The sequence below is a fragment of the Pseudomonas sp. B21-021 genome, assembly GCF_024749205.1.
In the GTDB taxonomy this organism is placed as follows: Bacteria; Pseudomonadota; Gammaproteobacteria; order Pseudomonadales; family Pseudomonadaceae; genus Aquipseudomonas; species Aquipseudomonas paraglycinae.
Window position 1 is genome coordinate 2,249,091 of record NZ_CP087192.1, and the last position, 56,151, is coordinate 2,305,241.

54 protein-coding genes, 5 tRNA genes and 1 pseudogene (2 of these 60 running past the window's edge) are annotated in these 56,151 nt (G+C 59.9%); 50 read left to right on the forward strand and 10 right to left on the reverse strand.

Annotated elements, in window-relative coordinates; all coding sequences use genetic code 11:
• The 21 genes from LOY31_RS09980 to LOY31_RS10080 all read left to right on the forward strand — a co-directional run.
• Positions 1 to 699: the 3' portion of a class I SAM-dependent methyltransferase gene (locus tag LOY31_RS09980; RefSeq protein ID WP_258713176.1), read on the forward strand. It extends 66 nt beyond the left edge of the window; the window shows 699 of its 765 coding nt (coding positions 67–765); its start codon lies off the left edge, out of view; the stop codon is at positions 697 to 699.
• Positions 700 to 768: 69 nt separating this feature from the next.
• On the forward strand, positions 769 to 1,851 hold the full coding sequence (gene leuB / locus LOY31_RS09985) for a 3-isopropylmalate dehydrogenase (protein WP_007956449.1): 1,083 nt from the start codon (positions 769 to 771) through the stop codon (positions 1,849 to 1,851).
• 66 nt (positions 1,852 to 1,917) lie between these two features.
• A complete protein-coding gene (asd, locus tag LOY31_RS09990; protein WP_007956451.1) occupies positions 1,918 to 3,030 on the forward strand; it encodes an aspartate-semialdehyde dehydrogenase in 1,113 nt (370 codons plus the stop codon).
• A 193-nt stretch (positions 3,031 to 3,223) separates the two neighbouring features.
• A complete protein-coding gene (locus LOY31_RS09995; RefSeq protein ID WP_258713177.1) occupies positions 3,224 to 4,234 on the forward strand; it encodes an aspartate-semialdehyde dehydrogenase in 1,011 nt (336 codons plus the stop codon).
• A 209-nt stretch (positions 4,235 to 4,443) separates the two neighbouring features.
• Positions 4,444 to 7,086: a FimV/HubP family polar landmark protein gene (locus tag LOY31_RS10000; protein WP_258713178.1), complete on the forward strand. Its 2,643-nt coding sequence runs from the start codon at positions 4,444 to 4,446 to the stop codon at positions 7,084 to 7,086.
• Positions 7,087 to 7,236: 150 nt separating this feature from the next.
• On the forward strand, positions 7,237 to 8,061 hold the full coding sequence (gene truA / locus LOY31_RS10005) for a tRNA pseudouridine(38-40) synthase TruA (RefSeq protein WP_085607862.1): 825 nt from the start codon (positions 7,237 to 7,239) through the stop codon (positions 8,059 to 8,061).
• A gap of 64 nt (positions 8,062 to 8,125) precedes the next feature.
• On the forward strand, positions 8,126 to 8,740 hold the full coding sequence (locus tag LOY31_RS10010) for a phosphoribosylanthranilate isomerase (RefSeq protein WP_007956456.1): 615 nt from the start codon (positions 8,126 to 8,128) through the stop codon (positions 8,738 to 8,740).
• A 192-nt stretch (positions 8,741 to 8,932) separates the two neighbouring features.
• Positions 8,933 to 9,853, forward strand: coding sequence for an acetyl-CoA carboxylase, carboxyltransferase subunit beta (gene accD / locus LOY31_RS10015; RefSeq protein WP_007956457.1), 921 nt, complete (start codon positions 8,933 to 8,935; stop codon positions 9,851 to 9,853).
• A complete protein-coding gene (gene folC / locus LOY31_RS10020) occupies positions 9,850 to 11,157 on the forward strand; it encodes a bifunctional tetrahydrofolate synthase/dihydrofolate synthase (protein WP_258713179.1) in 1,308 nt (435 codons plus the stop codon). The genes accD and folC overlap by 4 nt, the downstream gene beginning before the upstream one ends.
• On the forward strand, positions 11,141 to 11,809 hold the full coding sequence (locus tag LOY31_RS10025; protein WP_258713180.1) for an SPOR domain-containing protein: 669 nt from the start codon (positions 11,141 to 11,143) through the stop codon (positions 11,807 to 11,809). Before folC ends, LOY31_RS10025 begins: the two co-directional genes overlap by 17 nt.
• Positions 11,810 to 11,907: 98 nt before the next feature.
• Positions 11,908 to 12,468 carry a CvpA family protein gene (locus LOY31_RS10030; RefSeq protein WP_007956464.1) on the forward strand — a complete coding sequence of 187 codons (561 nt, stop codon included), beginning with the start codon at positions 11,908 to 11,910 and terminating at the stop codon, positions 12,466 to 12,468.
• A 41-nt stretch (positions 12,469 to 12,509) separates the two neighbouring features.
• Positions 12,510 to 14,015 (forward strand): amidophosphoribosyltransferase, encoded by a 1,506-nt coding sequence (purF, locus tag LOY31_RS10035; RefSeq protein ID WP_007956466.1) that lies wholly within the window; start codon positions 12,510 to 12,512, stop codon positions 14,013 to 14,015.
• Between the two features lie 80 nt (positions 14,016 to 14,095).
• Complete coding sequence (locus LOY31_RS10040) at positions 14,096 to 15,307, forward strand: O-succinylhomoserine sulfhydrylase (protein WP_258713181.1); 1,212 nt, start codon at positions 14,096 to 14,098, stop codon at positions 15,305 to 15,307.
• Positions 15,304 to 16,080 carry an SDR family oxidoreductase gene (locus LOY31_RS10045; RefSeq protein WP_007956470.1) on the forward strand — a complete coding sequence of 259 codons (777 nt, stop codon included), beginning with the start codon at positions 15,304 to 15,306 and terminating at the stop codon, positions 16,078 to 16,080. The genes LOY31_RS10040 and LOY31_RS10045 overlap by 4 nt, the downstream gene beginning before the upstream one ends.
• A 90-nt stretch (positions 16,081 to 16,170) precedes the next feature.
• A tRNA-Val gene (locus tag LOY31_RS10050) sits at positions 16,171 to 16,246 on the forward strand.
• Between the two features lie 55 nt (positions 16,247 to 16,301).
• Positions 16,302 to 16,378 (forward strand) — tRNA-Asp (locus LOY31_RS10055).
• Between the two features lie 93 nt (positions 16,379 to 16,471).
• Positions 16,472 to 16,548, forward strand: a tRNA-Asp gene (locus tag LOY31_RS10060).
• 422 nt (positions 16,549 to 16,970) lie between these two features.
• Positions 16,971 to 19,802 carry a xanthine dehydrogenase family protein molybdopterin-binding subunit gene (locus LOY31_RS10065; RefSeq protein ID WP_221534612.1) on the forward strand — a complete coding sequence of 944 codons (2,832 nt, stop codon included), beginning with the start codon at positions 16,971 to 16,973 and terminating at the stop codon, positions 19,800 to 19,802.
• Complete coding sequence (locus LOY31_RS10070) at positions 19,795 to 20,334, forward strand: (2Fe-2S)-binding protein (protein WP_085607852.1); 540 nt, start codon at positions 19,795 to 19,797, stop codon at positions 20,332 to 20,334. The genes LOY31_RS10065 and LOY31_RS10070 overlap by 8 nt, the downstream gene beginning before the upstream one ends.
• A 2-nt stretch (positions 20,335 to 20,336) precedes the next feature.
• A complete protein-coding gene (locus LOY31_RS10075; protein ID WP_085607850.1) occupies positions 20,337 to 21,572 on the forward strand; it encodes a cytochrome c in 1,236 nt (411 codons plus the stop codon).
• 2 nt (positions 21,573 to 21,574) lie between these two features.
• Entirely contained in the window at positions 21,575 to 22,546 is a 972-nt protein-coding gene (locus tag LOY31_RS10080; protein WP_221534610.1) for an XdhC family protein, read from the forward strand.
• 52 nt (positions 22,547 to 22,598) lie between these two features.
• Here LOY31_RS10080 and LOY31_RS10085 read toward each other — a convergent pair whose 3' ends face one another.
• Complete coding sequence (locus LOY31_RS10085; protein WP_221534608.1) at positions 22,599 to 23,882, reverse strand: FAD-binding oxidoreductase; 1,284 nt, start codon at positions 23,880 to 23,882, stop codon at positions 22,599 to 22,601.
• 184 nt (positions 23,883 to 24,066) lie between these two features.
• On the opposite strand from LOY31_RS10085, the gene LOY31_RS10090 reads away from it, so the two are divergent.
• From LOY31_RS10090 to LOY31_RS10100, 3 genes are all read left to right on the forward strand, one after another.
• Positions 24,067 to 24,143 (forward strand) — tRNA-Val (locus tag LOY31_RS10090).
• 143 nt (positions 24,144 to 24,286) lie between these two features.
• A complete protein-coding gene (locus tag LOY31_RS10095) occupies positions 24,287 to 24,748 on the forward strand; it encodes an N-acetyltransferase (RefSeq protein ID WP_221534606.1) in 462 nt (153 codons plus the stop codon).
• A gap of 341 nt (positions 24,749 to 25,089) precedes the next feature.
• Complete coding sequence (locus tag LOY31_RS10100) at positions 25,090 to 25,545, forward strand: DUF2214 family protein (protein WP_258713182.1); 456 nt, start codon at positions 25,090 to 25,092, stop codon at positions 25,543 to 25,545.
• Positions 25,546 to 25,752: 207 nt separating this feature from the next.
• On the opposite strand, the gene csrA is transcribed toward LOY31_RS10100, so the two are convergent.
• Positions 25,753 to 25,947, reverse strand: coding sequence for a carbon storage regulator CsrA (gene csrA / locus LOY31_RS10105; RefSeq protein ID WP_003179932.1), 195 nt, complete (start codon positions 25,945 to 25,947; stop codon positions 25,753 to 25,755).
• A 251-nt stretch (positions 25,948 to 26,198) separates the two neighbouring features.
• Between csrA and LOY31_RS10110 the strand changes: the two genes are divergently transcribed.
• Both LOY31_RS10110 and LOY31_RS10115 read left to right on the forward strand, forming a co-directional pair.
• A complete protein-coding gene (locus tag LOY31_RS10110; protein ID WP_179692054.1) occupies positions 26,199 to 26,564 on the forward strand; it encodes an SPOR domain-containing protein in 366 nt (121 codons plus the stop codon).
• A gap of 86 nt (positions 26,565 to 26,650) precedes the next feature.
• A complete protein-coding gene (locus LOY31_RS10115; RefSeq protein WP_221534604.1) occupies positions 26,651 to 27,553 on the forward strand; it encodes a siderophore-interacting protein in 903 nt (300 codons plus the stop codon).
• A 54-nt stretch (positions 27,554 to 27,607) separates the two neighbouring features.
• Here LOY31_RS10115 and LOY31_RS10120 read toward each other — a convergent pair whose 3' ends face one another.
• The 3 genes from LOY31_RS10120 to LOY31_RS10130 all read right to left on the reverse strand — a co-directional run bounded on the left by LOY31_RS10120 (position 27,608) and on the right by LOY31_RS10130 (position 29,846).
• Entirely contained in the window at positions 27,608 to 28,297 is a 690-nt protein-coding gene (locus tag LOY31_RS10120) for an endonuclease (RefSeq protein WP_007956001.1), read from the reverse strand.
• Positions 28,298 to 28,301: 4 nt separating this feature from the next.
• A complete protein-coding gene (locus tag LOY31_RS10125) occupies positions 28,302 to 28,571 on the reverse strand; it encodes a DUF1654 domain-containing protein (RefSeq protein WP_408980475.1) in 270 nt (89 codons plus the stop codon).
• A gap of 186 nt (positions 28,572 to 28,757) precedes the next feature.
• On the reverse strand, positions 28,758 to 29,846 hold the full coding sequence (locus LOY31_RS10130) for an asparaginase (RefSeq protein ID WP_007956004.1): 1,089 nt from the start codon (positions 29,844 to 29,846) through the stop codon (positions 28,758 to 28,760).
• Positions 29,847 to 30,195: 349 nt separating this feature from the next.
• Here LOY31_RS10130 and LOY31_RS10135 point away from each other — a divergent pair, with 349 nt between their 5' ends.
• The 8 genes and pseudogenes from LOY31_RS10135 (at position 30,196) to LOY31_RS10170 (ending at position 37,819) form a co-directional block, all read left to right on the forward strand.
• Positions 30,196 to 30,645, forward strand: a complete 450-nt coding sequence (locus LOY31_RS10135; protein WP_085607839.1) for a hypothetical protein — start codon at positions 30,196 to 30,198, stop codon at positions 30,643 to 30,645.
• Between the two features lie 197 nt (positions 30,646 to 30,842).
• Positions 30,843 to 31,799, forward strand: coding sequence for a sugar ABC transporter substrate-binding protein (locus LOY31_RS10140; protein ID WP_258713184.1), 957 nt, complete (start codon positions 30,843 to 30,845; stop codon positions 31,797 to 31,799).
• A gap of 55 nt (positions 31,800 to 31,854) precedes the next feature.
• Positions 31,855 to 33,408, forward strand: a complete 1,554-nt coding sequence (locus tag LOY31_RS10145; protein ID WP_258713185.1) for a sugar ABC transporter ATP-binding protein — start codon at positions 31,855 to 31,857, stop codon at positions 33,406 to 33,408.
• Entirely contained in the window at positions 33,405 to 34,382 is a 978-nt protein-coding gene (locus LOY31_RS10150) for an ABC transporter permease (RefSeq protein WP_258713186.1), read from the forward strand. The genes LOY31_RS10145 and LOY31_RS10150 overlap by 4 nt, the downstream gene beginning before the upstream one ends.
• 3 nt (positions 34,383 to 34,385) lie before the next feature.
• On the forward strand, positions 34,386 to 35,405 hold the full coding sequence (locus LOY31_RS10155) for a LacI family DNA-binding transcriptional regulator (RefSeq protein WP_007956014.1): 1,020 nt from the start codon (positions 34,386 to 34,388) through the stop codon (positions 35,403 to 35,405).
• Positions 35,406 to 35,428: 23 nt separating this feature from the next.
• Positions 35,429 to 36,346: a ribokinase gene (gene rbsK, locus LOY31_RS10160; RefSeq protein ID WP_258713187.1), complete on the forward strand. Its 918-nt coding sequence runs from the start codon at positions 35,429 to 35,431 to the stop codon at positions 36,344 to 36,346.
• Positions 36,343 to 36,747: a D-ribose pyranase gene (gene rbsD, locus LOY31_RS10165; protein ID WP_007956017.1), complete on the forward strand. Its 405-nt coding sequence runs from the start codon at positions 36,343 to 36,345 to the stop codon at positions 36,745 to 36,747. The genes rbsK and rbsD overlap by 4 nt, the downstream gene beginning before the upstream one ends.
• 44 nt (positions 36,748 to 36,791) lie before the next feature.
• A pseudogene (locus LOY31_RS10170) lies at positions 36,792 to 37,819 on the forward strand (nucleoside hydrolase).
• Between the two features lie 33 nt (positions 37,820 to 37,852).
• Here LOY31_RS10170 and LOY31_RS10175 read toward each other — a convergent pair.
• Positions 37,853 to 38,065, reverse strand: coding sequence for a hypothetical protein (locus LOY31_RS10175; RefSeq protein ID WP_007956023.1), 213 nt, complete (start codon positions 38,063 to 38,065; stop codon positions 37,853 to 37,855).
• Between the two features lie 130 nt (positions 38,066 to 38,195).
• Between LOY31_RS10175 and LOY31_RS10180 the strand changes: the two genes are divergently transcribed.
• Positions 38,196 to 38,501, forward strand: a complete 306-nt coding sequence (locus LOY31_RS10180) for a hypothetical protein (protein WP_007956024.1) — start codon at positions 38,196 to 38,198, stop codon at positions 38,499 to 38,501.
• A 167-nt stretch (positions 38,502 to 38,668) separates the two neighbouring features.
• Positions 38,669 to 38,986, forward strand: coding sequence for an I78 family peptidase inhibitor (locus LOY31_RS10185; RefSeq protein ID WP_007956025.1), 318 nt, complete (start codon positions 38,669 to 38,671; stop codon positions 38,984 to 38,986).
• A gap of 71 nt (positions 38,987 to 39,057) precedes the next feature.
• Here the strand turns inward: LOY31_RS10185 and LOY31_RS10190 are convergent, their stop codons facing one another.
• Both LOY31_RS10190 and LOY31_RS10195 read right to left on the reverse strand, forming a co-directional pair.
• Entirely contained in the window at positions 39,058 to 39,270 is a 213-nt protein-coding gene (locus LOY31_RS10190; RefSeq protein WP_007956027.1) for a cold-shock protein, read from the reverse strand.
• A 290-nt stretch (positions 39,271 to 39,560) separates the two neighbouring features.
• Positions 39,561 to 39,863 carry a hypothetical protein gene (locus LOY31_RS10195; RefSeq protein WP_011333385.1) on the reverse strand — a complete coding sequence of 101 codons (303 nt, stop codon included), beginning with the start codon at positions 39,861 to 39,863 and terminating at the stop codon, positions 39,561 to 39,563.
• A gap of 372 nt (positions 39,864 to 40,235) precedes the next feature.
• On the opposite strand from LOY31_RS10195, the gene thrS reads away from it, so the two are divergent.
• The 9 genes from thrS to LOY31_RS10240 all read left to right on the forward strand — a co-directional run bounded on the left by thrS (position 40,236) and on the right by LOY31_RS10240 (position 47,691).
• Positions 40,236 to 42,158 (forward strand): threonine--tRNA ligase, encoded by a 1,923-nt coding sequence (gene thrS / locus LOY31_RS10200; protein WP_007956031.1) that lies wholly within the window; start codon positions 40,236 to 40,238, stop codon positions 42,156 to 42,158.
• Entirely contained in the window at positions 42,158 to 42,709 is a 552-nt protein-coding gene (gene infC, locus LOY31_RS10205; RefSeq protein WP_170929410.1) for a translation initiation factor IF-3, read from the forward strand. The genes thrS and infC overlap by 1 nt, the downstream gene beginning before the upstream one ends.
• A gap of 60 nt (positions 42,710 to 42,769) precedes the next feature.
• On the forward strand, positions 42,770 to 42,964 hold the full coding sequence (gene rpmI, locus LOY31_RS10210) for a 50S ribosomal protein L35 (RefSeq protein WP_002553160.1): 195 nt from the start codon (positions 42,770 to 42,772) through the stop codon (positions 42,962 to 42,964).
• Between the two features lie 30 nt (positions 42,965 to 42,994).
• Complete coding sequence (gene rplT, locus LOY31_RS10215) at positions 42,995 to 43,351, forward strand: 50S ribosomal protein L20 (RefSeq protein WP_007913489.1); 357 nt, start codon at positions 42,995 to 42,997, stop codon at positions 43,349 to 43,351.
• A 109-nt stretch (positions 43,352 to 43,460) separates the two neighbouring features.
• Positions 43,461 to 44,477 (forward strand): phenylalanine--tRNA ligase subunit alpha, encoded by a 1,017-nt coding sequence (gene pheS, locus LOY31_RS10220; protein ID WP_011333387.1) that lies wholly within the window; start codon positions 43,461 to 43,463, stop codon positions 44,475 to 44,477.
• A gap of 26 nt (positions 44,478 to 44,503) precedes the next feature.
• A complete protein-coding gene (gene pheT / locus LOY31_RS10225) occupies positions 44,504 to 46,882 on the forward strand; it encodes a phenylalanine--tRNA ligase subunit beta (protein WP_085607825.1) in 2,379 nt (792 codons plus the stop codon).
• A 3-nt stretch (positions 46,883 to 46,885) separates the two neighbouring features.
• The gene (gene ihfA / locus LOY31_RS10230) at positions 46,886 to 47,188 is read left to right on the forward strand and encodes an integration host factor subunit alpha (RefSeq protein ID WP_002553164.1); all 303 of its coding nucleotides are present in this window, start codon (positions 46,886 to 46,888) and stop codon (positions 47,186 to 47,188) included.
• Positions 47,169 to 47,525 (forward strand): MerR family transcriptional regulator, encoded by a 357-nt coding sequence (locus LOY31_RS10235; RefSeq protein ID WP_003179985.1) that lies wholly within the window; start codon positions 47,169 to 47,171, stop codon positions 47,523 to 47,525. Before ihfA ends, LOY31_RS10235 begins: the two co-directional genes overlap by 20 nt.
• Before the next feature lie 89 nt (positions 47,526 to 47,614).
• Positions 47,615 to 47,691: transfer RNA gene (locus LOY31_RS10240), tRNA-Pro, on the forward strand.
• Positions 47,692 to 47,835: 144 nt separating this feature from the next.
• Here the strand turns inward: LOY31_RS10240 and LOY31_RS10245 are convergent.
• Positions 47,836 to 48,957, reverse strand: a complete 1,122-nt coding sequence (locus tag LOY31_RS10245; protein ID WP_258713188.1) for a Gfo/Idh/MocA family protein — start codon at positions 48,955 to 48,957, stop codon at positions 47,836 to 47,838.
• Positions 48,958 to 49,077: 120 nt separating this feature from the next.
• Positions 49,078 to 49,998 (reverse strand): MurR/RpiR family transcriptional regulator, encoded by a 921-nt coding sequence (locus LOY31_RS10250; RefSeq protein ID WP_085607793.1) that lies wholly within the window; start codon positions 49,996 to 49,998, stop codon positions 49,078 to 49,080.
• 308 nt (positions 49,999 to 50,306) lie between these two features.
• Here LOY31_RS10250 and iolC point away from each other — a divergent pair, with 308 nt between their 5' ends.
• The 5 genes in view from iolC to LOY31_RS10275 are tightly spaced (at most 43 nt apart) and all read left to right on the forward strand, a layout consistent with a single transcriptional unit that may run on beyond the window.
• Positions 50,307 to 52,244: a bifunctional 5-dehydro-2-deoxygluconokinase/5-dehydro-2-deoxyphosphogluconate aldolase gene (iolC, locus tag LOY31_RS10255; RefSeq protein ID WP_221534597.1), complete on the forward strand. Its 1,938-nt coding sequence runs from the start codon at positions 50,307 to 50,309 to the stop codon at positions 52,242 to 52,244.
• 43 nt (positions 52,245 to 52,287) lie between these two features.
• Positions 52,288 to 53,181 carry a myo-inosose-2 dehydratase gene (gene iolE / locus LOY31_RS10260; RefSeq protein ID WP_258713189.1) on the forward strand — a complete coding sequence of 298 codons (894 nt, stop codon included), beginning with the start codon at positions 52,288 to 52,290 and terminating at the stop codon, positions 53,179 to 53,181.
• Positions 53,178 to 53,987, forward strand: a complete 810-nt coding sequence (gene iolB, locus LOY31_RS10265; RefSeq protein WP_085607789.1) for a 5-deoxy-glucuronate isomerase — start codon at positions 53,178 to 53,180, stop codon at positions 53,985 to 53,987. The genes iolE and iolB overlap by 4 nt, the downstream gene beginning before the upstream one ends.
• 30 nt (positions 53,988 to 54,017) lie before the next feature.
• Positions 54,018 to 55,520 carry a CoA-acylating methylmalonate-semialdehyde dehydrogenase gene (locus LOY31_RS10270; RefSeq protein WP_258713190.1) on the forward strand — a complete coding sequence of 501 codons (1,503 nt, stop codon included), beginning with the start codon at positions 54,018 to 54,020 and terminating at the stop codon, positions 55,518 to 55,520.
• A gap of 25 nt (positions 55,521 to 55,545) precedes the next feature.
• Positions 55,546 to 56,151, forward strand: partial view of a TIM barrel protein gene (locus LOY31_RS10275; RefSeq protein ID WP_221534588.1) — the 5' portion only. It continues 216 nt past the right edge of the window; only the first 606 of its 822 coding nucleotides appear in the window; its start codon is at positions 55,546 to 55,548; its stop codon lies beyond the right edge, outside the window.

Sequence of the window (56,151 nt, forward strand, 5' to 3'; positions counted from 1 at the left end):
AGCAGCGCCGTTCACGCTCAAGGCACTGAATTTGCGCTGCTGCAGGCTGAACTGGCGGGGCAGGGCGAGGCGCGGGTGCTGGATCTGGGTTGCGGCGCCGGGCACGTGAGTTTTCACGTTGCCCCGTTGGTGAAAGAAGTGGTGGCGTACGACCTGTCGCAGCAGATGCTCGACGTGGTCGCCGCCGCTGCGGTTGATCGCGGCTTGAGCAACGTGTCCACGGTCAACGGTGCTGCCGAGCGTCTGCCGTTTGCCGATGGCGAGTTCGATTTCGTGTTCAGCCGCTATTCGGCGCACCATTGGAGCGACCTCGGCGTGGCCTTGCGCGAAGTGCGTCGGGTGCTGAAACCGGGCGGCGTGGCGGCGTTCATCGATGTGCTGTCGCCGGGCAGTCCGCTGTTCGACACCTATTTGCAGAGCGTCGAAGTGCTGCGCGACACCAGTCATGTACGCGATTATTCGGCCGGTGAGTGGTTGCGCCAGGTCAGCGAAGCCGGTCTGCATACCCGCAGAACCACGCGTCAGCGCCTGCGTCTGGACTACAACAGCTGGGTCGAGCGCATGCGCACACCCGAAGTGATGCGCGCCGCGATCCGCCAGTTGCAGCAATCGATGGGCAACGAAGTGCGCGAATATTTTGAGATTGAGGCCGATGGTTCGTTCAGTACAGATGTACTGGTGCTCTGGGCTGAAAAGTAATCCTGAAACAATAAGTATTTTTCCGGGCGCGCCAGTCGATGGCGCACCGACTGAAGACACGAGGAAAGCATGAGCAAGCAGATTCTGATTCTCCCAGGCGACGGTATTGGTCCGGAAATCATGGCCGAAGCGGTCAAGGTGCTGGAACTGGCCAACGACAAGTACAGCCTGGGCTTCGAGCTGAGCCATGACGTGATCGGTGGCGCCGCCATCGACAAGCACGGCGTGCCGCTGGCCGACGAAACCCTCGAGCGTGCCCGCGCAGCCGACGCTGTGCTGCTGGGCGCCGTGGGCGGCCCGAAATGGGACACCATCGAGCGTGACATCCGCCCTGAGCGCGGCCTGCTGAAAATCCGTGCGCAACTGGGCCTGTTCGGCAACCTGCGTCCGGCGATCCTGTACCCGCAACTGGCTGACGCTTCGAGCCTGAAGCCGGAAATCGTTGCCGGCCTGGACATCCTGATCGTCCGTGAGCTGACCGGCGGCATCTATTTCGGCGCGCCGCGTGGCACCCGTACCCTGGAAAACGGCGAGCGTCAGTCCTACGACACGCTGCCGTACAGCGAAAGCGAAATCCGCCGTATCGCCCGTGTCGGTTTCGACATGGCCCGCGTGCGTGGCAAGAAGCTGTGCTCGGTGGACAAGGCCAACGTACTGGCGTCCAGCCAACTGTGGCGTGAAGTGGTCGAGCAGGTCGCCAAGGATTACCCGGACGTCGAGCTGAGCCACATGTACGTCGACAACGCCGCCATGCAACTGGTGCGTGCGCCGAAGCAGTTCGACGTGATCGTCACCGACAACATGTTCGGCGACATCCTGTCCGACGAAGCGTCGATGCTCACCGGTTCCATCGGCATGCTGCCGTCGGCCTCGCTGGACGCCAACAACAAGGGCATGTACGAGCCTTGCCACGGTTCGGCGCCGGACATCGCCGGCAAAGGCATCGCCAACCCGCTGGCAACCATTCTGTCGGTGTCGATGATGCTGCGTTACAGCTTCAATCTGCACGAAGCGGCGGATGCCATCGAGAAAGCGGTCAGCGTGGTGCTGGATCAAGGTCTGCGCACCGGCGACATCTTTTCGACCGGTTGCACTAAAGTCGGTACGCAGGAAATGGGTGACGCAGTAGTCGCCGCGCTGCGGAATCTGTAATCTCTCGGGCCCGCTGCGAAATTCAATACAAAGCAGCGGCCCACTTTTCAAGAAGGTGTAGTTGCGATGAAACGTGTAGGTCTGATCGGTTGGCGCGGCATGGTCGGTTCCGTGCTCATGCAGCGGATGCTGGAAGAGCAGGATTTCGATCTTATCGAGCCGGTGTTTTTCACCACTTCCAATGTCGGTGGCCAAGGCCCGTCCGTGGGCAAGGACATTGCTCCGCTCAAGGACGCTTACAGCATTGAAGAGCTGAAGACCCTCGACGTGATCCTGACCTGCCAGGGCGGCGACTACACCAGCGAAGTGTTCCCGAAGCTGCGCGAAGCCGGCTGGCAGGGTTACTGGATCGACGCGGCCTCGAGCCTGCGGATGAACGACGACGCCGTCATCATCCTCGACCCGGTCAACCGCAAGGTCATCGACCAGCAGCTCGACGCGGGCACCAAGAACTACATCGGCGGCAACTGCACTGTCAGCCTGATGCTGATGGGCCTGGGCGGTCTGTTCGAGGCCGGTCTGGTCGAGTGGATGAGCGCCATGACCTATCAGGCGGCGTCCGGTGCCGGCGCGCAGAACATGCGTGAACTGATCAAGCAGATGGGCGCGACCCACGCCGCTGTCGCCGATCAACTGGCTGATCCTGCCAGCGCGATCCTCGACATCGACCGCCGTGTTGCCGAAGCCATGCGCAGCGACGCGTACCCGACCGAAAACTTCGGCGTACCGCTGGCCGGCAGCCTGATCCCGTGGATCGACAAGGAACTGCCGAACGGCCAGAGCCGTGAAGAGTGGAAGGCCCAGGCCGAGACCAACAAGATCCTCGGTCGCTTCAAGAGCCCGATCCCGGTCGACGGCATCTGCGTGCGCATCGGCGCCATGCGTTGCCACAGCCAGGCGCTGACCATCAAGCTGAACAAAGATGTGCCGATCGCCGACATCGAAGGGCTGATCAGCCAGCACAACCCTTGGGTCAAACTGGTGCCTAACCAGCGCGAAATCAGCATGCAGGAGCTGAGCCCGACGAAAGTCACCGGCACCCTGAACGTACCGGTCGGTCGTCTGCGCAAGCTGAACATGGGTTCGCAGTTCGTCGGTGCTTTCACCGTCGGCGACCAACTGCTGTGGGGCGCGGCCGAACCGCTGCGCCGCATGCTGCGGATCCTGCTTGAGCGTTGATCGCTTGATGCAATGAAAGAACCCGCGCCTTGCAAGAGGCGCGGGTTTTTTTGTACCTGTTGATCGTTCCCACGCTCTGCGTGGGAATGCAGCCATGGACGCTCCGCGTCCGCTCTTCGTGGCGGGCGCGAATTGCCTGTGTGCGACTCACCCGGTAAAGTGCCGCTCCCCCCGTTTCGCCAGAGGTAGCAACATGACCCAGACCCTTGATATTGCCGTGATCGGCGCCACCGGTACTGTCGGCGAAACCCTCGTGCAGATTCTCGAAGAGCGCGATTTCCCGGTCGGCACGTTGCACCTGCTGGCCAGCAACGAATCCGCGGGCAGCTCGGTGCTGTTTCGCAACAAGAACGTGCGCGTGCGCGAAGTCGACGAGTTCGATTTCAGCAAGGTCAAGCTTGCGTTCTTTGCCGCCGGCCCGGCCATCACTTTGAGTTACGCCGCCCGTGCGCATGCGGCAGGTTGCTCGCTGGTTGATTTGTCTGGCGCCTTGCCGGCGGATCAGGCGCCGCAAGTGGTGCCGGAAGCCAATGCCGATGTGCTGGCCGGTTTGAAAGTACCGTTCCAGGTCAGCAGCCCGAGCCCGTCGGCTACTACGTTGGCTGTGGTGCTGGCGCCGCTGCTCGATCTGATCGAGCTGCAATACGTGCATGTCACCGCCAATCTGGCGGTTTCCGCCCAAGGCCGCGAAGCCGTGACCGAGCTGGCGCGCCAGACCGCCGAACTGCTGAACATGCGTCCGCTGGAGCCGACTTTCTTCGACCGGCAGATGGCTTTCAACCTGCTGGCTCAGGTTGGTACGCCGGACACGCAGGGCCATACGCTGCTGGAAAAACGTCTGGTTCGCGAGCTGCGTCAGGTGCTGGCCAAGCCTTTATTAAAGATTTCCGCAACTTGCGTTCAAGCCCCGGTGTTTTTTGGCGATAGCTTTAGCGTGACCTTGCAGTCAGCGAGCGCGGTCGACCTGGAAAAGGTCAATGCTGCGCTTGAAGAGGCCGAGGGTATCGAGCTGGTCGAGGCCGGCGATTATCCAACCGCCGTCGGTGACGCGGTGGGGCAGGACGTGGTCTACGTCGGGCGCGTGCGTGCCGGTGTCGACGAACCGTCGGAACTTAATCTGTGGCTGACGTCAGATAACGTACGCAAAGGTGCGGCCCTCAACGCCGTGCAGGTCGCCGAGTTGTTGATAAAAGACCTGCTGTAAAAGATACTTGGCAACAATTTGTCGACTGATTCTAGGCGAGCGCTATGCTTGGCCGGAGCACTCGATGACGTGTCACCCTCCGGGACTTTCCGGGGCATCAAAGAAATGATCGCGCGCGGCATGCTGTCGTCGTCGCGCGCAATGCCTTACGGCAGCGACAATCAATATCTTCTCGCTGGCCGAGGAACGTTCAAACAAAGGAAGAGGCTATGGTTCAAGTTCGCAAACTGGTGTTAGCAATAGCGGCCGCCTCGGCGCTGTCCTCCGGTATGGCGCATGCCCTCGGGCTCGGGGAGCTGACCCTGAAGTCGACCCTGAACCAGCCGCTGGTGGCGGAAATCGAGCTGCTCGATGTCAAGGATCTGACCGCTGCCGAAGTGGTGCCGAGCCTGGCCTCGCCCGAAGATTTCGCCAAGGCCGGCGTCGATCGCCAGGCCTTCCTCAATGATCTGACTTTCACCCCGGTGCTCAACGCCAGCGGCAAAAGCGTGCTGCGCGTAACGTCGAGCAAGCCGCTGTCGGAACCGATGGTGAAATTCCTCGTGCAGGTGATGTGGCCGAACGGCCGTCTGCTGCGTGATTACAGCGTGCTGCTGGATCCGTCGAAGTTCTCGCCGCAGACCGCTGACGCCGCCGCTCAACCAGCGCCAGCGCAAACCATCACCGCACCGACCACCGGCGCCACGCATTCGACCCACACCACCACGCCGCGCGACACCCTGTGGGAAATCGCCGCCAAGGCGCGCACTGGCGGTTCGGTGCAGCAGACCATGCTGGCGATCCAGGCTTTGAACCCGGACGCGTTCATCGGCGGCAACATCAACCGCCTGAAAACCGGTCAGGTGCTGCGTCTTCCGGATCAGGTGCAAAGCACCGCAATGCCGCAGTCCAAGGCGATTGCCGAAGTGGCGGCGCAGAACGAAGCCTGGCGTCAGGGCCGTCGTTATGTGGCCAAGCCGGGCACCGGTCAGCAGCAACTCGATGCGACCAATCGTGGTCGCGCCAATACCGCTGCTGCGCAAAACGCCAAGGACAACCTGAGCCTGGTGTCCGCCGAAAGCGCCAAGGCGCGTGGCAAGGGCCCGGCCGGCGATGCCAAGGCCCTGAGCAACAAGCTGGCGGTCACTCAGGAAAGTCTCGACACCACCCGTCGTGACAACGAAGAACTGAAAAGCCGCATGGCCGATCTGCAAAGTCAGCTGGACAAGCTGCAACGCCTGATCGAGCTGAAGAACAATCAACTGGCGAAAATGCAGGCCGAAGGTTCGGGCGCTGCTCCAGCCACCGCGACTGCGCCAGTAGTGCCGGCGATCACCGCGGAACTGGCGGCCACGCCGCCGGCTACTCCGGCAGAGGCGGCCCCGGCCGCACCTGCGCCTGAGGCTGCTGCTCCGGCACCGGTCGAGCCGGTTGTCGAGCCTGTGGTTGAAACGACGTCCGCCGCCGATGACGAGAAAACCTTCAACGAACTGCTGACCAATCCGATCCTGCTGGGTCTGGTCGGTGGCGGCGCAGTGGTTCTGCTGCTCCTGCTGTTGCTGCTGGCCCGTCGCCGCAAGGCGCAACAGGAAGCCGAAAAACACCTGCGCATGGCCCGTGCGCTGGAGGAGCAATCCTTCTCCCAGGACCTCGATCTGCCGGAAAGCAGCTTTGAAGGTCTGGAAGTGCCAGCCGCCAGCGTCAAGCTGACCCCGGCCCCGGCCCCGGCCCCGGCTCCTGCCGCCGCTGCTGCTGTAGTTGCTCCAGTCGTGATGGCCGAGCCGATCGCCGCGCCGCTGGTGGCACCGGCCGCCGAGCGTTCCGACGACGTGCTGGACAAGGCGCAGTCGCACATCGATGGCGGTCGTCTGAATCAAGCCGCCGCGTTGCTGGAGGAGGGCGTGAGCCTGGAGCCGCAGCGCAGCGATCTGCGTCTGAAGCTGATGGAAGTCTACGGTCGCCAGGGTGATCGCGATGCCTTCGTCGGTCAGGAGCGTCAACTGGTTGCCAATGGCGACAACTTCGCCAAGGTCGAAGAGCTGAAAAGCCGCTTCCCGGCCATGGCGGTCGTTGCGGCCAGCGGTCTGGCGGCAGCGGCGATTGCCGCCGAGCTGGACGAGGATTACGTCAAGGAGCTGTTGCTCGACGAGCCTGAGGCTCCTGTTGCGGCAGATGACGAACTGGACAGCGCTTTCGACCTGAGCCTCGACGATCTCGACAACATCACGCCGGTTGAGCCTGTGGCGGCTGTCGAGCCGGAAGCACCGGTCGAGCTGGACGCGTTCCCGACTGACGACGACCTGAGCTTCGAGTCGGTGCTGCAACAGCAGACCGACATCAAGGAAAACCTCGACGACCTGTCGGACTTCGACCTGGATCTGGACCTCGGCGCCGATCCGGCGCCTGCGCCGGTCGAGTTGGCAGACGATGACTTCCTGCTGGATCTGGACGAGGGCGTGAAGGATCTGCCGCTGGTCGAAACCCCAACCGTGGCCGACGTGCCGCAGGACGATCTGGAGCTGCCAGCCGATTTCGACCTGTCCCTGGCTGACGAAATGGACGCGGCGCCTGCCGAGCCGGATGCGTTCGCCGCCGAACTGGACGACGTCAACGCCGAACTGGATCGTCTGTCGAGCAGTATCAACGAGCCAAGCTTCACCGAAGCTGATGCCGCGTTGGGCGATGATCTGGGTGAGGATGACTTCGACTTCCTGTCCGGGACCGACGAAGCCGCGACCAAGCTCGATCTGGCTCAGGCCTACATCGACATGGGCGACAACGACGGCGCGCGCGACATCCTCAATGAAGTCATCAGCGAGGGGAACGACAAGCAGAAGAGCGAAGCGAGCGAAATGCTTTCGCATCTGGCCTGAGTCGGCATTCAGCGGTAAACAAAACGGCAGCCCATGAGGCTGCCGTTTTTGTTTGGGTCTGGTTTCCCCGTCCCGCCGCCTTATAATGCCCGCCTTTGTAGATCAGCAGGCTGTACCGACTTGGCAAACATAGATAACCCGGCCGCCGAAATGGCACCCGAAGGCTTTTTCCGCGTCGCGTTGGGCGTTGAATACAAGGGCTCGCGCTACAGCGGCTGGCAGCGCCAGTCCACCGGTGTGCTCACCGTGCAGGAAACCCTGGAAAAAGCCCTGTCGAAGGTCGCCGACTCGCCGATCTCGCTGCAATGTGCCGGGCGCACGGACGCCGGTGTGCATGCCTGCGGGCAGGTGGTGCATTTCGATACTCAGGTCGACCGTTCGCTGAAAGCCTGGGTCATGGGCGCCAACATCAATCTGCCCCACGACATCAGCGTCAGTTGGGCGAAGGTCATGCCGGCGCATTTCCATGCGCGATTCAAGGCGATTGCAAGGCGCTATCGCTACGTGATCTACAACGATCAGATCCGCCCGGCGCATCTCAACGAAGAAATCACCTGGAATCACCGTCCGCTGGACGTCGAGCGCATGGCCGAAGCCGCGCAGTATCTGATCGGTACCCATGATTTCAGTGCGTTCCGTGCCGGCCAGTGCCAGGCCAAGTCGCCGATCAAGAAGATGCATCACCTGCGCGTGACCCGTCACGGCAAAATGATCGTTCTGGATATCCGCGCCAATGCGTTCCTGCATCACATGGTTCGCAACATTGCCGGCGTGCTGATGACCATCGGTGCCGGCGAGCGGCCCGTGGAGTGGATGAAAGAAGTGCTGGAGAGCCGCGAGCGGCGTTCCGGCGGGGTCACGGCGCATCCGTTCGGCCTGTATCTGGTACAGGTCGAGTACCACGACGAGTTCCCGTTGCCCGAGCGTTTCATCGGGCCACATTTCCTTACGGGTTTCTCGGAACTTGACGGCTGACGCCCTCGAACGCATTTGTTACCATCCGGGACTTTCTCGGATTTGCCTTGGGGTTTTTATCGACATGTCAGCCGTTCGCAGCAAGATTTGCGGGATTACCCGCATAGAAGATGCGTTGGCAGCCGTCGAGGCCGGGGCCGATGCCATCGGTTTTGTGTTCTACGCTAAAAGTCCCCGGGCCGTGACCGTGCAGCAGGCGCGGGCGATCATCGCCGCCTTGCCGCCGTTCGTGACCACGGTCGGGTTGTTCGTCAATGCCAGCCGCTGCGAGCTCGGGGAAATCCTCGATGCCGTGCCGCTTGATCTGTTGCAGTTCCACGGCGACGAAACCGCCGCCGACTGCGAAGGCTGGCACCGGCCGTACATCAAGGCCTTGCGGGTCAAGGCCGGCGATGACATCGCCGCCGCTTGCAACGCCTATCCGAGCGCCAGCGGTGTGCTGCTCGACACTTATGTCGAAGGCGTGCCCGGCGGAACCGGCGAGGCGTTCGACTGGTCATTGATTCCGCAAGGCTTGAGCAAACCGTTGATTCTGGCCGGCGGCCTGACGCCGGAGAACGTCGCCGATGCGATCGCCCGGGTGCGGCCGTATGCCGTGGATGTCAGCGGCGGGGTAGAGGCGAGCAAGGGCATCAAGGATCACGCAAAGATTCGTGCATTCATCAACGCCGTACGCTGATGTGACGGCTGGCAGACTGCCGCCGTCCACAGCTCTGTAGAAAAGAGGCTGAGGGTCTTTTCGGGGTGTACGCAGGTCATTTCCGCTGACCCGGCAGCCCGGCCGATCATCGCCACACATGAATTTAGCTGAAGGGCATACGCGGGGCCGCGAACCAGAGCGTTCGGGCCGCCGGTACTGGAGAAAGAAAGCATGAGCAACTGGTTGGTAGACAAGCTGATCCCTTCGATCATGCGTTCCGAGGTCAAGAAGAGCTCGGTCCCTGAAGGTCTGTGGCACAAATGCCCGTCCTGCGAGGCTGTGCTGTATCGTCCGGAGCTGGAAAAGACCCTGGACGTTTGCCCTAAGTGCAACCACCACATGCGCATCGGCGCACGTGCGCGCATCGACATCTTCCTGGACGCCGAAGGCCGTGCCGAACTGGGCGCCGACCTGGAGCCGGTTGACCGTCTGAAATTCCGCGACGGCAAGAAGTACAAGGACCGTCTGGTCGCTGCCCAGAAGCAGACCGGCGAGAAAGACGCACTGGTTTCCATGAGCGGCACCCTGCTGGGCATGCCTGTCGTGGTTTCGGCGTTCGAATTCAGCTTCATGGGCGGATCCATGGGCGCCATCGTCGGTGAGCGCTTCGTACGCGCCGCCAACTACGCGCTGGAAAACCGTTGCCCGATGGTCTGCTTCTCCGCCTCCGGTGGCGCGCGGATGCAGGAAGCCCTGATCTCGCTGATGCAGATGGCCAAGACTTCGGCTGTGCTGGCGCGTCTGCGTGAAGAAGGCATTCCGTTCATCTCCGTGCTGACCGACCCGGTCTACGGCGGCGTTTCCGCCAGTCTGGCGATGCTGGGCGACGTGATCGTCGGCGAGCCTAAAGCCCTGATCGGCTTCGCCGGTCCACGCGTGATCGAGCAGACCGTGCGCGAAAAACTGCCGGAAGGCTTCCAGCGCAGCGAGTTCCTGCTGGAGCACGGTGCAATCGACCTGATCATCGACCGTCGCGAACTGCGTCCGCGTCTGGGCAACCTGCTGGCGCAACTGACCGGCAAGCCGACCCCGACCTTCGTTGCCGCGCCGATCGAGCCGATCGTCGTTCCGCCGGTGCCTGCCAACGTATGACCGAGCGCACCCTTGGCGAGTGGCTCGCCTACCTTGAACAGTTGCATCCATCGGCCATCGACATGGGGCTGGAGCGTTCGCAACAGGTAGCGTCCCGCATGGGACTGGGCCAGCCGGCGCCTCGGGTGATTACGGTCACCGGCACCAACGGCAAGGGTTCGACCTGCGCTTTCGTAGCTTCATTGCTGCGGGCGCAGGGCCTGAGCGTCGGTGTCTACAATTCTCCGCACCTGCTGCGTTACAACGAGCGGGTGCAGCTCAATGGCGTCGAAGCCACTGACGCGCAGCTGTGCGAAGCCTTCGCGGCGGTCGAGGCGGGGCGCGGCGACACTTCCCTGACTTACTTCGAAATGGGCACCCTGGCGGCGTTCTGGCTGTTTCAACAGGCCGGGCTCGATGCGGTGGTGCTGGAAGTCGGTCTGGGCGGGCGTCTGGACACGGTCAACGTGGTCGATGCCGATATCGCGCTGGTCACCAGCATCGGTGTCGATCACGCCGACTACCTGGGCAATACCCGCGAATCGGTGGCCTTCGAGAAGGCCGGGATTTTCCGTCAGGGCAAACCTGCGCTGTGCGGCGATCTGAATCCTCCACAACCCCTGCTGGACAAGGCGCGCGAGCTTGCTTGCCCGTTCTTCCTGCGCGGGCGTGATTTCGATCTGGGTATCACGGATCAATTCTGGCAGTGGCGCGGCACTAATGCTGACGGTCAGGTCGTCGAGTTGCGTGATTTGCCGCTGCTTGATCTGCCGATGGAGAACGCCGCGCTGGCGTTGCAGGCTTATCTGCTGCTCGGTTTGCCATGGGATGCCAAACAGATTGTTGCGGCGTTGCAGGCGACTCGCGTGGTCGGTCGCCTGGATCGTCGTTCGTTCGAATGGAACGGCAAGCGCTTGAACCTGCTGCTGGACGTTGGCCATAACCCGCATGCGGCGGAGTATCTGGCGCGGCGTCTGGCTGCGCGTCCACCGGTCGGCAAGCGTCTGGCGGTGTTCGGCCTGTTGGCGGACAAGGATCTGGACGGTGTCATCGGTGAATTGAATGCCAGCGTCCAGCATTGGGCGGTGGCGCCGCTGGATTCGCCGCGTGCGCGTCCGGTGGCTGAATTGAATGTTGCACTGCAGAACCTTGGCGCGTCGGTCACGTCTTATGACAGTGTGGCGGCTGCGCTGGAAGGGCAGTGTGCAGTGGCCACCAGCGACGACGAGATCTTGCTGTTCGGATCATTTTATTGTGTCGCCGAGGCCCTCGAATGGCTGTCTCGGCGCTCCACGGAGGAAGCGGCAAATGGCTTTGCTGGATAAAGCGTACAAACAGCGCATGGTCGGTGCCCTGGTGCTGGTGGCGCTGGCGGTGATTTTCCTGCCGATGCTGTTTTCCCGTCAGGATGAGCAGCGTCAGGTAACCGTCGATGCGCCGGCCGCACCGCAGGCGCCTGCCGTGGCGCAGATCCAGATGGAAACCGTGGCCGTGCCCGAGCCGCAGGTTCTGCCGCAAGAGCCAGTGCCGAGCGATGACGAAGTCGCCGAGCAGGCTGCGCCAGCGGCACCGATTGCTTCCGCCGCGCCAGCCCCGGCTCCGGCGCCTGTAGCCAAACCGGTTGCACCGACGCCTGCTCCAGCTCCCGTGGTCAAGCCAACCACGGCCCCGGCCCAGCCGATCGCTGCGCTGTCTGCCAAACCCGATACCACTCAAAGCCGCGTCGATGCCAATGGCCTGTCGGTGAGCTGGTCGGTGCAACTGGCCAGTCTGTCGAGCCGTGCCAGCGCTGAAAGCCTGCAGAAAACCCTGCGCAGCCAGGGCTATAACGCTTACATCCGTTCCGCCGATGGCAAGAACCGGGTGTTCGTCGGCCCGCTGATCGAGCGCGCCGAAGCCGATCGTCTGCGCGATCTGTTGAGCCGCCAGCAGAACCTCAAGGGGTTTGTGGTGCGCTTCCAGCCCGAGCGTGGCTGAAATCTATCGCCCCGATTGAAATGCACTGACATTCGCAGCTTACCGACAGCCCTGCGCTCTGCTAAAATGCGCCGCCTTATCCGTCTGTAGGCTGCACTGTGCCATTTACCTGGGTTGACTGGGCGATCGTTGCAATCATCGCCATCTCCGCTTTGATCAGTTTGAGCCGCGGCTTCGTCAAAGAAGCATTGTCGCTGGTGACCTGGATCATCGCAGGAGCCGTTGCCTGGATGTTCGGTGGTTCACTGTCCGAGTACCTCGCCGGATACATTCAAACACCGTCGGCTCGTGTGATCACGGGCTGTGCCATCATGTTTGTCGCCACACTGATCGTGGGCGCAATGATCAATTATCTTATCGGCGAGTTGGTTCGCGTCACCGGGTTGTCCGGGACCGATCGATTCCTCGGCATGGCCTTCGGCGCTGCGCGTGGCGTGTTGCTGGTGGTTGTGGCGGTCGGGCTGTTGAGCCTGGGGCCGGTACAGCAGGACGGGTGGTGGAAAGAATCACAGCTCGTGCCAAAGTTTCTATTGGTCGCAGACTGGTCCAAGAACCTGATTCTCGGGTGGAGCAGTCAGTGGCTTGCCAGCGGAATCAGCGTACCCGCTGATATTCCGTTCAAGGAGCAACTCTTGCCGTCGGCCAAAACGCCTCAGTGAGTGTTGTTCAGTTCAGATCCATTAAGTAGGGGTTGCGTCGCATGTGTGGCATCGTCGGTATCGTCGGTAAGTCGAACGTCAATCAGGCGCTGTATGACGCGCTAACCGTGCTCCAGCACCGCGGCCAGGACGCTGCCGGTATCGTGACCAGCCATGATGGCCGGTTGTTCTTGCGCAAGGACAATGGCCTGGTGCGTGACGTGTTTCAACAGCGTCACATGCAGCGCCTGGTCGGCCACATGGGTATCGGCCACGTCCGTTACCCGACTGCCGGCAGCTCGACGTCGGCCGAGGCTCAGCCGTTTTACGTCAACTCGCCGTACGGCATCACCCTGGCGCACAACGGTAACCTGACCAACGTTGAGCAGTTGGCAAAAGAGATCTACGAATCCGATCTGCGTCACGTCAACACCAGTTCCGACTCGGAAGTGCTGCTGAACGTGTTCGCCCACGAGCTGGCTCAGCGCGGCAAGCTGCAACCAACCGAAGAAGACGTGTTTGCCGCCGTGACCGACGTGCATAACCGTTGCGTCGGTGGTTACGCGGTCGTGGCGATGGTGACCGGTTACGGCATCGTCGGTTTCCGTGACCCGCACGGCATCCGCCCGATCGTGTTCGGCCAGCGTCACACCGACGAAGGCGTCGAGTACATGATCGCTTCCGAAAGCGTTTCGCTTGACGTGCTCGGTTTCACCCTGATCCGCGACCTGGCGCCGGGCGAAGCGGTCTACATCACTGAAGACGGCAAGCTGCACACCCGTCAGTGCGCGACGAATCCGTCCCTGACCCCGTGCATTTTCGAACACGTCTACCTGGCGCGTCCGGACTCGATCATCGACGGCGTGTCGGTCTACAAGGCCCGTCTGCGCATGGGTGAGAAGCTGGCGGAGAAGATCCTGCGCGAGCGTCCTGAGCACGACATCGACGTGGTCATCCCGATTCCGGACACCAGCCGCACTGCCGCGCTGGAGCTGGCCAACCATCTGGGCGTGAAATTCCGCGAAGGTTTCGTCAAGAACCGTTATATCGGCCGTACCTTCATCATGCCCGGCCAGGCCGCGCGCAAGAAATCGGTACGCCAGAAGCTCAACGCCATCGAACTGGAATTCCGCGGCAAGAACGTGATGCTGGTGGATGACTCGATCGTTCGCGGCACCACCTGCAAGCAGATCATCCAGATGGCCCGCGAAGCTGGCGCGAAAAACGTCTACTTCTGCTCGGCGGCTCCGGCTGTGCGCTTCCCGAACGTGTACGGCATCGACATGCCGAGCGCTCATGAGCTGATCGCACACAATCGTTCGACCCAGGATGTCGCTGACCTGATCGGCGCCGACTGGCTGATCTATCAGGACCTGCCTGACTTGATCGAAGCGGTCGGCGGCGGCAAGATCAAGATCGAAAACTTCGATTGCGCGGTGTTCGACGGCAAGTACGTCACCGGCGACGTCGACGAGGCTTACCTGAACAAGATCGAACAGGCACGCAACGATGCCTCGAAGGTCAAGACCCAGGCGGTCAGTGCGATCATCGATCTGTACAACAACTGAGTTTCAACCGGCCCTTAGGGGCCGGTTTTGTATCTGGCAAAAGACTTTTATTTATCGAGAACAGGGCAAGGAGTGACAGCATGAGTCAGGAATGGGATGCCGGTCGGCTGGACAGCGACCTCGAAGGCGTAGCGTTCGATACCCTGGCCGTACGTGCCGGTCAGCACCGTACGCCGGAAGGCGAGCACGGTGATCCGATGTTCTTCACTTCCAGCTACGTGTTCCGTACCGCCGCTGACGCCGCCGCACGGTTTGCCGGGGAAGTGCCGGGCAACGTTTACTCGCGTTACACCAACCCGACCGTTCGCTCGTTCGAAGAGCGAATTGCTGCGCTGGAAGGTGCCGAACAAGCCGTAGCCACGGCGACGGGCATGGCAGCGATCATGGCGGTGGTGATGAGCTTGTGCAGTGCCGGCGATCATGTGCTGGTGTCGCGCAGCGTGTTCGGCTCGACCATCAGCCTGTTCGAGAAGTACTTCAAGCGCTTCGGCGTGGAAGTTGATTACGTGCCGCTGGCCGATCTGTCGGCCTGGGATGCAGCGATCAAGTCCAGCACCAAATTGCTGTTCGTCGAGTCGCCGTCCAATCCGTTGGCTGAGCTGGTGGATATCACCGCGCTGTCGGAAATCGCGCACGCCAAGGGTGCGATGCTGGTGGTCGACAACTGCTTCTGCACGCCAGCGTTGCAGCAACCGCTGAAACTCGGCGCAGACATCGTCGTGCACTCTGCCACCAAGTTCATCGATGGCCAGGGCCGTTGCATGGGCGGCGTGGTTGCCGGTCGCAGCGAGCAGATGAAAGAAATCGTCGGTTTCCTGCGTACCGCCGGGCCGACCCTGAGCCCGTTCAACGCCTGGATCTTCCTCAAGGGTCTGGAAACCCTGAACCTGCGGATGAAGGCGCACTGCGCCAACGCCCAACAACTGGCCGAATGGCTGGAGCAGCAGGACGGTATCGAGAAGGTGCATTACGCCGGCCTCAAGAGCCATCCGCAGCACGAGCTGGCTCAGCGTCAGCAGAAGGGCTTCGGCGCCGTGGTGAGCTTTGAGGTCAAGGGCGGCAAAGAGGGCGCCTGGCGCTTCATCGATGCGACCCGTTTGATCTCGATCACCGCCAACCTGGGTGACAGCAAAACCACCATCACCCACCCGAGCACCACGTCTCACGGCCGTCTGGCGCCGCAGGAGCGTGAAGCGGCGGGGATTCGTGACAGCCTGATCCGCATTGCGGTCGGTCTGGAAGACGTCGCTGACCTGCAAGCCGACCTGTCGCGCGGTCTGGCGGCGTTGTGATCGAATTGTCTACGCCAAAGATTGGCACCCATGGCCGCGTTGCATTGGTCACGGGTGCCGCGCGCGGGATCGGTCTGGGTATCGCGGCATGGCTGATCAGCGAAGGCTGGCAGGTGGTGTTGACGGATCTGGACCGTGCGCGGGGTTCGAAAGTGGCGAAAGTGCTGGGCGAAAACGCCTGGTTCATCGCCATGGACGTTGCGGACGAAAGCCAGGTGGCGTTGGGTGTCGCTGAGGTGCTGGGACAGTTCGGTCGTCTGGATGCGTTGGTGTGCAATGCCGCCGTGGCCGATCCGCACAACATCACGCTGGAAAGCCTCGATCTGGCTTACTGGAATCGGGTGCTGGCGGTGAACCTTGGTGGGCCGATGTTGCTGGCCAAGCACTGCGCGCCGTATCTGCGTGCGCACAACGGGGCGATCGTCAATCTGGCCTCGACCCGTGCGGCGCAGTCGGAACCTGATACGGAAGCCTATGCGGCGAGCAAGGGTGGTTTGCTGGCGTTGACTCACGCGCTGGCGATCAGCTTGGGGCCGGAGATTCGCGTCAATGCGGTCAGTCCGGGCTGGATCGATGCGCGGGATCCATCCGCCCGGCGCGCGGAGCCGCTGACCGATACCGATCATGCCCAGCATCCTGCGGGCAGGGTAGGGACGGTCGAGGATGTGGCGGCGATGGTGGCGTGGTTGCTGTCGAAGAATGCAGGGTTTGTGACGGGGCAGGAATTCGTGGTCGATGGCGGCATGACCAAGAAGATGATTTATACGGAATGAAGCAATTTCGTCTTTTTTAGAAAAACTTCAATCCTGCTATTGACTTAGGTTCGCTACCTGCGTAAATTTCGCGGCCTCGGAGATGCAAACGGGTGATTAGCTCAGCTGGGAGAGCGTCTGCCTTACAAGCAGAATGTCGGCGGTTCGATCCCGTCATCACCCACCACTCCCGAGATACTTGCGTAAGCAAGAGCGTAGGCTGAAAGTGCCTGCACCGACGCGCAGCGGTAGTTCAGTCGGTTAGAATACCGGCCTGTCACGCCGGGGGTCGCGGGTTCGAGTCCCGTCCGCTGCGCCATATTTAACGAGTCAGACACTATCTGGTTCGCGATTGAAAAGCACCGAAGCTTTCAGTCAAACGAGTTACTTGAGCGTCAGCTCAAAGCGATACGCAGCGGTAGTTCAGTCGGTTAGAATACCGGCCTGTCACGCCGGGGGTCGCGGGTTCGAGTCCCGTCCGCTGCGCCATATCTGTTTCAAGGACCACTGAACGCCTTGAAACACCGAAAGCAACCTCTGGTTGATTCGGCATCGATAGCAAAGACCCTGGTCGAAAGACCGGGGTTTTTTGTGTCTGAAATTTGACCTTCCCCACATTCCTCCTCTGAAATCCAGCGATGATCGTCAGTCGTGGCTCGTTCGATGCCGCCCGGCAATCTCCCCTGCGTCCATGGGTCGCTGCGATGCGATGCCGCATTGATTTTTGATTCTTTGGTCAAATTTTTGTAACTGGTTGTTTGCTGCGAGCGCAGAAACCTTTAAAGTTAACCTTTCGGTCAGCTTTGCACTGTCATCATGCCCTTTGTTTAGCCAAAAAGGGCTTCTGCAAGACTCGAGATTCCCAGTAGATAACCAGAAGGGCGGATCCATAACCGCCCAGAGGATGATCCATGTCCAACCGTGAAATATCCCGGCGCTCGTTCCTTCAGGGCGGGCTGGTGGCGGGTGTGAGCGTTACGCTCACACCGCTCAGCAGTCAGGCGCTCGGTGCCTTGATGGAAAACAGCGTGACCGTGCCGTCCGAGCAGTGGCTCGGCAACAACGGCAAGGCGCGCCAGCGTAACGATGCCTTGTCCAAGGTCTGCGGCAGCAAGGTGTTTGCCCGCGACATCCGTTCCAAGGACATGCCGGGCTGGCCCCAGCAGCAAGGCCACGCCATGTTGCTGAAAACCATCAAGGCCGACCGCATCTACGACGGCTACGACCTGTCGTGGCTCGGCGCCGATCTGCAGCCTGATCGTATCGTTACCGCCGCCGACCTGGACAAGGACGGCATCGTGTTCCCTGAAGAGCACGCACCGGATCCTCTGCTGCCGGAAGGCAAAGTGCCGATGTTCATCGGCCACCCGGTCGCGATCCTGATCTGGAACGACTTCGAGCGTTTCCGTCAGGCCAAGAACAAACTCAAATTCAATGACAAAGCGATTCGTTACGGTGCGCAAGTTCCGTTCTACGAAGGCGATCCCTATGGCAGCTTCCGCTACGTGCGCGTCGGTGGCCCGACGTCGGCGGACGAAGACGAGTTCGCCAGCCTCAAGGATTCGATCCTGTTCCCGATGCTGAAGAACCGTCGCCCGGTGTGGAATTCCCAGCCGAACCTGCACGGCAACCTGACCGAACGCGGCCTGTTCTACGCCGACCGCATGAAAAAAGAGATCGACACCCCGCCGGACAACTGGCTGGTGTTCGACGAGCGCTACAAAACTCCGTCGATCGAACCTGCTGCGATGGAGCCGGACAACGGCAACGGCTGGTACGACCCGGCGACCAAGACCCTGCATTTCGTCGTCGCCACTCAGTGCCCGCTGGAAACCGCCACCGAGACCGCGAAGATGATCGGGCCGTCGCGTTTCGGCCTGGCGAACCTGAACATGCACCCGGGTTATACCGTCGGTTACGGTTCCAAGGACCACAATATTTTCGTCTACTACGCGGCCCTGGCGGCGTTGTACGGCGCAGGTGTGCCGATTCGCCTGGCCAACGACCGTTACGAGCAATTCCAGAGCGGCATCAAGCGCCACCCGTTCGACATCCGCTATCAGTTGGCGGTGGACAAGACCGATCACAGCTTCAAGATTTTCCGTGCCGAGATGAGCGTCGACGGTGGCGGTCGGATCAACTACAGCCCGTCGGTGGCCGCCGTTGGCGCTACTGCGGCGCAGTCGATCTACTACATGCCGCAGAACGACCTGCAGGTCACCGCGTACCATTCCCGCGCCGTTGAAGCGGGTTCGATGCGCGGCTACGGCACGCTGCAGAGCATGGCCTCCACCGAGATGATGGTCGACGAAATCGCCGATCGTCTTGGTGTCGATGCCATTGATCTGCGCCGCAAGAACGCGCTGCGCTCGGGGATGAAAAACACCCAGGGCGCGATCCCGGCCGGTGCGTTGCGCCTGCACGAGATTCTCGACAAGGCTTCGCTGCACGAAGTGTGGAAAAACCGCGACGCGATCAAGAAGCAGCGCGAAGCAGCAGACCCGGACAACTGGTATGGCGTGGGTTTCGCCATTTGCCAGAAAGACTTCGGCACCGGTTCCGAAGCGCCGATGGCCAGCATCGAGTTCACCGCTGACGGGCGCATCTCCCTGCGTCACATCGGCATCGAGATCGGCACCGGCATGTCCACCTCGCAAGCGTTGGTGGTGGCTGATTTCCTCGGCAGCGCGGCTCACGACGTGAAGACCGGCGAAACCGAGTGGGATGAGATGCAGCTGGTGACCGCCGGCAACCCTTACATCATGAGCCAGGCCGAGCAGGACAACTTCCTGCGTAACCCACGCTGGGTCGGCAAGCTGGCATCGGCCTCGTCCGCGACCAACTCCGCCTATTACTTCAGCCACGCCACCCGTGAAGCGGCGCGCGTGTTGTTCAACCACGGTCTGTGGCCGGCGGCGATGGAGATCTGGCGTCAGGGCCCATACGGCGGCCAAGCCAACCCTTACGTGGTGCGTCGCGAAGATGCGCATTGGGTCGACGGCAAACTGACCGCCAATGGCATGCAGCCACTGACCTTCGAAGAGCTCGCCAAGCGTGCTCACGAGCGCGGTCTGGTCACCGGCGCCACGGTCCACGGTTTCAACCGCTGGAGCTGGGCCGAAGCCGAATACAGCATCGACGGCGTGCGCGAGCGTCTGCCGCTCGACGGTCTGGCGGTGAAGTACGGTGACGGCGCCCCTAAGGCGAAGAAAGCGCAGATGACCAGCGCCGGTTTCCACCTGCTGGATCGGCAGAATATCGCCTATCCGGTAGTTCAGTTGAACAACGCCGCCGTGACTTACTACAGCCCGGTCGCAACGCTGGTCGAGTTGAAGGTCAACAAAGGTTCGGCAGAAGTCGAAGTGCTCAACCATCACTCGTGGCTGGAATGCGGCCGGGTGCTGGTCGAAGAACTGGTTCGTGGCCAGCTCGAAGGCGGGATCGCCATGGGCATCGGTCACGCCTTGATGGAAGAGATGCCGCTGTACGAAGGCGGGCCGGGGGAGGGTGACTGGAACTTCAACCGTTATCGCCTGCCGATGGCGCGGCATGTGGCGGTGTGGAAACAGACGTCGGAAATCCTGCCGCCGCTGTCCCCAAGCGACCCGTCCAAAGGCATCGCCGAAGTGGTGATGATCCCGGTGGTCGGTGCCATCGGTAACGCCGTGGCCCACGCCATCGGTAAACGTGTTCGCGATCTGCCAATCACTGCTGCGCGCATCAAGGAGGCCCTCAATGGCTAACCGTCCGCTTCAACTGACCCTCAACGGTCAATCCGTCGGTCCGGTGGACATCCCTGATGACCTGCCGATGATCGATTACCTGCACGAATACAAGAACCTCACGGGCTCGCGCCTGGGCTGCGGCCAAGGCATCTGCCACGCATGTGTGGTGATCGTCGACAACCCGGACGGCACCAGCGAAGAAGTGCGCACCTGCATCACTGGCGCGCATTACTTCGAGGGCAAGAATGTCCGCACCATCGAAGGCCACGCCAAGCGTGACGAGCAAGGCCAGGTCACCGAGCTGAACCCGATCCAGCAGCGTTTCGTCGACGAATTCGCCTTCCAGTGCAGCTACTGCGCGCCGGGCTTCGTCAACGCCGCGACCGTGCTGGTGGAAAAGCTGCAACGCCAGCCAATCGTCAAAAGCAAACTGGAGCAAGTCATCGAGGACAGCCTCGGCCATCACGTCTGCCGTTGTACCGGGTACGTGCGTTACTACAACGCCACCCGCAACGTGCTGACCGATCTCGGCCTGGTCAAGGAGGGCTAAGCATGAAGCAATTACTGACCCGCCTGACCCTGGCGGTCGGGCTGGCTGCGCCTGTGTTGGCGGTGCACGCGGATGATCAGGTCAAGCGCGGCGAATACCTCGCCCGCGCGGCTGACTGCATGGCGTGCCACACGGCACCAGGCGGCGCGCCGTTTGCCGGCGGCCTGCCGATCGTGTCGCCGTTCGGCACGATCTATGGCACCAACATCACTCCAAGCAAAGAGCACGGCATCGGTTTGTACAACGACGACGAGTTTTTCGCTGCGCTGACTGAAGGCAAGCGTCGTGACGGCGCGAACCTCTATCCGGCGATGCCGTACACCTCGTATCACTTGATGCCGCGTGCGGATTCGGATGCGATTCACGCGTATCTGAAAACCATCGAGCCAATCGAGCGTGCCGCGCCGGTGACGAGCCTGAGCTTTCCGTTCAACGTGCGTCCGGGCCTGATCGGCTGGAACATGATGTACGGCAAAGCCTTGAAGCTCGAATCTGCCGAAGGCAAAAGCGAGGCCTGGAAACGCGGCCAGTACATGGTCGAAGTGCTCGGCCATTGCGGCGAATGCCATACGCCACGCGGCCTGCCGGGCGCGATGCAGTTGGACAAACGCCTGACCGGCGGCATCCTCAACGGCTATCTGGCGCCGAGCCTGCTGGCGACGGATCTGGCGGCGCGCGGCTGGAATCATCAGGACCTGAGCACGTTCCTCAAGCACGGCATGAGCGCCCAGGGCACGATGTTCAACGAGATGTTCCCGGTGTTCCACAACAGCACCCAGGGCCTGAATGATCCGGATCTGGCGGCGATGGCGACTTTCCTGCTGGGCGACAAGCCTCCGGCGGCGAAAGAGCTGACCGAAGTGCCGGTGGAAAAACTCAGTGCCAGCGCTCAACGCGGCCGTCAGGAATACTTGAACGTCTGCGCCGGTTGTCACGCGGCCGGTGGCGAGGGTAAGCCGCACATTGCGGTGGCCATGCGTGGCAACACCACGCTGCGTCTGGAAGACCCGCGCAACCTGTTGCGAGTGATCGAGGATGGCATCGGCGAACAGAAATTCGCCGGGTTCGAACACATGCAGCCGATGCCGGGTTTTGCCGACAAGCTCAGTGCCGAACAACTGACCGATCTGCTGAACTACCTGCGTCAGGGTTGGGGTGGTCAGTCGGCCGAGCTGGCGGTCGGCGATGTGCAGAAGCTTCAGGCTGATGCCCCGTCCATCGAGCACAAGGCGCACTGATCATGCAGCATCTCGATCTGCAAGTGGTTCGGCGGGCATTGGAGTGGTCGACGGCGGGGCAGCGCATCTGGCTCTGCACCGTGCTGACCACCTACGGCTCGGCGCCGCGCGCGCCGGGTTCGCTGCTGGCGGTGAACGATGGCGGGCAGTGGATCGGGTCGCTGTCCGGTGGTTGCGTCGAGGAAGACTTTCTCGAGCGTGTCGCCGAAGGTGCGTTTCTCGATGCGATCAACGTGGTGCGTTATGGCGAAGGTGATGATCCGCGTTCGCGGGTCAGCCTGCCGTGCGGCGGCATTCTCGATGTGCTGGTAGAGAAATTTGACGCCGGCTGCGATGTGCAGGCGCACCTGCGTGAACTCGAATCGGCGTTGCTGGGGCAGCGCCGGTTGATTCGCGAGGTCGATCTGACCACCGGAGCGCGCAGCCTGTTTGCCGATCGCGAACAAGGTGCGCGGATCGAGCGTGAGATCGACCGGGTACGGATCCGCATCGGTGCCGCTCAGCGTTTGCTGTTGGCGGGATACTCCAGCGTGGCGCAGGCGTGTGCAGAGTTCGCGGTCGGTCTCGGCTTTGAAGTGATTCTCTGCGACCCGCGCGATGAGGTGCTGGAAGGCGTGGTGCTCAATGGCGTGGAGATCCGCGGGCAATTGCCGTCGGTGTTTATCGCCGACGGCGGTTGCCACCGTGATACGGCGGTGGTGGCGTTGACCCACGACCCGCGCATCGACGATCTGGCGATGATGGAAGCAGTGCGCACGGAAGCGTTCTACATTGGCGTAATGGGCTCGCAGCAGACGTCGCAGAAGCGCTTCGAGCGTTTGCGTCGGATTGGTGGTCTGGGGGAGAGCGAGCTGGCGCGGATTCATGCACCGATCGGCCTTAACCTGGGCAGCAAGACGCCGTCGGAAATCGCTTTGGCGGTGCTCGCGGATATCTTGCGGATTCGCAGCGGGATTGCGCGGGATCAGTTGTGATTGATGCTGGATGTAAAAAGGGCCGCTTTTCAGCGGCCCTTTTTTTCGCTCATCAGAAACCGAGCTTGTCGCGCAGTCCGTAGTACCACGCGCCGAGCGCGGCAAACGGTGTGCGCAGCAGTTGCCCGCCAGGGAACGGGTAGTGCGGCAGGTCGGCAAACGCATCGAAGCGCTCGGCTTGTCCGCGCAGTGCCTCGGCCAATACCTTGCCGGCCAGGTGCGTGTAGGTTACGCCGTGGCCGCTGCAGCCCTGGGAGTAATAGATGTTGTCGCCCAGGCGTCCGACCTGAGGCAGGCGCGACAGGGTCAGCAGGAAATTGCCGGTCCAGGCGTAGTCGATCTTCACGTCCTTGAGTTGCGGGAAGGCCTTGAGCATTTTCGGGCGGATGATCGCCTCAATGTTTGCCGGATCCCGCGCGCCATATACCACGCCGCCGCCGAAGATCAGACGCTTGTCGCCAGTGAGGCGGTAGTAGTCGAGCAGGTAATTGCAGTCTTCGACGCAGTAGTCCTGCGGCAGCAGGGATTTCGCCAGCTCATCGCCCAGTGGCTCGGTGGTGATGACCTGTGTGCCGCATGGCATCGATTTGGCCGCCAGTTCCGGCACCAGATTGCCGAGGTAGGCGTTGCCGGCGACGATGATGAATTTGGCTCGGACCTTGCCTTGCGGTGTGTGCACGACCGGATTGGCGCCGCGTTCGATGCGCACGGCCGGTGACTGTTCGTAGATGGTGCCGCCCAGGGATTCCACGGCGGCAGCTTCGCCCAGCGCCAGGTTAAGCGGGTGGATATGGCCGCCGCTCATGTCGAGCATGCCGCCGACGTATTGATCGCAGGCGACCACTTCGCGGATGCGGCGCTGATCGAGCAGTTCCAGTTGGGTATGGCCGAAGCGTTCCCACAGGCGCTTCTGCGATTCGAGGTGGCCCATTTGCTTGGCGGTGAGGGCGGCGAATACGCCACCGTCTTTCAGGTCGCACTGGATGTTGTACTTGCTGACGCGCTCACGAATGATCCGGCCGCCCTCGAACGCCATCTGCCCGAGCAGTTGCGCCTGTTTCGGGCCGACGCTGCGTTCGATCACGTCGATGTCACGGCTGTAGCTGTTGACGATCTGCCCGCCATTGCGCCCCGAAGCGCCGAAGCCGACCTTGGCGGCTTCCAGCACGGTCACGCGAAAACCGTTCTCCAGCAGGAACAGGGCCGAGGAAAGTCCCGTATAACCAGCGCCGATCACACAGACATCCCTCTCCACGTCATCCTGAAGGGCAGGGCGTGGTGGTACGGCGTTGGCCGACGCAGCGTAATAAGACTCTGGGTAAGGGGTGTTCGCCATCCTGCAGCCTCTGTTTAATATATTTTACGAGTGCAGCGATCCTACCCCAGTTGAAAAACCTCCGCCAGCCACCGGGAAATCTTCTTGCGTCGGGTCGAAATTAAATATTTTGCATATTCATAGGGTTAGGTGAAAAAAAGGTGTTGACACCCCTCCGGAATTCCGTAGAATGCCGCCTCACAGCAGGCACGTAGCTCAGTTGGTTAGAGCACCACCTTGACATGGTGGGGGTCGTTGGTTCGAGTCCAATCGCGCCTACCAAACAAAATCCGCTCTGCTGGGCGGTCTGGAAGGGCTCACCGAAAGGTGGGCCCTTTTTTTGTTGTCTGCGATTTCAGAACCTTTGCAAAATTTCGGTTTGGTCGACCGCAGCTACACTTCGGTACATTTGCAGGGGTGTATTCATGAGGCGCCAATTCAGGCGCGCCGGTCCAGGCGAAATCGAAAGCCTGTTGAAGATTGATCCAGTCGCTGAAAAAGATAGCTGCCGTCGCGAGTACATCACGAGGGCCGTCAGGGCAGAGGCGTGCTGGGTTGTCTGCGAGGCGGACGATCCTGGCGCTCCCCTCGGCTACGGATGCCTGGATCGAAGCTTTTTTGGAGAGTGGTTCATACCTCTCGTGGTCGTTTCCAGTGCGAACAGGCGTTCCGGCGTGGGGCGGCAGATCGTGAGCGGTCTGGAGCAGCATGCCGGTGCAGAAAAGATCTTCACGTCGACCAATACGTCCAACTCGCCGATGCGACAGATGCTGACCAATCTTGGATATCAGCACAGCGGCATGGTGGAGAATCTTGATCCGGGGGATCCTGAGCTCATTTTTGTAAAATTCTTGAGCCAGGCGCGTATTGATCGTGATGGATTTTGATCCATTCGTCGCCGACCGTCGCGAGCGACCTTTTAAATAGTGTGGATATTTAAGGGGTTACGTATTTTATTAACCGTCCGGTTATCAAAAATACGTTGTTACATACTGGGAAAATCAGTAATATCCGCCCCGCGTTCACCACCACGGTTTATGCATTTTTAAATCCCAAGCTTCCATCAGCTGCTTGGGATTTTTTTTGCCCGCGATTTGCCTCTCCCGCACCTTTGCCCATTCTCTCGTCTCGCCCGCTTCTGTTTTACGGGAAGGGTGGCAGGCAACCCCACACTTTTTCGACTACTACTGTTTGGCTGATTTCAATTCTGCCGGACAGGAGTTCATCGATGCTGGTTCATTGGTTTCTTGCAGCGATTCATTTACTGGCGTTTGCCTTGGGCTTCTGGGCGGTGTTGACGCGTGGAACGGCTTTCAGCCGTCTGGCGTCCGGCTCCGGTGAGGTCGGGCGCGTATTGCTTGCCGACAATCTTTGGGGGCTTTCGGCGCTGGTCTTGCTCATCACCGGCGGCATGCGCGCCTTCGGAGGTTATGAGAAGGGAACCGACTACTACCTGCACCAGCCGCTGTTCCATCTGAAGATGACGCTGTTTGTGCTTATTCTGCTTCTGGAGCTGGTTCCGATGATCACCCTGATCAAGTGGCGCATGGCCAAGGCGCGCGGCGCTGCCCCTGATACAGGACGTGCGAAGGTATTCGCGCGGATCAGTCATGCCGAAGCGCTGCTGTTGATATTGATGGTCGTGGCGGCCACCGGGATGGTGCGTGGCGTTACATTCGGCTAGGCGGGCGAGATTCCCGGCCGCTATTCGGAAACGTCCGACAGCCAGCCCGTTGAATGACGGTTAGTATCGGTTGCGAGAAGGGTTGAGGCAGGAAGGGGCTTGGCGCGCGCCGTCACCAGGGAGGTGGGGGAATGGCAATACGGCGCTTGAATCTTTAGCCAGTCATTGCGCGCAGGCAAACGAACTGGCTACTGACTGCGGTAGGGCTCAGGGCGTTTGTGGCTTGTCCGGAGCGGTCAGGCCAGCCTGGATGCGCTGGTAGATCTCTTCCCGGTGCACTGCAACGTTCTTCGGAGCATTGATGCCGATTCGAACTTGCTGGCCGCTGACGCCGAGAATGGTGATCGTGATGTCATCACCAATGTTTATGCTTTCACCGACTTTGCGGGTGAGTATCAGCATGGTCTTCTCCTTGATTGCTTTGTAGGGCACCTGATTCAGACAGTGCAGAGGTCGGTGGTACGTATAGATTAGTGCGAAGTCTTACAGTTTGGGTGCCTCTTTCTGACGCGCAGCAGCGGCATTAATTCCCAGCGCGTAACTATACAGGGGCCGTCGGCATCAATCTCGTAGTTTTATGCCGCAATTTGCGGGGCTCGGAAAGTATTCTCGAATGTTAAGATCGCCGCTTTGAGAATTCAGAGGGAAGCGTTGTGCGCAAATTGGTCTGGGTAGTCGCGGCACTGGCATTGGCAGGATGTGGCGAAGGCAAGAGTGTGGATGCGCAAAAGCCGAAACCGGCGGTGGTAACGGCGCCTGCTGCGGTGGGCCCGCAGTGGGATCTGGAAGTGCGCGGTGAAACCCCTCAGGCCGTCAGCGACCTCAGTGGCTGGCTGATCGAGCATGGTTTTGTGGCCAGTGTCATCAAGGACGCCAGCGGCAAGACCCGGATCCTCCTCGGCCCTTTCAATTCGAAGGCTGACGCAGAGGCGCGTCAGGCGGATGTGAATGCGGCGCTGGTCAAGGCGAAGAAGCAGAACATCGAAACGCTGGTGGTCGAGCGCACGGCGGCCCAGTAAACGATCCGTTCGGCGGAGCTGACTAAAGGGTGTCCCCCGTGATTCGTTTTCAAGGAGTCACTGAAGATACTCAGAAGGAGCTCCGCATGGCCTCCGCCAATCCTTACAAGTTGTTCGACGTTGTTTTGCGTCACAAGCAGCAGTTGAGCCCGCATCTCATGCGGATCACGCTCTCAAGCCCCACGGTCACCGAGATGGCGACCTGGGCGCCGGATCAGCGAGTGAAGCTGTTTTTTCCTGCCGCAGACGGCTCACCCGCCAAGCTTTCTCAGGGCGAGGGGTGGTACGCCCGTTTCCGCTCGATGCTGATCGATCGTCGCCCGGCGATGCGCACCTACACCATCCGTCATTTGCGCGCAGAGTCAGGTGAAGTCGATATCGATTTTGTCCTGCATGGCGAAACCGGCCCCGCCTCCCGTTGGGCGTTGCGAGCGCAACCTGGCGAGTCGATGCAGATTCTGGCGCCCGACAGCCGATTCTCTGCACAAGAGGCGGGGGGATTTGAATGGAAACCTCCGCAAACGCTCAAGCAACTTCTTCTGGTCGCCGATGCCACAGCGTTGCCGGCCGCCATGGGAATTCTGGAAGAACTGGCGGCACTGGCTGAACCGCCGCAGGCTCAGGCGTTTTTTGAGGTCGACAGTCGTGAAGACATGTTGGCGGTTCCTGACTGGCCCGGGCTTTCGGTGCAATGGCTGATCCGCGATCACGCAGCTGCCGGCACGTTGATGGTGGAAGCCGTGCGGCAGGCGACGTTGCCTGTCGATGCATCGCCGGCGGGGCAGGCGGTCGAGCTGGCGGATGTCGACATTGAAGAAGAGATTCTGTGGGAGATCGCCGAAACGGCCAGCGAGGGATTCTATGGCTGGATCGCTGGAGAATCCACCGCTGTCATGAGTCTGCGCAAGTACTTGATCAAGGAGCGTGGCATCCCGCGCGAGTCGCTCAATCTGATGGGCTACTGGCGTTACAACAAGTCCGGCGGCTGAGCACAAAAAAGGCCTTGAGTTTGTCGCTCAAGGCCTTTTCTTTTGATCAGGATATCAACCGCAGGCTTTCAGGTTCACCGGGCCGACAAATTCGTTGCCGCGTCCCATCACGCAGGCCACGCTCTGGTTACGCTGACGTTCCCAGTCTTGCACCGGATAAGTCTTGTCCCAGGCTTCGTACAGTTGCCGATCCTGCTTCGACAAGCGCAAGCCGTATTGTTTGCTCATGTAAAAGTAGGTGCGGGCGATCATGCCGCGGATCGAAGGGCGGGGCATGACCTTCTTCGCCTTGAAGTCGACCTGAGTCAGGCAGGAGCCGTACTGACCTTTTTCGACCGGCAGCCAGCCGTAGCTGAAATTGCTGCGGTCGCCATTCACCTCGCCGATGCTCGGCACCAGGTTGTGAAGGTCGGCTTCGGCTTTCTGATAACTCGGGTCGTAGCGGGTGCAATTCTTGCGACCGCCTTCCTGCCAGCATTGACGCTGATGGCCGAACTGCCACGCGGGAACGATGTGCTCCCATTCGATGCGGGACGCCCGCTTGGCGTTCTTGCGTGGGACGTAGCCGCAGGCGGCCAGATCAACCTTGTTGCCGGTGTATTTGCACCCGCAATAGAACTCGGTGGATTGTGGTGCGTACAGCTTCCAGGCGACCTTCTTGGCCTCGGTGAATGTACGCGGTGCGCCGGCGTGCGCACCCAGGGAAATGAAAAGCAACAGCACAGCAGCAAAACGCAGAATCATTGAATCAATCTTCCTTCGGCACAACCCAGAAAATCTGCACGCCGCCATCGTCGCGGTAGGCGAGGGTGACGTTGTCGTTCTCGTCGATCTCTTCCAGCAAACGCTCCCAGTCATCCACCGGCTCGTCCGGAAGGCGGAAGATCAGTGCGGCTTTGGCTTTTTGTGCGGTGGGGGAGTTGATGATTTTTTGAACGCGTATGCCCATGCGTTCGTAAGCGTCAGGAGCATCAGGGGAAGTGGCCACGAGGTTATCCTTATTAAGCTGTACGTGCATACAGTATTTAACTGTAGGCATTTTCGCAACTGCTTAAAATTCAAGAAAATCCTCTGACAGCGGTTTTCCGGTTTTGATGTCACTCAGGTGAAATTTTTCTTTGGAGGAGGCGCAAGCTTCACCCTTCGTCAAGTTGACGAAGGGTGAAGTCAGTGCCCGATCAGGAAAAGATCAGGCGAGGTCAAATCAGTATTCCCAGAACATCCGTTGCAGCTCTTTGCTGTCGTTAGTCTTGGTCAACGCGACCATGGCCAGGATGCGGGCTTTCTGTGGGTTCAAGTCGTGAGCAACCACCCAGTCGTATTTGTCGTCAGGCTGTTCGGCGTTGCGCAGGACAAAACCACCGGCATTGACGTGAGACGAGCGAATGATCTGCACGCCGTCCTTGCGCAGCGCTTGCAGGGTCGGAACCACGCGGGAGGAAACAGAACCGTTGCCGGTACCGGCATGGATGATCGCCTTGGCGCCGGACTGGGCGAGGGCCTTGTAGGCCGTGTCGCTGACATTGCCGTAGGAATAGGCGATTTCTACATCAGGAAGGCTCTTGATGTTTTTGATGTCGAACTCCGAATCCATGGTGTGGCGCTTGGCTGGCAGGCGGAACCAGTAGGATTTGCCTTCTACCACCATGCCGAGCGGGCCCCAGGCGCTTTTGAAGGCTTCGGTCTTGATGTTGATCATCTTGCTGACATCGCGACCCGACTGGATTTCATCGTTCAGGGTGACCAGTACGCCTTTGCCGCGAGCTTCTTTGCTGCTGGCGACGGCCACGGCGTTGTACAGGTTCAGCATGCCGTCCGCCGACATCGCGGTGCCCGGGCGCATGGAGCCGACGACGATGATCGGCTTGTCGGTTTTTTCCACCAGGTTCAGGAAGTACGCAGTCTCTTCCAGGGTGTCGGTGCCGTGGGTAATGACGATGCCATCGACGTCTTTGCTGTCGGCCAGTTCGGAAACACGACGACCCAGTTGCAGGAGGTTTTCGTTGGTGATGCTTTCCGAGGCGATTTGCATGACCTGTTCGCCACGCACATTGGCCAGCGTGCTCAGCTCGGGAATGCCGGCGATCAATTGCTCGATGCCCACTTTCGCGGCCTGATAGGTCGCGCTGTTGGCAGCGCTGGCGCCCGCGCCGGCAATGGTGCCGCCGGTTGCCAGTACCACCACGTTGGCCAGCTTGGCCTGGGTTTCAGCTTCTTTTGCCTGGAGGGCGGTTGGCAGGAGTAGCAGGAGGGCCAAAGCGCCCGGAACGAAACTCTTCAAAGCAGATGTCATTATTTTTCTCTCTAGTAGTGAGACGGTGCTGATGCAGGTTCATCTAGATGCGCCCCGGGCCGATCTGAATGCCAGGGGTGCAGGGAGGGAGCAGGATCTGTACCAGTCGTACTGTGCTTGAGAGAAATGTTTAACCTTATGATTTAAATCAAGATTTATTCGAAGAGTGGCTGTGAGCTTCCCTCGCTCATCCGGGTTTCCGAACACGGGATGTTTTCTCGTTCGGCTCACCGAAAAGGACTACGCACCTCGTCCGTAAACTGAACTGGCCGCTTTTCAGATCTCTGCTAAAGAAAACGGCGCGCTGGCCGATGCGCCTTGATAGGGATCCAATTTTTCAGGAGTTCAAATGTCATTGACTATCGGTTTGCCAAATCCCGGCGCGGTCACTATCGGCGGAAAAACGGCCGCGACGATCAATGCCCTGAGCGAGGCGAACGAGCAAGCATCGGCCGAGGCGCTGGGTAAAGACGCGGGCGAAACCAAGGAAGTCAGAACCGGTGGCGGCCCCGTGCAGGAAGAGGCGCCGGCCGAGAGCAGTGGCAATCAAAGCATCACGATAAAAATACTGCTCAAGCGCATGAAGGAATTGCAGCAGCAATTGCAGGAGCAGCAGCAGCAATTGGCTGCCGCGCAGGCAGCGAGTTATCCGACCGAAGAAGCCAAGACGACTGTTGTGATGTCGATTCAGGGGCAGATCGCAGACACCAACGCAGCCCTCATGGAAGTGGCCGGCAACCTGGTTCGTGAGATGGCCAAGGGTTCTGGCAGCGGCGGTGTGATCAACACGACCGCGTAGGAAAAGGGGCGATGACGGTTATTCGCCCTACAAAAAAAGCAGATCTTCAGTCGTTGACAAATGTCGGCAGGATTCGCATAGTTCGGTCTACGCAAACGTTTGCGCGGCCTTCGCGATAGATTGAATTGTCGTGGGGTGCAGCGAGCTTACGCCAGTGCAAGCGTTGCTCACAATAATCATAAGATCGGAGTGAACCCATGAAGCTGCCATTCGCTGGACGTCTTCTTGCTGTCGCCATGCTGGCTGCCGCATCCGCCGCACTGCCTGTCTCTTCGGCTTTCGCCGAATCCCCTGAAAAACCAAAAGTCGCCCTGGTCATGAAATCCCTGGCCAACGAGTTCTTCCTGACCATGGAAGATGGCGCCAAGGCCTACCAGAAAGAACATTCCGCCGATTTCGACCTGATCTCCAACGGCATCAAGGACGAAACCGACACGGCGGGGCAGACGCGCATCGTCGAGCAGATGATTCTGGCGAAGGTCAACGCACTGGTCATCGCACCGTCTGATTCCAAGGCGATGGTGCCAGTGATCAAGAAGGCGTTCGATGCCGGTATCACCGTGATCAACATCGATAACCAACTCGATCCGGCTGTGATCAAAAGCAAGAACATCAGCGTTCCGTTCGTAGGCCCGGACAACCGCAAAGGCGCGCGTCTGGTGGGTGAGTACCTGGCCAAGCAACTGAAGGCCGGTGACGAAGTCGGCATCATTGAAGGTGTCTCCACGACGACCAACGCCCAGCAGCGTACCGCTGGCTTCAAGGATGCGATGGAGGCTGCACAGATCAAGGTTGTCTCCCTGCAGTCCGGTGACTGGGAAATCGACAAGGGCAACAAGGTGGCCGCTTCGATTCTCAGCGAATACCCGGACGTCAAGGCGCTGCTGGCCGGTAACGACAGCATGGCCGTGGGCGTCGTTTCCGCCGTGCGCGCTGCCGGCAAGGCCGGTCAGGTGAAGGTTGTCGGTTACGACAACATAAATGCCATCAAACCCATGCTGAAGGACGGCCGTGTTCTGGCGACTGCTGACCAGTTCGCCGCGAAGCAAGCGGTGTTTGGCATCGAGACCGCGCTGAAAATCATCAAGGGCGAGAAAGTCGACAGTGGTGCGAACGGTGTGATCGAAACGCCGGTCGAGCTGGTCACCAAGTAAGTCCACTGGCGACACAATGGCGCTCGTCCGTCCGGGCGAGCGCATGGAGATTTTTATGTCAGTTTCCGCTCCGAACGCTGTCCTCTCGGTCAGCGGTATCGGCAAGACCTATGCGCAACCGGTTCTGACCGGCATCGACCTGACGTTGATGCGCGGTGAAGTGCTGGCGCTGACCGGTGAGAACGGTGCCGGCAAAAGCACCCTGTCGAAGATCATCGGCGGGCTGGTCACACCCACCACCGGCCAGATGCAATTCCAGGGCAAGGAGTATCGCCCCGGCAGTCGCACGCAGGCTGAAGAGCTGGGTGTGCGCATGGTCATGCAAGAGCTCAATCTGCTGCCGACGCTGTCGGTGGCCGAGAACCTGTTCCTCGACAATCTGCCGAGCAACGGTGGCTGGATCAGCCGCAAGCAGCTGCGCAAGGCCGCGATCGAAGCCATGGCTCAAGTCGGCCTCGATGCCATCGATCCGGACACACTGGTCGGCGAGCTGGGTATCGGTCACCAGCAAATGGTCGAAATCGCCCGTAACCTGATCGGCGATTGCCACGTGCTGATCCTCGACGAACCGACCGCGATGCTGACCGCCCGTGAGGTCGAGATGCTCTTTGAGCAGATCACCCGGCTGCAGGCGCGTGGCGTCTCGATCATCTACATCTCCCATCGCCTCGAAGAACTGGCCCGGGTCGCTCAGCGCATTGCCGTGCTGCGTGACGGCAACCTAGTGTGCGTCGAGCCGATGGCCAATTACAACAGCGAGCAACTGGTCACCCTGATGGTCGGTCGCGAGCTGGGCGAGCATATCGATCTCGGGGCTCGTAATATCGGCGCGCCGGCCCTGACGGTCAAAGGCCTGACCCGCTCCGACAAGGTGCGCGACGTGTCCTTTGAGGTTCGCGCCGGTGAGATTTTTGGCATCTCGGGTCTGATCGGGGCAGGGCGCACCGAACTTTTGCGGCTGATCTTCGGCGCCGATGTCGCGGACAGCGGCACGGTGGCACTCGGTTCTCCGGCCCAGGTGGTGAGCATTCGCTCGCCAGTCGACGCCGTGCGCAATGGCATCGCCTTGATCACCGAAGATCGCAAGGGCGAAGGCCTGCTGCTGAGCCAATCGATCAGCGCCAACATTGCCTTGGGCAACATGCCGGAGATTTCCAGCGGCGGGTTCGTCAACAACGGCGATGAAACCAAGCTCGCGCAGCGGCAGATCGACGCGATGCGTATCCGCAGTTCCAGCCCGACGCAGTTGGTGTCGGAGCTGTCCGGCGGCAATCAGCAAAAGGTGGTGATCGGTCGCTGGCTCGAGCGCGACTGTTCGGTGTTGCTATTCGATGAGCCGACTCGTGGTATCGATGTCGGCGCCAAGTTCGATATTTATGCCTTGCTCGGCGAACTGACCCGTCAGGGCAAAGCGCTGGTTGTGGTGTCCAGCGATTTGCGCGAGCTGATGCTGATCTGCGACCGCATCGGCGTGTTGTCGGCGGGGCGCCTGATCGACACGTTCGAGCGCGACAGCTGGACCCAGGATGACTTGCTTGCCGCCGCGTTCGCCGGCTACCAGAAACGTGATGCGTTGCTCAACGAAGCAGCGCCTAGGGACCTCCCATGAAAACTGCATCTTCCGCAGGCAAATCCAGCGGCAATTTCTACGGCCTCGGCACTTACCTGGGCCTGGCCGGCGCGTTGCTGGCAATGATTGCGCTGTTCTCGGTCATGAGCAGCCATTTCCTGTCGTATAACACCTTCAGCACCCTGGCCAACCAGATTCCCGACCTGATGGTTCTGGCGGTGGGCATGACGTTTGTCCTGATCATCGGCGGGATCGACCTGTCGGTAGGCTCGGTACTGGCGCTCGCAGCATCCACTGTCAGCGTTGCAATCCTCGGCTGGGGCTGGAGCGTATTGCCGGCTGCTTTGTTGGGTATGGCCGTTGCCGCGTTGGCCGGCACGGTTACCGGCTCGATTACCGTGGCGTGGCGAATTCCGTCGTTCATCGTGTCTCTGGGTGTGCTGGAGATGGCCCGTGGTCTGGCCTATCAGATGACCGGTTCGCGTACCGCCTACATCGGTGATTCCTTCGCCTGGCTGTCGAACCCGATCGCCTTCGGTATTTCGCCGTCGTTCATCATTGCCTTGCTGGTCATCTTCATTGCCCAGGCCGTTTTGACCCGTACCGTGTTCGGTCGCTACCTGATCGGCATTGGCACCAACGAAGAAGCGGTGCGTCTGGCGGGGATCAATCCAAAGCCCTACAAGATCCTGGTGTTCAGCCTCATGGGTCTGCTTGCCGGCATCGCAGCGCTGTTCCAGATTTCCCGACTGGAAGCGGCCGACCCGAATGCTGGTTCCGGCCTTGAGCTGCAAGTCATCGCTGCCGTGGTGATCGGCGGCACCAGCCTGATGGGGGGGCGTGGTTCGGTGATCAGCACCTTTTTCGGTGTGTTGATCATCTCCGTGCTGGCGGCGGGTCTGGCGCAGATTGGCGCGACCGAGCCGACCAAGCGCGTCATCACCGGTGCGGTGATCGTGATCGCCGTGGTGCTCGACACCTATCGCAGTCAACGCGCAAGCCGACGGGGCTGATAAATGGCAACGATCAAGGATGTGGCGGCACTTGCAGGAATTTCCTACACGACCGTGTCCCATGTAGTAAACAAGACCCGACCGGTGAGTGAAGAGGTGCGGCTCAAGGTCGAGGCGGCAATCAAGAGCCTCGACTATGTGCCGAGCGCGGTGGCCCGTTCGCTGAAAGCGAAAACCACCGCCACCATTGGCTTGCTGGTGCCCAACAGCCTCAACCCGTACTTCGCCGAACTGGCGCGCGGGATCGAGGATTACTGCGAGCGTAACGGCTACTGCGTGATTCTCTGCAACTCCGACGACAACCCGGACAAGCAGCGCAGCTACCTGCGGGTCCTGCTGGAAAAGCGCATCGACGGCTTGATCGTTGCCTCGGCGGGTGGCGACAGCGGTCTGGCGCAAGGACTGGCGGGCGTAAAGACGCCGATGGTGATCGTCGACCGTGGACTCGAAGGCGTGGACGCCGACCTGGTGCGCATCGATCACGAATATGGCGCGTACCTCGCGACGCGGCATCTGCTTGAGCTTGGTCATCGCGACATCGCCACGATCGGTGGTCCGGCCAGCACCAGTGTTGCGCAAATGCGTCAGGCCGGTTTTGCTCGAGCGCTGAAAGAGGCGGGTGTTGAAGTGTCCCCGTCGCGCATGCTGGAAAGCGACTTCACCAGCACTGGTGGTTACAACGCTGCTTCCATCCTGCTTGAACGTAACCCTCCGAGCGCGATCTTCGCCGGTAACGACATGATTGGCATAGGTGTGTTGCGGGCCGCTGCGGAACGCAACGTGCGCGTGCCCGCCGAACTGTCGGTGATCGGCTTCGACGATATCCAGATGAGTCGTTACGTGTATCCAGCGCTGACGACTGTGGGCCAGTCGATCCTTCAGTTGGGTGAGATGGCGGCGGAAGTCTTGTTGCGAAGAATTGCTACGCCGGGTCTGGCGACGGATCAGCGGATCGTGACCCCGAGTATTGTCCTGCGCGAATCGACTGCACCGCTGTCCGGCGTGTTCACCGAATACCGCTGAAACGAATTGAAGAGTAGTGATGTATGTCCGCAAATGTAGTGGTAATAGGCAGCCTGAACATGGATCTGGTCACCCGGGCGCCGCGCTTGCCCCGGGGTGGTGAGACGCTGATCGGCCATTCCTTCGCAACCGTGTCCGGTGGCAAGGGTGCCAATCAGGCGGTGGCTGCTGCGCGGCTGGGTGCGAAGGTGTCGATGGTCGGCTGTGTCGGCAACGATGACTATGGCGTGCAGTTGCGCGACGCGTTGCTGGCCGAGCAGATCGATTGTCGGGCGGTCAGCGTGGTGGAGGATTCCAGTGGCGTGGCGCTGATCGTGGTCGATGACAACAGTCAGAACGCGATTGTCATCGTGGCCGGTGCCAATGGTTCGATGACTCCGGCGGTCATCGACCGGTTCGACGCCGTGCTGCAAGCGGCCGACGTGATCATCTGCCAGCTGGAAATCCCCGATGCCACGGTAGGCCATGCGTTGAAACGCGGACGTGAACTGGGCAAGACGGTCATCCTCAACCCGGCGCCGGCCAGTCGCCCGCTGCCGGCGGACTGGTTTGCCGCCATCGATTACCTGATTCCCAACGAGAGCGAGGCCGCCGCCCTAAGCGGTTTGCCGGTGGATTCGCTGGAGAGCGCTGAAAAAGCCGCTGCGCACCTGATTTCACTGGGCGCCGGCAAGGTCATCATCACGCTGGGGGCTCAAGGCTCATTGTTCGCCAACGGCACGGGTTACCAGCATTTTCCTGCACCCAAAGTGAAGGCTGTCGATACCACTGCCGCCGGGGATACCTTTGTCGGCGGATTTGCGGCGGCACTGGCGGCCGGCAAAACCGAGGCCGAGGCCATTCGTTTCGGGCAGGTCGCTGCGGCCCTGTCGGTTACCCGGGCAGGTGCCCAGCCGTCCATTCCCACTACCTCCGACGTACAGGCATTCAAACCCGCATGAAAAAGACTCCTTTGCTCAATGTCGCCCTGTCGCGGCTGATTGCTTCCCTCGGCCACGGCGACATGGTCGTGATCGGCGATGCCGGCCTGCCGGTACCGCCGGGTGTCGAGTTGATCGACCTGGCGTTGACGCACGGCGTTCCGGATTTCGTCAGCACCCTGAAAGTCGTGCTCAGCGAGATGCAGGTGGAAAGCCACGCACTGGCCAAGGAGATTTTCGACAAGCAACCGACCGCGCTTTCCACGCTGGACGAGCTGAATGACGAAGGCTCACTGGGGCGGCGTGACCTGCTCAGTCACGAGCAATTCAAAGTACTCAGTCGACAGGCACGAGCGATTGTTCGTACGGGCGAATGCCAGCCGTACTGCAACATCGTGCTGGTGTCTGGAGTTACGTTCTAAACAGGGTTCGCCCCTTTTGATTTCATCTGCACAAGGAATGCGCCATGCACCGCTATGCTCAAAAAATGCATCAATTGATTCGGAGTCTGCTGCTTTTGTCCGTAATAACCGCGACCGGCGCCCAGGCGGCGGAAAAAATCGACCTGATCATCGACACCGATCCGGGCGCCGACGACGTGGTCGCCCTGTTGTTTGCCCTGGCCTCACCGGAAGAACTGAACATTCGCGCGTTGACCACCGTGGCCGGCAATGTGCGTCTGGACAAGACTTCGCGCAATGCGCGGTTGGCCCGTGAGTGGGCAGGGCGGGAAGAGATTCCGGTGTACGCCGGCGCGCCGAAACCGCTGATGCGCACGCCGATCTACGCCGAAAACATCCATGGCAAGGAAGGCCTGTCGGGTGTCACCGTGCACGAGCCGAAAAAAGGCCTGGCCAAAGGCAATGCGGTCAACTACCTGATCGACACCCTGAAAAAAGCCAAGCCGCACAGCATCACCATCGCGATGCTCGGCCCGCAGACCAATCTGGCTCTGGCGCTGATCCAGGAGCCGGAGATCGTTCAGGGGATCAAGGAAGTGGTGATCATGGGTGGCGCCCACTTCAATGGCGGCAACATCACGCCAGTGGCCGAATTCAACCTGTACGCCGATCCGCAAGCAGCGGAAGTGGTGCTCAAAAGTGGCGTGAAACTGACTTACCTGCCGCTGGACGTGACCCACAAGATCCTGACCAGCGATGCGCGCCTGAAGCAGATTGCGGCGCTGAACAACAATGCGAGCAAGATTGTCGGCGACATCCTCAACGAGTACATCAAAGGCGATATGGAGCACTACGGCATTCCGGGTGGCCCGGTGCATGACGCCACCGTCGTGGCTTATCTGCTCAAGCCTGAGCTGTTCACTGGCCGGTCGGTAAATGTGGTGGTCGACAGCCGCGAAGGCCCGACCTTCGGCCAGACCATTGTCGACTGGTATGACGGCCTCAAGGCGCCGAAGAACGCCTTCTGGGTGGAGACGGCGATGCCCAGGGCTTCTTCGATCTGCTGACCGAACGTCTCAAACGTCTGAAGTAAGCCATATGCCCGCAGGTGCCAGCTTGCGGGCTTTTACTCCCTCTCGGTGTCCGATGTTCCTTTGAAGTCATCTGGATACTTCTCGAACAACTGGGCGATGAATGACTGCGCGCCTTGCGTTCCCAGCGTCTTCACCAGCAAGTCAATGCTGATCAATGCCAATTCCTCCGGACTGCCCGGACTGTAAGAACTGTGCCCTTGTGGCCAGGTGGCCTTGATGTCGGCGGTAATGCTTACGGTGGTCATGGCAAGGCTCGGTCGCGGGATCGGAGTTTTGAGTTAACCACTTTGCCGAGCGTTTGGCACTGCGACTTAGGCATGAGCGCAGGGCTATGCGACACTTGGTCGTTTCCGCAAAAAAAACAAGGATTGCGCTGTGCAGATCGATTTGAATAGTCCCGACGGCCTGACCCTTGATGCTGTCCGCCGGATGCTGGCGTCGGCCAGTGATGACGAACACACCCAACTGCGCGTGACCAAGGGCGGGATTGCCTATATCTCTTCGGGTGTCACTGGCGGTCAGGACATCGATGGCCTGCTGTTTCGTCTGGAGACCTGGGCAAAAGGCTCGGGATACGTGGGAAATGTCGCAGCCAGCGACGAAGTCTGGGTCATGCAGATTTTTAATGCGCTCAAGGACAACTGGCCGAATCCGCCTTACGACTACATTGATGTCTACTGAGCGTCATTAATATTCAGTGACGTTTTACGGGGTGATGCTTCAGGTGTTGCTCAGGCACACTCGGCGTTTTTCCGATCGTGGGGCAGGGTGATAGCACTCACCGTGAAACCAAACGCCGTATTGGCGGTCGCACGATCTCTGCTCAAAATTGAAATAAGGAGGCTTCAATGCCTTGGAAGTTCGCGTCACTGGGTGCACTGATGGCCGTTGCTCTGTTGGCTGGTTGCTCTACGACCTCCAGCGAGTCGCAGAAGGAACCCGTGGCGACTGAGGCCGGACATGGTCGTTGTGAAGCATCGGCAGCGGAGTTCGCTCTCGGCAAGAAAGCTTCGCCGGAGCTGTTGGAGCAGGCACGCAAGAAAGCCGGTGCGCAGAACGCCCGCTTCCTCAAGCCTAATGACATGATTACTTTGGAGTACCGTTCCGATCGCCTTAACCTGAATACCGATCAGAACCTGGTGATCACCCGCGTCAACTGCGGCTGAGCCTTCGGGCTTTTGTTTCACCCATAAAAAACCCCGTCACATGGACGGGGTTTTTTTAGTGCGCCGGGAAATTACTCTGGGCGAACTTGTGCAGCTTGCATACCCTTTTGGCCTTTCTCAGCCACGAAGGAAACGGTCTGGCCTTCTTTCAGGCTTTTGAAACCGTCAGTTTCGATAGCTTTGAAGTGTACGAACAGGTCGTCACCGCCACCTTGAGGAGTGATGAAGCCGAAGCCTTTTTCATCGTTGAACCATTTAACGGTGCCGGTTTGGCGATTAGACATGGTGTATCTCCAAGAAACATATATTTTCAGTAGTACTGTGCTGCTCAGGCCAACTGGGCACACCGGGGTATCATAGTCGAAATGTTCGCTTTGGTAGCCCCCCGGACGTGCTGTTTGCCAATCAGTCGTGTTTTCTTTACTGCCTGTTTCGGCTGGAGGCCCCGGTTTATAAGGCCTCGAGCGAAAAATAAAGACAACAAAAAAACCTGTAAAACCTGCATAAATCGTACGAAAAGGCCTGATTCAGATGCTTTTCAGCAGTGCTGGGGGCAGTGAAAAGGCCTGTTTCATCATTTTTTCGCCGGGGTATTGGCCTTGCATTTGGCAATTTGCCCCAAGGCTTTCTGTTGCAGTTCAGGCGTGGCCTTGTTGTCCATCAATGCCTGAATGTCGCTGGCCGGGTAGGACTTGATGGCATCGGCACCGCACGCGCAGTGGGATTTTGCGGCAGCGGCACCGATTTGCGGAGTGGCCGCCTGGGTGCACTGAGCCATGTATTTCTCACGCTCGCCCTTTGGCCAGTCAGCGTGGGCGCTCAGCGGCAGCAGCAAAACGAGGGGGGCGACTGCAGCAAGCAGGGTATTAAGACGCATGCGAGGATGCTCCTTGTGGGTCAATGTCTTGTTATCTGAGGGCCGGAAGGCCAATCAAGTTCAGCACTCTGGCATAAAACAGACGATTTGCCTCTCGGTAAAAGCCAGAGTGCATCGGTGACCGTTCATCTGTGCTAGCATGCCTCGCTCGGGCGTTCGCAGGCTCCGGATGACCTTCAGTCCCGGTAGCGGCAGTGCACGAATTTTCTGATTTGAATCCCAGTCACTCTGGTTCGGTTTTCCGGTTGGCCGCAAGGCTCCTGCCGCTGTAAGGCAGGCGTTCGTCATTGAATGGCCTGGATCGGATCTTGTACTGGCTCATCCCAACCCACGTGACCTTTGGTAGGGGTCACCACTAGGAGAGGAGGCGCCATGCCAACTATTACTCTTCCCGACGGCAGTCAACGTTCATTCGATCACCCGGTTTCCGTAGCCGAGGTCGCCGCATCCATTGGTGCAGGTCTGGCCAAGGCCACCGTGGCCGGCAAGGTCAACGGCAAGCTGGTCGACGCCTGCGATATCATCGACAGCGACGCGACGCTGCAAATCATCACGCCAAAGGATGAAGAGGGGCTGGAGATCATTCGCCACTCTTGCGCCCACCTTGTCGGCCATGCGGTCAAGCAGCTGTACCCGACTGCAAAAATGGTCATCGGGCCGGTTATCGACGAAGGCTTCTATTACGACATCGCCTTCGAGCGTCCTTTTACTCCGGACGACATGGCGGCCATCGAACAGCGCATGCAACAGCTGATCGATACAGAATATGACGTCATCAAGAAAGTCACTCCGCGTGCCGAAGTGATCGAAGTGTTCAAGGCCCGTGGCGAGGACTACAAGCTGCGTCTGGTCGAAGACATGCCGAACGAGCAGGCCATGGGCCTGTACTATCACGAAGAATACGTCGACATGTGCCGCGGTCCGCACGTGCCGAACACCCGCTTCCTGAAATCCTTCAAGCTGACCAAGCTGTCCGGCGCCTACTGGCGCGGTGATGCCAAGAACGAGCAATTGCAGCGCGTTTATGGCACCGCGTGGGCAGACAAGAAGCAACTGGCTGCTTACATCCAGCGTATCGAAGAAGCTGAAAAGCGCGATCACCGCAAGATCGGCAAGCGCCTGGGCCTGTTTCACACTCAGGAAGAAGCGCCGGGCATGGTGTTCTGGCACCCGAATGGCTGGACGCTGTACCAGGTACTCGAGCAGTACATGCGCAAGGTGCAGCGCGACAACGGCTATCTCGAGATCAAGACGCCGCAAGTCGTTGACCGCAGCCTGTGGGAGAAATCCGGGCACTGGGCCAACTACGCCGACAACATGTTCACCACTGAGTCGGAAAGCCGCGACTACGCCATCAAGCCGATGAACTGCCCTTGCCACGTGCAAGTGTTCAACCAGGGCCTGAAGAGCTACCGTGAGCTGCCGATGCGTCTGGCTGAGTTCGGTGCCTGCCACCGTAACGAGCCGTCGGGTGCGTTGCACGGCATCATGCGTGTGCGCGCGTTCACTCAGGACGACGCCCACATCTTCTGTACCGAAGAGCAGATGCAGGCTGAATCCGCTGCGTTCATCAAGCTGACCATGGATGTTTACCGCGACTTCGGCTTTACCGATGTCGAGATGAAACTCTCCACTCGTCCGGAAAAACGCGTCGGTTCCGACGAGCTGTGGGATCGCGCCGAAGCAGCCCTGGCTGCAGCCCTTGATAGCGCTGGCCTGCCGTACGATCTGCAGCCGGGTGAGGGTGCGTTCTACGGTCCGAAGATTGAATTCTCGCTGAAAGATTGCCTCGGCCGCGTGTGGCAGTGTGGTACCTTGCAGCTCGATTTCAACCTGCCTGTGCGTCTGGGGGCCGAATACGTCTCCGAAGACAACAGCCGCAAGCATCCGGTGATGTTGCACCGTGCGATACTCGGTTCGTTCGAGCGTTTCGTCGGGATTCTGATCGAGCACTACGAAGGTGCATTCCCTGCGTGGCTGGCGCCAACCCAGGCAGTGATCATGAATATCACTGATAAACAGGCAGATTTCGTCGCTCAGGTCGAAAAAACTCTCAACGAAAGCGGGTTTCGTGCCAAGTCCGACTTGAGAAATGAAAAGATCGGCTTTAAAATCCGCGAGCATACTTTGCTCAAGGTTCCATATCTCTTGGTTATTGGGGATAAGGAAGTCGAGATGCAGACTGTCGCTGTGCGTACTCGTGAAGGTGCTGACCTGGGCTCGATGCCCGTCGCCCAGTTCGCTGAGTTTCTCGCGCAAGCGGTTTCCCGGCGTGGTCGCCCAGATTCGGAGTAATTATTATTAAGCGTGAAATGAGACAAGATAAACGAGCTGCACCGAAAGCCCCGATCAACGAGAATATCTCGGCACGCGAGGTTCGGTTAATTGGCGCTGATGGCGAGCAGATTGGCATCGTCTCGATTGATGAAGCGCTTCGTATTGCTGAAGAAGCAAAGCTTGATCTGGTAGAAATCTCTGCAGACGCAGTCCCACCGGTTTGCCGGGTGATGGACTACGGCAAATCGATCTTCGAAAAGAAGAAGCAGATTGCTGCGGCGAAGAAAAACCAGAAGCAGATTCAGGTAAAAGAAATCAAGTTTCGTCCAGGGACGGAGGAAGGGGATTACCAGGTAAAACTGCGCAACCTGGTACGTTTCCTGAGTGACGGGGACAGGGCCAAGGTATCCTTGCGATTCCGCGGCCGTGAGATGGCCCACCAGGAGCTGGGGATGGAACTCCTCAAGCGGGTTGAAGCTGACCTGCTCGAGTACGGTTCGGTCGAACAGCATCCTAAGATGGAAGGACGCCAGCTGATCATGGTCATCGCCCCGAAAAAGAAGAAGTAATCAACAGGGCACGGCAGGCCTTCTGATTATGTTTATCAACTGAATGCGGAGTATCCGAACATGCCAAAGATGAAAACCAAAAGTGGTGCTGCTAAGCGGTTTCTGAAAACTGCTAACGGTATCAAGCACAAGCACGCTTTCAAGAGCCACATCCTGACCAAAATGTCGACCAAGCGTAAGCGTCAACTGCGCGGTAGCAGCTTGCTGCATCCGTCTGACGTGGCAAAAGTCGAGCGCATGCTGCGCCTTCGTTAATTTTTGGATCAAGAATAGAGGAAGTAACTCATGGCTCGTGTAAAGCGTGGCGTCATTGCCCGTAAACGTCACAAAAAAATTCTGAAACTTGCTAAAGGCTACTACGGCGCACGCTCCCGCGTATTCCGTGTTGCCAAGCAAGCGGTAATCAAGGCAGGCCAATACGCCTACCGTGACCGTCGTCAGAAAAAACGTCAGTTCCGCGCTCTGTGGATCGCTCGTATCAACGCTGGTGCTCGTGTTAACGGTCTGTCCTACAGCCGTTTCATCGCTGGCCTGAAAAAAGCGTCCATCGAGATCGACCGTAAGGTTCTGGCTGATCTGGCAGTGAACGAAAAAGCGGTGTTTGCTGCGATTGTCGAGAAAGCTAAAGCCACCTTGGCTTAAGTACCCCCGACAATCACCCGGCCCCACCTCCGTGGGGCCAGGTGGTAAACGTCTTAAATAGGGGAAGAGCCTTCAAGCTCTTCCCCTATTTTGTATCTGGAGTCTGTACATGGAAAACCTGGATGCGCTGGTCTCTCAAGCACTAGAGGCTGTGCAAAGCGCTGAAGATATCAATGCCCTGGAGCAAATCCGGGTTCAATACCTTGGCAAAAAGGGTGAATTGACTCAGGTGATGAAGACCCTGGGGAATTTGCCGGCAGAAGAGCGTCCGCAGGTCGGCGCCCTGATCAACGTTGCCAAGGAACGTGTCACAGGCGTTCTCAATGCGCGCATGGCTCTGTTTGAGGAAGCCGAACTGGCTGCCAAACTGTCTGCCGAATCCATTGACGTGACCCTGCCGGGCCGTGGTCAGACCTCCGGTGGTCTGCATCCGGTAACCCGGACTCTGGAACGTATCGAACAGTTCTTCACCCATATTGGCTACGGCATTGCCGAAGGCCCTGAGGTCGAAGACGACTATCACAACTTCGAGGCGCTCAACATCCCAGGCCACCACCCGGCCCGGTCGATGCATGACACCTTCTATTTCAACGCCAATATGTTGCTGCGCACCCATACCTCGCCGGTACAGGTCCGCACCATGGAATCGAAAAAGCCGCCGATCCGCATCGTCTGCCCAGGCCGTGTGTACCGCAGCGACTCCGATATCACCCATTCGCCAATGTTCCACCAGGTCGAAGGCCTGCTGGTCGATCGCGATATCAACTTCGCCGACCTCAAAGGCACGATCGAAGAGTTCCTGCGGGTGTTCTTCGAAAAAGAACTGGCCGTGCGTTTCCGTCCTTCGTACTTCCCGTTCACCGAGCCTTCCGCCGAAGTCGACATGGAATGCGTGATGTGCAGCGGTAAAGGCTGCCGCGTCTGCAAACAGACTGGCTGGCTGGAAGTGATGGGCTGCGGCATGGTTCACCCGAACGTGTTGCGCATGTCCGGGATCGATCCGGAAGAGTTCTCGGGCTTTGCCTTCGGCATGGGCGTTGAGCGTCTGGCCATGCTGCGTTACGGCGTGAACGACTTGCGTCTGTTCTTCGACAACGACTTGCGGTTCCTCGCGCAATTTCGCTAGTCGTAACGAATTCTTAGGAGAGCAGGATGAAATTCAGTGAACAATGGCTGCGTGGCTGGGTCAGCCCGCAGGTAGATCGCGACGCGCTGGTTGCACGTCTGTCGATGGCCGGTCTTGAGGTCGATAGCGTTACGCCGGCCGCCGGTGTTTTCAGTGGCGTGGTCGTGGGTGAGGTGCTCAGCACCGAGCAGCACCCCGATGCCGACAAATTGCGCGTGTGCCAGGTCAGCAACGGCGCGGAAACTTTCCAGGTCGTGTGCGGTGCGCCAAACGTGCGTCCGGGCCTGAAGATTCCGTTCGCGATGATTGGTGCCGAGCTGCCGGGCGACTTCAAGATCAAGAAGGCCAAGCTGCGCGGTGTCGAGTCCAACGGCATGCTGTGCTCGCAATCCGAGTTGCAGGTCGGTGAAGGCAATGACGGTCTGATGGAGCTGCCGGCCGATGCGCCGGTAGGTGAAGATTTCCGTGTTTATCTGGACCTGGAAGACGCCAGCATCGAAGTCGACCTGACTCCGAACCGTGGCGACTGCCTGTCCCTGGCCGGTCTGGCCCGTGAAGTCGGCGCGCTGTACGACGCTCCGGTTACTCGTCCGGTGGTGATGACCGTTCCTGCGGTGCACGACGAAGTGCGCTCGGTAGAAGTCCTGGCACCTGCTGCCTGCCCGCGTTACCTGGGCCGGGTCATCCGCAACGTTGACCTGTCCAGGCCAACCCCGCTGTGGATGGTTGAGCGCCTGCGTCGCGCCGAAGTCCGCAGCATCGACGCTGCTGTCGACATCACCAACTACGTGATGCTTGAGCTGGGTCAGCCGCTGCACGCCTTCGATCTCGCCGAAATCAATGGCGGCATCCGTGTACGTATGGCGGAAGAGGGCGAGAAGCTCGTGCTGCTCGACGGTCAGGAAGTCAGCCTGCGCAGCGATACGCTGGTGATCGCCGACCACACTCGCGCTCTGGCCATTGCCGGCGTGATGGGTGGCGAGCACAGCGGCGTATCCGCGACCACTCGCGACGTATTCCTCGAAAGTGCGTTCTTCGACCAGATCGCTGTGGCGGGCAAGGCTCGTTCCTACGGTCTGCACACCGACGCTTCGCACCGCTACGAGCGCGGTGTGGACTGGCAACTGGCCCGTGAAGCCATGGAACGCGCCACTGGCCTGCTGCTGGAAATCACCGGTGGCGAAGCCGGCCCGATCATCGAGACCGTCAGCGAGCAGCACCTGCCGTCGATCGCGCCGATCACCCTGCGTGCTCAGCGCATCACCCAGATGCTGGGTATGGAAATGGATTCGGCCGAAGTCGAGCGTCTGCTCAACGCTTTGGGTCTGAAGGTTTCCGCCGACGGAGCAGGGCAGTGGCGCGTAGAAGTGCCGAGCCATCGCTTCGATATCAGCCTGGAAGTCGATCTGATCGAAGAGCTGGCACGTCTGTATGGTTACAACCGCCTGCCGGTTCGTTACCCGCAAGCTCGTCTGGCGCCACAGGCCAAGGCCGAAGCGCGCAGCGATCTGCCGGAGCTGCGTCGTCTGCTGGTTGCTCGCGGTTATCAGGAAGCGATCACTTACAGCTTCATCGATCCGAAGCAATTCGAGCTGTTCAACCCGGGCGTCGAACCGCTGCTGTTGGCGAACCCGATCTCCAATGACATGGCCGCCATGCGTTCGTCGCTGTGGCCGGGTCTGGTCAAGGCGTTGCAGCACAACCTCAATCGTCAGCAGGATCGTGTTCGTCTGTTCGAGAGTGGTCTGCGCTTCGTCGGTCAGCTGGAAGGTCTGAAGCAAGAGCCGATGATCGCCGGTGTGGTATGCGGCAGCCGTCTGCCGGAAGGCTGGGCGCAAGGTCGCGATACCGTCGACTTCTTCGACGTCAAGGCTGACGTAGAAGCAGTGCTGGGCTTTGCCGGTGCGCTGGATCAGTTCACTTTTGCACCGGGCAAACACCCTGCGCTGCATCCAGGCCAGACCGCACGCATCGAGCGGGAAGGGCGTGAAGTCGGCTTTATCGGCGCGATTCACCCTGAGCTGTCGAAATCCCTGGGTCTCGACCGTCCGGTATTCGTCTTCGAGCTGGTTCTGGCTGAAGTCGCTCTGGGTAAAATGCCGAAATTCCACGAGTTGTCGCGCTTTCCTGAAGTGCGTCGTGACCTGGCACTGATTGCGCACAAAGACGTTGCAGCCTCGGCTGTACTGGACGTAATCCGTGAAAATGCAGGCGAATGGCTGACAGACCTCAGGCTATTTGACGTGTATCAGGGTAAAGGCATTGATCCTGATAGAAAAAGCCTCGCAGTCGGCTTGACCTGGCAGCATCCATCGCGCACTCTTAATGACGATGAGGTGAATTCGACGACGCAAAATATCCTCACCTCGCTCGAACAAAGGTTGAACGCCACGTTAAGGAAGTGACGTATGGGGGCTTTGACGAAAGCTGAGATGGCGGAACGTCTGTATGAAGAGCTGGGCCTGAACAAGCGGGAAGCCAAGGAATTGGTTGAACTGTTTTTCGAGGAAATCAGGCACGCTCTTGAAGACAACGAGCAGGTCAAATTGTCGGGTTTCGGCAATTTCGACCTTCGGGACAAACGCCAGCGGCCTGGCCGCAACCCGAAAACGGGGGAAGAAATCCCGATCACGGCTCGCCGTGTGGTCACCTTTCGTCCAGGGCAGAAGTTGAAGGCCCGAGTTGAGGCTTATGCTGGAACCAAGTCATAACGACGAACTACCCGTCATCCCGGGCAAACGCTACTTCACCATCGGTGAAGTCAGCGAGCTGTGTGCGGTAAAACCACACGTGCTGCGCTACTGGGAGCAGGAGTTTCCTCAACTCAACCCCGTCAAACGCCGCGGAAACCGCCGGTATTATCAGCGCCAGGACGTGCTGATGATCCGGCAGATCCGCGCGCTCCTTTACGATCAGGGGTTCACCATCGGCGGCGCGCGCCTGCGCCTGTCCGGCGATGAAGCCAAAGACGACACCACTCAATACAAGCAAATGATCCGCCAGATGATCGCCGAGCTCGAAGATGTTCTGGTGGTTCTCAAGAAATAATTTCCTGCTTTTAAATACTTCCAGTTTTCAAAAGCTTGCGATATATTCTTGAGCGTTCTTCGAGATGGAGAACGAGTTTCAAACCTAGTCGGGGCGTAGCGCAGTCCGGTAGCGCACTAGCATGGGGTGCTAGGGGTCGAGTGTTCGAATCACTCCGTCCCGACCATATAATTCAATGACTTAGCCCAACTTTAGCGAGTTGGGCTTTTTCATGCGCAGGGACTTTTGCAGGGGATCCCAGTTTCCTCTTCAGTAAATTCAGACACTCAAGCCGATCATCCCCGATCGGCTTTTTTGTGCCCACACAAAACTAGCCAGTGATCTCACGGACAGACACCCAGCGCCGCTCCTCAGCCGCGACCCGAATCGCCGTCGCCAGCCTCTCAACTTCAAATGCCTCTTCAAAATCAGTCCCGGTTTGCCCGTTCCCCGCCAACGCCATGATCAGCTCATGCACTTCCAGTGTTTTAAGCTCGTTGTAACCCAGTTGATGTCCCGGCGCCGGGCTGAATGCTGCGTAGCCGGGCAAGTCCGGTCCTGCGAGTAAACGCTGGAAACCACCCTGGCCGGCGCGACACAGGCGTAGCTCGTTCAAACGCTCCTGATCGAACGCCAGGGTGCCTCGGGTGCCGCTGATTTCGAAGCTCAGATGATTCTTGTAGCCATGCTTGAGCCAACTGCTGCTGAAGGTGCCGCGTGCGCCGCTGGCAAAGCGAAGCAGCGCATGGGCCTGATCGTCGACCGCAATGCGGCGTTGTTCCTGGCTGCCGGTTGTGGCCGGGCGCTGGCCATGGACGGTCTGGGAGTCGGCGCACACCGCTTCGACATCACCCATTAGATAGCGCGCCATGGCGAGCAGGTGACTGCCCAGATCCGCTAGGGCGCCACCGGCATGTTCGGGTTCGCAGCGCCACGACCAGGGGGAGGCTGGATCGGCCATGAAATCTTCGCTGAACTCACCTTGAAAGCTGATGATCTCGCCGAGTTCGCCACTCAGGATCAGCTCGCGTGCCAGGCCGATGAGCGGGTTGTGTTGGTAGTTGTAGCCGACCCGGGTGACGACGCCGGCATGCTTCGCCGCCACGTGCATGGCATGAGCTTGTTCAAGATTCACCGCCAATGGCTTTTCGCAGTAAACCGGTTTGCCGGCAGCAAGGGCTGCCATGGCCATCGGGTAGTGCAGGTGATTGGGTGTGGTGATGGCGATCAGGTTGACCTTGGGGTCATCGATCAATCGCTGCCAGTCGCCATGGGCCTGCTCAAAACCCCAGGCGGTGGCGCAGGCTTGTGCGCGTGCGGGATCGGCGTCAGCCAGGGCGGCCAGGCGAAGGGTGAAGGGCAGTTCGAATGCCCCGCCGACATTGCGAAAGGCCAGGGCGTGGGCGCGCCCCATGAAGCCCGTGCCGATAAGGCCGATTCCGAGTTCACGCATGACAGGATCCTTTGAGTTCTTGTTTTCAGAGATCCTGTTTATAGAATAAATATTCCCTGCATTCAAATAATGGAATAAATATTTTGAATTGCCGCATTCGCTGGGATGCCGGTGTTCCGGTCAGTCTTCAAAGCCGACCTGCTCGTGAATCTCGTCCACCTTCAACTCCAGTCGATAGGCCACGGCGATAAACAGCGCCTGGCAAAGGCACAGGGTCGCACTCAAGGAACGGAACGCAAACGAACTGCCTTCGTTGACCAGCAGCAGGGTGTTGGCGCGTTTGGCCAGGGGCGAGAGATTGCTGTCGGTGATGATCAGGGTTTTCGCCTGATGGTGCTGGGCGATGCGCAGGCAATGCTGGGTTTCCTTGCCGTACGGCGTGAAGCTGATGGCGATCACCAGGTCATTGGCGCGCACGCTGCGCATCTGCTCGCGATAGCTGCCGCCGAGGCCCGAGACAAGGTGGATGCGCTTGTTGGTGTGTTGCAGGTTGTAGACCAGATAGTCCGCCACCGCGAACGAGCGGCGCACGCCGACCACGTAGATATTGTCGGCATTGACCACCAGGTCCACGGCCTTTTCGAAAGCCTGGTCATCGAGTTCCTGCCCCAGGCGTTCGATGCCCGACAGGGTGGCGTCGATGCACTCGCGGGCCAGATCGCCACCACTGGCTTTCTGCGACTTGTTGGCGATCATGCTGCGGATGCGCTGCTGGTAGTTCTGCACCGGCGTGGCTTTGTGGGTATACGCCTCGCGGAACAGCGCCTGCATTTCACTGAAACCGCTGAAGCCGAAACGCTGGGAAAACCGCACGATGGCCGACGGGTGCACTTCGCACTCGCGAGCGATGTCGCTGATGCGGTCGACCATGATCCGGTCGCTTTGCTGGCTCATGTAACTGGCGATGCGTTTGAGCTGGCGCGGCAGGCTTTCGTATTCAGTGGTGATGAGCTGCAGCAGACGCTCGGCATTGATCGGGGGGCTGGCAAGATCGCTCTCGGGCGTGCTCTCGGCGGTAGCCGGCTGATCGGTGCGGGACATAAATAATCCTTCTGGCTTGTTCTTATAGGAACGGTTACGTCTCGTCCCCTGACAATAGTTTGGCTGTGCGCAGTCTACAGGCTCGGCCCCGACAAAATCTTGGGCTTGCGCCAGCGCGATGCCTGCTGAAACGATGCACTGCCTCTGGAGCGCCTGCACTGAAGTTTATTGGAAAAAATATTCCACATGAAAAATAATTGGAATATTTATTGATTGTTCGATCCGGCTCGTTTTAGTCTGCATCCACCAAGAGTGTCCGGCGCGGTCACCGCGTTGGGTACAGGCTGATAAAAATAACAGGAGCCAGCATGGGCCAGACTCGTTTTGCCAGTGGACGTCAATTGGATCTGATTTGCCTCGGACGCCTCGGCGTCGACCTCTATGCGCAGCAAGTCGGGGCACGGCTGGAGGATGTGAGCAGCTTCGCCAAATACCTCGGCGGCTCCTCCGCCAACATCGCGTTCGGCACCGCCCGGCTGGGGCTCAGGTCGGCGATGCTGAGCCGGACCGGCGACGATCACATGGGGCGTTTCCTGATCGAGTCGCTGGCCCGTGAAGGCTGTGATGTCAGCGGCATCAAGGTCGATCCGGAGCGTCTGACCGCCATGGTGCTGCTCGGTCTCAAGGATCGGGAAACCTTTCCCCTGGTTTTCTACCGTGAAAATTGCGCCGACATGGCGTTGCGGGCCGAAGACATCAGCGAAGCCTTTATCGCCTCCAGCAAAGCCTTGCTGATCACCGGCACCCATTTCTCCACCGACGGCGTCTACAAGGCGAGCACCCAGGCGCTGGACTACGCCGAAAAGCACAACGTCAAACGGGTGCTGGACATCGACTACCGTCCGGTCCTGTGGGGGCTCGCCGGCAAGGCGGACGGCGAAACCCGTTTCGTTGCCGATCAGAACGTCACCCAACATGTGCAACAAATCCTCCCGCGCTTCGACCTTGTGGTCGGGACGGAGGAAGAGTTTCTGATGGCCGGCGGTTCAGAGGATTTGCTCACCGCGCTGCGCAATGTCCGACGATTGAGCGCGGCAACCCTGGTGGTCAAGCTCGGCCCGCAAGGTTGCACAGTGATCCACGGGGAGATTCCACAACGTCTTGAAGACGGCGCGATTTATCCCGGCGTGCGAGTCGAAGTGCTGAACGTGCTGGGCGCCGGCGATGCGTTCATGTCGGGTTTCCTCAGCGGTTGGCTGGAGGACGCAAGCGACGAGCGTTGCTGCCAGTTGGCCAATGCCTGCGGTGGACTGGTGGTGTCGCGTCATGCCTGCGCGCCGGCGATGCCGACCCGTGCCGAACTGGATTACCTGTTCAGCAGCCCGGTGCCGATTACCCGTCCGGATCAGGACGTCACCCTGCAACGCCTGCATCAGGTCAGTGTGCCGCGCAAACAGTGGAAGCAATTGTTCATCTTTGCCTTCGACCATCGCGGGCAATTGGTGGAACTGGCCCAGAAGGGCGGACGCGACCTCGGCGCCATCGGCGAACTCAAGCAACTGTTCATCAAGGCCGTGGAGCGGGTCGAAAGCGATTTGCGCGAGCAGGGCATCGAAGCCGATGTCGGGCTGCTGGCGGATCAGCGTTTCGGCCAGGACTCGCTGAACGCCGCGACCGGCCGTGGCTGGTGGGTGGCGCGGCCGGTCGAGGTGCAGGGTTCGCGGCCGCTGGCCTTCGAACACGGGCGCTCGATCGGCAGCAACCTGATCGCCTGGCCGCAAGAACAAATCATCAAATGCCTGGTGCAATTCCACCCGGACGACGAACCGATGCTGCGGCTGGAGCAGGAAGCGCAGATCAAGGCGCTGTATCAGGCGTCACAAGTCAGCGGTCACGAACTGCTGCTGGAAATCATCCCGCCCAAGGATCACCCCTCACCGCATCCCGACGTGTTGTATCGCGCGCTCAAACGCCTCTACAACCTGGGCATCTATCCGGCGTGGTGGAAGATCGAAGCGCAAAGCGCCGAGGAATGGCAACAGCTCGACGAACTGATCCAGGCACGCGATCCCTATTGCCGAGGCGTGGTGCTTCTGGGCCTGAATGCCCCGGCGTCAGCGTTGGCCGAAGGCTTTCAACAGGCCAGTCAGAGCCAGACCTGCCGCGGGTTCGCCGTGGGCCGGACGATTTTCCAGGAGCCGAGCCGCGCCTGGCTGGCCGGGGAAATCGACGACGAGACGCTGATCCGCCAGGTACAGAGCACCTTTGTCGAACTGATCGATGCCTGGCGTACGGCCCGGGCCTGAGCCGCGGTTGAACATTCTAGAAATAACAATAAAAGGTGCAGCCATGCCCGCTATCCGAATTGGCATCAACCCGATTTCCTGGAGCAACGACGACCTGCCGTCCCTCGGCGGTGAAACACCGCTGAGCACCGCCCTCAGCGAAGGCAAGGCCATCGGTTATGAAGGCTTCGAACTCAACGGCAAGTTTCCCAAGGACGCCAAAGGCGTTGGCGACGTGCTGCGTCCGTATGACCTGGCGCTGGTGTCCGGCTGGTATTCCAGTCGCCTGGCGCGGCGTTCGGTGGCCGAGGAAATCGACGCGATTGCCAGCCATGTCGAGCTGCTGGCAAAGAACGGCGCGAACGTGCTGGTTTACGGTGAAGTCGCCGATTCCATTCAGGGCCAACGGATTCCGCTGGTCGAGCGCCCGCGTTTTCACACCGAACAGGCGTGGCAGCAATACGCCGACAAGCTGACCGAACTGGCGCGCTTCACCCTGTCCCAGGGCGTGCGTCTGGCGTATCACCACCACATGGGCGCCTACGTCGAATCGCCTTCGGACATCGACACCCTGATGGCGTTGACCGGTAATGAAGTCGGGCTGCTGTTCGATTCGGGCCATTGCTACATGGGCGGCGGCGAGCCCTTGCAGGTGCTGCGCAAACACCTGTTGCGCATCTGCCACGTGCATTTCAAGGACGTGCGCAAACCGGTGGTGCAACTGGCGCGCAACAACCTGTGGAGCTTCCCCGACTGCATCATCAACGGCACCTTCACCGTGCCAGGGGATGGTGACATCGACTTCGCCGAGTTGCTGGACGTGCTGCTGGCGGCCGACTACCACGGCTGGCTGGTGGTCGAGGCCGAGCAGGATCCAGCAGTGGCGCCGAGTTATGTCTACGCGAAAAAAGGCTTCGACACCTTGCGTGCGTTGCTCGACGAGAGGACTGCGCGATGAGCCTGCTGGTCAAAAGCAATGCCCGTGGCCGGACCATGGTCGAGCTGGCTGAAGGTGAACTGCAATACGTGGGTTTCGCCGCCTACCGATTGAGCCTGGGTGAAACCTTGCCAGTCGCAGCGGGTGACAAAGAGTTGTGCCTGGTGCTGCTCAGCGGTCGGGTCGGCATCCACGGCGAAGCGCCGGGGCAGGGGGCATTCAACTGGGACAACCTCGGTGATCGCCAGTCGGTGTTCGAAGACAAATCCCCGTTCGCCGCGTACCTGCCACCCGGCAGTCAGGCGCAGGTGGTGGCATTGAGTGATGCGCAAGTGGCGGTCTGCGCCGCTCCCGGTTCGACCACCACGGACCTTGGCCCGCGCCTGATCAGGCCTGAAACCATGAAGCGCAGCGTGCGCGGCAAGGGTGCCAATACTCGCTATGTCTGCGACATCCTGCCGGACAGCGAGCCGGCCCATTCGCTGCTGGTGGTGGAAGTCCGTACGCCGTCGGGGCACTCGTCGAGCTATCCGCCGCACAAACACGACACCGACGACCTGCCGCACCAGAGCTTTCTCGAAGAAACCTACTACCACCAGATCAACCCGCCCCAGGGCTTCGTGTTCCAACGGGTCTACACCGACGACCGCAGCATCGATCAGGCCATGGCCGTGGAAAACAGCGACCTCGTCGTCGTGCCCAAGGGCTATCACCCGGTCAGCGTGCCGTATGGCTACGAGTCCTACTACCTGAACGTGATGGCCGGGCCGAAACGCGTCTGGCAGTTCCATAACGACCCGCAGCACAGCTGGCTGCTGGATCTCTGAATTCCAACTTTCGCACGGAGAACAAGAACAATGAGCGACGCCCCGGTCATAGGCCACTACATCGATGGTCAGGTGCAGGACAGCGGTAGTGAACGATTCAGTGATGTCTTCAATCCGGCCACCGGCGGCGTTCAGGCGCGGGTCGGGCTGGCCAGTCAGAAGACCGTGGACGCTGCCGTCGCATCGGCGCTGAAGGCATTCCCGGCCTGGTCCGAGCAATCGTCCCTGCGCCGTTCGCGGGTGATGTTCAAGTTCAAGGAATTGCTCGATCGTCATCACGACGAACTGGCCGAAATCATCAGCCGCGAACACGGCAAGGTGTTTTCCGACGCCAGGGGCGAAGTCACCCGAGGCATTGAAATCGTCGAGTACGCCTGCGGTGCGCCGAGTCTGTTGAAGACCGAGTTCAGCGACAACATCGGCGGCGGCATCGACAACTGGAACCTGCGTCAGCCACTCGGCGTCTGCGCCGGGGTCACGCCCTTCAACTTCCCGGTGATGGTGCCGCTGTGGATGATTCCGCTGGCGCTGGTTACCGGCAACTGCTTCATCCTCAAACCGTCCGAGCGCGATCCGTCCGCCAGTTTGCTGATGGCTCGGCTGTTGACCGAAGCCGGTTTGCCGGACGGCGTGTTCAACGTGGTTCAGGGCGACAAGACGGCGGTCGACGCCTTGCTGCAGCACCCGGACATCGAGGCTATTTCGTTTGTCGGTTCGACGCCGATTGCCGAGTACATCCACCAGCAGGCCACCGCGCGCGGCAAGCGGGTGCAGGCGCTGGGCGGCGCGAAGAATCACATGATCGTCATGCCCGACGCAGACCTGGATCAGGCGGCGGATGCCTTGATCGGCGCGGCTTACGGTTCGGCCGGTGAGCGCTGCATGGCGATTTCGATTGCGGTCGCGGTCGGTGAAGTCGGCGATCAGTTGATCGCCAAACTGTTGCCGCGCATCGATCAGTTGAAAGTCGGCAACGGTCTGCAAGGCGACAGCGACATGGGGCCGCTGGTCACCGCCGAACACAAGGCCAGGGTGGAAGGCTTTATCGATCAGGGCGTGGCACAGGGCGCGCAGCTGATTGTCGACGGCCGCCACTTCAAGGTGCCGGGGGCCGAGGCGGGCTTTTTCGTCGGCGCGACGCTGTTCGATCACGTCACCACCGACATGAGCATCTATCAGCAGGAAATCTTCGGCCCGGTGCTGGGCATCGTGCGCGTGCCGGATTTCGCCAGTGCCGTGGCGTTGATCAACGCTCATGAATTCGGCAACGGCGTGTCGTGCTTCACCAGCGATGGCGGGATCGCCCGCGCCTTCGCCCGCAGCATCAAAGTCGGGATGGTCGGCATCAACGTGCCGATTCCGGTGCCCATGGCCTGGCATTCGTTCGGAGGCTGGAAGCGCTCGCTGTTCGGCGATCACCACGCCTACGGGGAAGAAGGCATTCGTTTCTACAGTCGCTACAAAAGCGTGATGCAGCGCTGGCCCGACAGCATTGCCAAGGGCCCGGAATTCAGCATGCCGACGGCCAAATAAATTATTTGCGCGGAGAACAACAAGAATGAGTACTCCACTGCGTTTTGCCCTGAACCGAATGGTCGCTCCACGTTTGTCCCTGCCGGCGTTCATCGAGTTGGCGGTGACTCTCAAGGCCGATGCCATCGAGATCCGCAACGACCTCAAAGGCATCGAGATCGAGGACGGCACCGCGCCCGAATACGTGCGTGAGTTGTGCACGGGCCACGGCATCAGCGTGCTGTCGATCAACGCGTTGTATCCGTTTGACGTATGGAATGACGAGCGCCGCGCGCAGGCCTTGAAGCTGGCGGCCTATGCCCGCGATTGTGGTGCGCGGGGGCTGGTGATGTGCCCGTTGAACGATCGCGCCGATCCGCGCAGCGTCGCCGAACGTGCGGCGGGCCTGCGCACCGCGTTGAGCGAGCTGGCGCCGATCCTGCGCGATCACGGCCTGCTGGGTTTCATCGAGCCGCTGGGTTTCAAAGCCTGCTCGCTGCGCCGCAAACGCACGGCGGTGGAGGCGATCAAGTCAGTCGGCGGGCTGGATGTGTTCCGTCTGGTGCACGACACCTTTCATCACCATTTGGCCGGTGAGCAGGAGTTTTTCCCTGAGCTGACCGGGCTGGTGCACATCTCCGGTGTCGAGGAG

Coding starts and splice junctions, on each gene's coding strand:
- LOY31_RS10070 (WP_085607852.1), top strand. CDS start 19,795: ATGGCTAACCGTCCGCTTCAACTGACCCTCAACGGTCAATCCGTCGGT.
- LOY31_RS10185 (WP_007956025.1), top strand. CDS start 38,669: ATGCCTTGGAAGTTCGCGTCACTGGGTGCACTGATGGCCGTTGCTCTG.
- LOY31_RS10095 (WP_221534606.1), top strand. CDS start 24,287: ATGAGGCGCCAATTCAGGCGCGCCGGTCCAGGCGAAATCGAAAGCCTG.
- asd (WP_007956451.1), top strand. CDS start 1,918: ATGAAACGTGTAGGTCTGATCGGTTGGCGCGGCATGGTCGGTTCCGTG.
- purF (WP_007956466.1), top strand. CDS start 12,510: ATGTGTGGCATCGTCGGTATCGTCGGTAAGTCGAACGTCAATCAGGCG.
- rbsD (WP_007956017.1), top strand. CDS start 36,343: ATGAAAAAGACTCCTTTGCTCAATGTCGCCCTGTCGCGGCTGATTGCT.
- LOY31_RS10025 (WP_258713180.1), top strand. CDS start 11,141: ATGGCTTTGCTGGATAAAGCGTACAAACAGCGCATGGTCGGTGCCCTG.
- LOY31_RS10085 (WP_221534608.1), bottom strand. CDS start 23,882: ATGGCGAACACCCCTTACCCAGAGTCTTATTACGCTGCGTCGGCCAAC.
- LOY31_RS10270 (WP_258713190.1), top strand. CDS start 54,018: ATGAGCGACGCCCCGGTCATAGGCCACTACATCGATGGTCAGGTGCAG.
- rpmI (WP_002553160.1), top strand. CDS start 42,770: ATGCCAAAGATGAAAACCAAAAGTGGTGCTGCTAAGCGGTTTCTGAAA.
- LOY31_RS10075 (WP_085607850.1), top strand. CDS start 20,337: ATGAAGCAATTACTGACCCGCCTGACCCTGGCGGTCGGGCTGGCTGCG.
- ihfA (WP_002553164.1), top strand. CDS start 46,886: ATGGGGGCTTTGACGAAAGCTGAGATGGCGGAACGTCTGTATGAAGAG.
- LOY31_RS10195 (WP_011333385.1), bottom strand. CDS start 39,863: ATGCGTCTTAATACCCTGCTTGCTGCAGTCGCCCCCCTCGTTTTGCTG.
- LOY31_RS10145 (WP_258713185.1), top strand. CDS start 31,855: ATGTCAGTTTCCGCTCCGAACGCTGTCCTCTCGGTCAGCGGTATCGGC.
- LOY31_RS10130 (WP_007956004.1), bottom strand. CDS start 29,846: ATGACATCTGCTTTGAAGAGTTTCGTTCCGGGCGCTTTGGCCCTCCTG.
- LOY31_RS10120 (WP_007956001.1), bottom strand. CDS start 28,297: ATGATTCTGCGTTTTGCTGCTGTGCTGTTGCTTTTCATTTCCCTGGGT.
- LOY31_RS10235 (WP_003179985.1), top strand. CDS start 47,169: ATGCTGGAACCAAGTCATAACGACGAACTACCCGTCATCCCGGGCAAA.
- iolB (WP_085607789.1), top strand. CDS start 53,178: ATGAGCCTGCTGGTCAAAAGCAATGCCCGTGGCCGGACCATGGTCGAG.
- leuB (WP_007956449.1), top strand. CDS start 769: ATGAGCAAGCAGATTCTGATTCTCCCAGGCGACGGTATTGGTCCGGAA.
- LOY31_RS10245 (WP_258713188.1), bottom strand. CDS start 48,957: ATGCGTGAACTCGGAATCGGCCTTATCGGCACGGGCTTCATGGGGCGC.
- truA (WP_085607862.1), top strand. CDS start 7,237: ATGGCACCCGAAGGCTTTTTCCGCGTCGCGTTGGGCGTTGAATACAAG.
- LOY31_RS10125 (WP_408980475.1), bottom strand. CDS start 28,571: ATGCACGTACAGCTTAATAAGGATAACCTCGTGGCCACTTCCCCTGAT.
- LOY31_RS10040 (WP_258713181.1), top strand. CDS start 14,096: ATGAGTCAGGAATGGGATGCCGGTCGGCTGGACAGCGACCTCGAAGGC.
- LOY31_RS10100 (WP_258713182.1), top strand. CDS start 25,090: ATGCTGGTTCATTGGTTTCTTGCAGCGATTCATTTACTGGCGTTTGCC.
- LOY31_RS10190 (WP_007956027.1), bottom strand. CDS start 39,270: ATGTCTAATCGCCAAACCGGCACCGTTAAATGGTTCAACGATGAAAAA.
- accD (WP_007956457.1), top strand. CDS start 8,933: ATGAGCAACTGGTTGGTAGACAAGCTGATCCCTTCGATCATGCGTTCC.
- LOY31_RS10115 (WP_221534604.1), top strand. CDS start 26,651: ATGGCCTCCGCCAATCCTTACAAGTTGTTCGACGTTGTTTTGCGTCAC.
- csrA (WP_003179932.1), bottom strand. CDS start 25,947: ATGCTGATACTCACCCGCAAAGTCGGTGAAAGCATAAACATTGGTGAT.
- LOY31_RS10135 (WP_085607839.1), top strand. CDS start 30,196: ATGTCATTGACTATCGGTTTGCCAAATCCCGGCGCGGTCACTATCGGC.
- LOY31_RS10010 (WP_007956456.1), top strand. CDS start 8,126: ATGTCAGCCGTTCGCAGCAAGATTTGCGGGATTACCCGCATAGAAGAT.
- LOY31_RS10155 (WP_007956014.1), top strand. CDS start 34,386: ATGGCAACGATCAAGGATGTGGCGGCACTTGCAGGAATTTCCTACACG.
- LOY31_RS10175 (WP_007956023.1), bottom strand. CDS start 38,065: ATGACCACCGTAAGCATTACCGCCGACATCAAGGCCACCTGGCCACAA.
- iolE (WP_258713189.1), top strand. CDS start 52,288: ATGCCCGCTATCCGAATTGGCATCAACCCGATTTCCTGGAGCAACGAC.
- LOY31_RS09995 (WP_258713177.1), top strand. CDS start 3,224: ATGACCCAGACCCTTGATATTGCCGTGATCGGCGCCACCGGTACTGTC.
- rplT (WP_007913489.1), top strand. CDS start 42,995: ATGGCTCGTGTAAAGCGTGGCGTCATTGCCCGTAAACGTCACAAAAAA.
- folC (WP_258713179.1), top strand. CDS start 9,850: ATGACCGAGCGCACCCTTGGCGAGTGGCTCGCCTACCTTGAACAGTTG.
- pheT (WP_085607825.1), top strand. CDS start 44,504: ATGAAATTCAGTGAACAATGGCTGCGTGGCTGGGTCAGCCCGCAGGTA.
- LOY31_RS10080 (WP_221534610.1), top strand. CDS start 21,575: ATGCAGCATCTCGATCTGCAAGTGGTTCGGCGGGCATTGGAGTGGTCG.
- LOY31_RS10000 (WP_258713178.1), top strand. CDS start 4,444: ATGGTTCAAGTTCGCAAACTGGTGTTAGCAATAGCGGCCGCCTCGGCG.
- pheS (WP_011333387.1), top strand. CDS start 43,461: ATGGAAAACCTGGATGCGCTGGTCTCTCAAGCACTAGAGGCTGTGCAA.
- thrS (WP_007956031.1), top strand. CDS start 40,236: ATGCCAACTATTACTCTTCCCGACGGCAGTCAACGTTCATTCGATCAC.
- LOY31_RS10250 (WP_085607793.1), bottom strand. CDS start 49,998: ATGTCCCGCACCGATCAGCCGGCTACCGCCGAGAGCACGCCCGAGAGC.
- iolC (WP_221534597.1), top strand. CDS start 50,307: ATGGGCCAGACTCGTTTTGCCAGTGGACGTCAATTGGATCTGATTTGC.
- LOY31_RS10150 (WP_258713186.1), top strand. CDS start 33,405: ATGAAAACTGCATCTTCCGCAGGCAAATCCAGCGGCAATTTCTACGGC.
- LOY31_RS10140 (WP_258713184.1), top strand. CDS start 30,843: ATGAAGCTGCCATTCGCTGGACGTCTTCTTGCTGTCGCCATGCTGGCT.
- rbsK (WP_258713187.1), top strand. CDS start 35,429: ATGTCCGCAAATGTAGTGGTAATAGGCAGCCTGAACATGGATCTGGTC.
- LOY31_RS10065 (WP_221534612.1), top strand. CDS start 16,971: ATGTCCAACCGTGAAATATCCCGGCGCTCGTTCCTTCAGGGCGGGCTG.